The organism is Streptomyces viridochromogenes, assembly GCF_001270495.1.
Classification (GTDB): Bacteria; Actinomycetota; Actinomycetes; order Streptomycetales; family Streptomycetaceae; genus Streptomyces; species Streptomyces viridochromogenes_A.
Map to the genome: position 1 here is coordinate 1 of NZ_LGUR01000198.1, position 55,242 is coordinate 55,242.

At 69.8% G+C, this 55,242-nt stretch carries 57 protein-coding genes and 3 pseudogenes (1 of these 60 only partly in view); 40 read left to right on the top strand and 20 right to left on the bottom strand.

Annotated elements, in window-relative coordinates:
- Both ADK36_RS48915 and ADK36_RS51475 read left to right on the top strand, forming a co-directional pair.
- Positions 1-492: hypothetical protein (locus ADK36_RS48915; protein WP_234329826.1), on the top strand; the 492-nt coding region annotated here is incomplete at its 5' end.
- 866 nt (positions 493-1,358) lie between these two features.
- Positions 1,359-1,541, top strand: a pseudogene (locus ADK36_RS51475) (acyl-CoA desaturase); the annotation flags it as partial.
- Positions 1,542-1,703: 162 nt separating this feature from the next.
- On the opposite strand, the gene ADK36_RS21480 reads toward ADK36_RS51475, so the two are convergent.
- The 5 genes from ADK36_RS21480 to ADK36_RS21495 form a co-directional block, all read right to left on the bottom strand.
- Complete coding sequence (locus tag ADK36_RS21480; protein ID WP_199830221.1) at positions 1,704-2,138, bottom strand: hypothetical protein; 435 nt, start codon at positions 2,136-2,138, stop codon at positions 1,704-1,706.
- Positions 2,138-2,755, bottom strand: coding sequence for a hypothetical protein (locus ADK36_RS21485; protein WP_053198663.1), 618 nt, complete (start codon positions 2,753-2,755; stop codon positions 2,138-2,140). The genes ADK36_RS21480 and ADK36_RS21485 overlap by 1 nt, the downstream gene beginning before the upstream one ends.
- Before the next feature lie 130 nt (positions 2,756-2,885).
- Positions 2,886-3,059: a CsbD family protein gene (locus tag ADK36_RS46440; RefSeq protein WP_078916707.1), complete on the bottom strand. Its 174-nt coding sequence runs from the start codon at positions 3,057-3,059 to the stop codon at positions 2,886-2,888.
- A 92-nt stretch (positions 3,060-3,151) separates the two neighbouring features.
- Complete coding sequence (locus tag ADK36_RS21490) at positions 3,152-3,316, bottom strand: hypothetical protein (RefSeq protein WP_048586561.1); 165 nt, start codon at positions 3,314-3,316, stop codon at positions 3,152-3,154.
- A 137-nt stretch (positions 3,317-3,453) separates the two neighbouring features.
- Entirely contained in the window at positions 3,454-3,642 is a 189-nt protein-coding gene (locus tag ADK36_RS21495; protein WP_234329827.1) for a hypothetical protein, read from the bottom strand.
- Positions 3,643-4,051: 409 nt separating this feature from the next.
- On the opposite strand from ADK36_RS21495, the gene ADK36_RS21500 reads away from it, so the two are divergent.
- Both ADK36_RS21500 and ADK36_RS51480 read left to right on the top strand, forming a co-directional pair.
- A complete protein-coding gene (locus ADK36_RS21500) occupies positions 4,052-4,303 on the top strand; it encodes a hypothetical protein (protein WP_234329828.1) in 252 nt (83 codons plus the stop codon).
- 249 nt (positions 4,304-4,552) lie between these two features.
- A complete protein-coding gene (locus ADK36_RS51480) occupies positions 4,553-4,732 on the top strand; it encodes a hypothetical protein (RefSeq protein ID WP_425315491.1) in 180 nt (59 codons plus the stop codon).
- Positions 4,733-4,737: 5 nt separating this feature from the next.
- Here ADK36_RS51480 and ADK36_RS51485 read toward each other — a convergent pair.
- Positions 4,738-5,259: pseudogene (locus ADK36_RS51485) on the bottom strand (hypothetical protein); the annotation flags it as partial.
- On the opposite strand from ADK36_RS51485, the gene ADK36_RS21505 reads away from it, so the two are divergent.
- A complete protein-coding gene (locus ADK36_RS21505; protein ID WP_053198669.1) occupies positions 5,237-5,752 on the top strand; it encodes an Asp23/Gls24 family envelope stress response protein in 516 nt (171 codons plus the stop codon). The pseudogene ADK36_RS51485 and the gene ADK36_RS21505 sit on opposite strands and share 23 nt — an antisense overlap.
- 64 nt (positions 5,753-5,816) lie before the next feature.
- Here the strand turns inward: ADK36_RS21505 and ADK36_RS21510 are convergent, their stop codons facing one another.
- The 3 genes from ADK36_RS21510 to ADK36_RS21515 form a co-directional block, all read right to left on the bottom strand.
- Positions 5,817-5,999: a hypothetical protein gene (locus ADK36_RS21510; RefSeq protein ID WP_048586557.1), complete on the bottom strand. Its 183-nt coding sequence runs from the start codon at positions 5,997-5,999 to the stop codon at positions 5,817-5,819.
- A gap of 525 nt (positions 6,000-6,524) precedes the next feature.
- Complete coding sequence (locus ADK36_RS48920) at positions 6,525-6,671, bottom strand: hypothetical protein (RefSeq protein WP_159029316.1); 147 nt, start codon at positions 6,669-6,671, stop codon at positions 6,525-6,527.
- Positions 6,672-6,692: 21 nt separating this feature from the next.
- Positions 6,693-8,015 carry a UDP-glucose dehydrogenase family protein gene (locus ADK36_RS21515; RefSeq protein ID WP_199830222.1) on the bottom strand — a complete coding sequence of 441 codons (1,323 nt, stop codon included), beginning with the start codon at positions 8,013-8,015 and terminating at the stop codon, positions 6,693-6,695.
- Between the two features lie 688 nt (positions 8,016-8,703).
- Here ADK36_RS21515 and ADK36_RS46455 point away from each other — a divergent pair.
- From ADK36_RS46455 to ADK36_RS21630, 22 genes and pseudogenes are all read left to right on the top strand, one after another.
- Positions 8,704-9,756, top strand: coding sequence for a glycosyltransferase (locus ADK36_RS46455; protein ID WP_078916706.1), 1,053 nt, complete (start codon positions 8,704-8,706; stop codon positions 9,754-9,756).
- A 5-nt stretch (positions 9,757-9,761) separates the two neighbouring features.
- Positions 9,762-11,351 (top strand): glycosyl hydrolase family 28-related protein, encoded by a 1,590-nt coding sequence (locus ADK36_RS21530; protein ID WP_053084770.1) that lies wholly within the window; start codon positions 9,762-9,764, stop codon positions 11,349-11,351.
- Complete coding sequence (locus ADK36_RS21535; RefSeq protein ID WP_048586553.1) at positions 11,326-12,348, top strand: glycosyltransferase family 4 protein; 1,023 nt, start codon at positions 11,326-11,328, stop codon at positions 12,346-12,348. Before ADK36_RS21530 ends, ADK36_RS21535 begins: the two co-directional genes overlap by 26 nt.
- 77 nt (positions 12,349-12,425) lie before the next feature.
- The gene (locus ADK36_RS21540) at positions 12,426-14,222 is read left to right on the top strand and encodes an ABC transporter ATP-binding protein (protein WP_053198671.1); all 1,797 of its coding nucleotides are present in this window, start codon (positions 12,426-12,428) and stop codon (positions 14,220-14,222) included.
- Positions 14,219-16,027: an ABC transporter ATP-binding protein gene (locus ADK36_RS21545; protein WP_048586551.1), complete on the top strand. Its 1,809-nt coding sequence runs from the start codon at positions 14,219-14,221 to the stop codon at positions 16,025-16,027. Before ADK36_RS21540 ends, ADK36_RS21545 begins: the two co-directional genes overlap by 4 nt.
- A 70-nt stretch (positions 16,028-16,097) precedes the next feature.
- The gene (locus ADK36_RS21550) at positions 16,098-16,730 is read left to right on the top strand and encodes a hypothetical protein (RefSeq protein WP_053198673.1); all 633 of its coding nucleotides are present in this window, start codon (positions 16,098-16,100) and stop codon (positions 16,728-16,730) included.
- A gap of 1 nt (position 16,731) precedes the next feature.
- Entirely contained in the window at positions 16,732-17,664 is a 933-nt protein-coding gene (locus ADK36_RS21555) for an NAD(P)-dependent oxidoreductase (RefSeq protein WP_053198675.1), read from the top strand.
- On the top strand, positions 17,661-18,863 hold the full coding sequence (locus ADK36_RS21560; protein ID WP_048586548.1) for a hypothetical protein: 1,203 nt from the start codon (positions 17,661-17,663) through the stop codon (positions 18,861-18,863). The genes ADK36_RS21555 and ADK36_RS21560 overlap by 4 nt, the downstream gene beginning before the upstream one ends.
- 4 nt (positions 18,864-18,867) lie before the next feature.
- Positions 18,868-19,233 (top strand): cupin domain-containing protein, encoded by a 366-nt coding sequence (locus ADK36_RS21565; RefSeq protein ID WP_048586547.1) that lies wholly within the window; start codon positions 18,868-18,870, stop codon positions 19,231-19,233.
- Between the two features lies 1 nt (position 19,234).
- Positions 19,235-20,485, top strand: a complete 1,251-nt coding sequence (locus tag ADK36_RS21570) for an amidohydrolase family protein (protein WP_053198676.1) — start codon at positions 19,235-19,237, stop codon at positions 20,483-20,485.
- Positions 20,485-21,270, top strand: a complete 786-nt coding sequence (locus ADK36_RS21575; protein ID WP_053198679.1) for a class I SAM-dependent methyltransferase — start codon at positions 20,485-20,487, stop codon at positions 21,268-21,270. Before ADK36_RS21570 ends, ADK36_RS21575 begins: the two co-directional genes overlap by 1 nt.
- Positions 21,267-22,511, top strand: coding sequence for a cytochrome P450 (locus ADK36_RS21580; RefSeq protein WP_053198681.1), 1,245 nt, complete (start codon positions 21,267-21,269; stop codon positions 22,509-22,511). Before ADK36_RS21575 ends, ADK36_RS21580 begins: the two co-directional genes overlap by 4 nt.
- On the top strand, positions 22,505-22,750 hold the full coding sequence (locus ADK36_RS21585; RefSeq protein ID WP_048586544.1) for a ferredoxin: 246 nt from the start codon (positions 22,505-22,507) through the stop codon (positions 22,748-22,750). Before ADK36_RS21580 ends, ADK36_RS21585 begins: the two co-directional genes overlap by 7 nt.
- 11 nt (positions 22,751-22,761) lie before the next feature.
- Positions 22,762-23,931: an aminotransferase class I/II-fold pyridoxal phosphate-dependent enzyme gene (locus ADK36_RS21590; RefSeq protein ID WP_048586543.1), complete on the top strand. Its 1,170-nt coding sequence runs from the start codon at positions 22,762-22,764 to the stop codon at positions 23,929-23,931.
- Positions 23,932-24,006: 75 nt separating this feature from the next.
- Positions 24,007-25,242, top strand: a complete 1,236-nt coding sequence (locus tag ADK36_RS21595) for a trans-sulfuration enzyme family protein (protein WP_234329829.1) — start codon at positions 24,007-24,009, stop codon at positions 25,240-25,242.
- Between the two features lie 9 nt (positions 25,243-25,251).
- Positions 25,252-26,262, top strand: a complete 1,011-nt coding sequence (locus ADK36_RS21600; RefSeq protein WP_048586541.1) for an OsmC family protein — start codon at positions 25,252-25,254, stop codon at positions 26,260-26,262.
- 32 nt (positions 26,263-26,294) lie between these two features.
- Positions 26,295-27,494 carry an FAD/NAD(P)-binding protein gene (locus ADK36_RS21605; RefSeq protein ID WP_048586540.1) on the top strand — a complete coding sequence of 400 codons (1,200 nt, stop codon included), beginning with the start codon at positions 26,295-26,297 and terminating at the stop codon, positions 27,492-27,494.
- A 140-nt stretch (positions 27,495-27,634) separates the two neighbouring features.
- A complete protein-coding gene (gene galE / locus ADK36_RS21610; protein ID WP_048586539.1) occupies positions 27,635-28,654 on the top strand; it encodes a UDP-glucose 4-epimerase GalE in 1,020 nt (339 codons plus the stop codon).
- Between the two features lie 262 nt (positions 28,655-28,916).
- Positions 28,917-30,377 carry a hypothetical protein gene (locus tag ADK36_RS21615; protein WP_053198682.1) on the top strand — a complete coding sequence of 487 codons (1,461 nt, stop codon included), beginning with the start codon at positions 28,917-28,919 and terminating at the stop codon, positions 30,375-30,377.
- Between the two features lie 273 nt (positions 30,378-30,650).
- Positions 30,651-31,151 carry a hypothetical protein gene (locus tag ADK36_RS21620; protein ID WP_048586537.1) on the top strand — a complete coding sequence of 167 codons (501 nt, stop codon included), beginning with the start codon at positions 30,651-30,653 and terminating at the stop codon, positions 31,149-31,151.
- Positions 31,152-31,267: 116 nt separating this feature from the next.
- Complete coding sequence (locus ADK36_RS21625) at positions 31,268-32,164, top strand: glycosyltransferase family 2 protein (protein WP_048586536.1); 897 nt, start codon at positions 31,268-31,270, stop codon at positions 32,162-32,164.
- A 456-nt stretch (positions 32,165-32,620) separates the two neighbouring features.
- Positions 32,621-35,855: pseudogene (locus ADK36_RS21630) on the top strand (BTAD domain-containing putative transcriptional regulator); the annotation flags it as partial.
- Positions 35,856-35,861: 6 nt separating this feature from the next.
- Here the strand turns inward: ADK36_RS21630 and ADK36_RS21635 are convergent.
- The 3 genes from ADK36_RS21635 to ADK36_RS21645 all read right to left on the bottom strand — a co-directional run bounded on the left by ADK36_RS21635 (position 35,862) and on the right by ADK36_RS21645 (position 38,925).
- On the bottom strand, positions 35,862-37,565 hold the full coding sequence (locus ADK36_RS21635) for a bifunctional 3'-5' exonuclease/DNA polymerase (RefSeq protein WP_053198684.1): 1,704 nt from the start codon (positions 37,563-37,565) through the stop codon (positions 35,862-35,864).
- 71 nt (positions 37,566-37,636) lie between these two features.
- Complete coding sequence (locus ADK36_RS21640; RefSeq protein WP_048587369.1) at positions 37,637-38,386, bottom strand: Clp protease N-terminal domain-containing protein; 750 nt, start codon at positions 38,384-38,386, stop codon at positions 37,637-37,639.
- 56 nt (positions 38,387-38,442) lie between these two features.
- A complete protein-coding gene (locus tag ADK36_RS21645) occupies positions 38,443-38,925 on the bottom strand; it encodes a GNAT family N-acetyltransferase (RefSeq protein WP_234329830.1) in 483 nt (160 codons plus the stop codon).
- Between the two features lie 55 nt (positions 38,926-38,980).
- On the opposite strand from ADK36_RS21645, the gene ADK36_RS21650 reads away from it, so the two are divergent.
- Positions 38,981-40,096, top strand: coding sequence for a DUF2786 domain-containing protein (locus ADK36_RS21650; RefSeq protein ID WP_048587368.1), 1,116 nt, complete (start codon positions 38,981-38,983; stop codon positions 40,094-40,096).
- 33 nt (positions 40,097-40,129) lie between these two features.
- Here ADK36_RS21650 and ADK36_RS21655 read toward each other — a convergent pair whose 3' ends face one another.
- From ADK36_RS21655 to rpmB, 4 genes are all read right to left on the bottom strand, one after another.
- Positions 40,130-40,642, bottom strand: coding sequence for a DUF4232 domain-containing protein (locus tag ADK36_RS21655; protein WP_048587367.1), 513 nt, complete (start codon positions 40,640-40,642; stop codon positions 40,130-40,132).
- A 75-nt stretch (positions 40,643-40,717) separates the two neighbouring features.
- Positions 40,718-41,194, bottom strand: coding sequence for a hypothetical protein (locus ADK36_RS21660; protein WP_048587371.1), 477 nt, complete (start codon positions 41,192-41,194; stop codon positions 40,718-40,720).
- Between the two features lie 277 nt (positions 41,195-41,471).
- Positions 41,472-41,777 carry a 30S ribosomal protein S14 gene (gene rpsN / locus ADK36_RS21665; RefSeq protein WP_048587366.1) on the bottom strand — a complete coding sequence of 102 codons (306 nt, stop codon included), beginning with the start codon at positions 41,775-41,777 and terminating at the stop codon, positions 41,472-41,474.
- Complete coding sequence (gene rpmB, locus ADK36_RS21670) at positions 41,777-42,013, bottom strand: 50S ribosomal protein L28 (protein WP_048587365.1); 237 nt, start codon at positions 42,011-42,013, stop codon at positions 41,777-41,779. Before rpmB ends, rpsN begins: the two co-directional genes overlap by 1 nt.
- A gap of 62 nt (positions 42,014-42,075) precedes the next feature.
- Here rpmB and rpmG point away from each other — a divergent pair, with 62 nt between their 5' ends.
- The 5 genes from rpmG (at position 42,076) to ADK36_RS21695 (ending at position 44,714) form a co-directional block, all read left to right on the top strand.
- The gene (gene rpmG, locus ADK36_RS21675; RefSeq protein ID WP_048587364.1) at positions 42,076-42,240 is read left to right on the top strand and encodes a 50S ribosomal protein L33; all 165 of its coding nucleotides are present in this window, start codon (positions 42,076-42,078) and stop codon (positions 42,238-42,240) included.
- A gap of 8 nt (positions 42,241-42,248) precedes the next feature.
- Positions 42,249-42,506: a type B 50S ribosomal protein L31 gene (locus ADK36_RS21680; protein WP_030052812.1), complete on the top strand. Its 258-nt coding sequence runs from the start codon at positions 42,249-42,251 to the stop codon at positions 42,504-42,506.
- A 5-nt stretch (positions 42,507-42,511) separates the two neighbouring features.
- Positions 42,512-43,690 carry a CobW family GTP-binding protein gene (locus tag ADK36_RS21685; protein ID WP_048587363.1) on the top strand — a complete coding sequence of 393 codons (1,179 nt, stop codon included), beginning with the start codon at positions 42,512-42,514 and terminating at the stop codon, positions 43,688-43,690.
- 5 nt (positions 43,691-43,695) lie between these two features.
- On the top strand, positions 43,696-43,929 hold the full coding sequence (gene rpsR / locus ADK36_RS21690) for a 30S ribosomal protein S18 (protein WP_048587362.1): 234 nt from the start codon (positions 43,696-43,698) through the stop codon (positions 43,927-43,929).
- A gap of 497 nt (positions 43,930-44,426) precedes the next feature.
- Positions 44,427-44,714 carry a DUF397 domain-containing protein gene (locus ADK36_RS21695; RefSeq protein WP_048586152.1) on the top strand — a complete coding sequence of 96 codons (288 nt, stop codon included), beginning with the start codon at positions 44,427-44,429 and terminating at the stop codon, positions 44,712-44,714.
- A gap of 108 nt (positions 44,715-44,822) precedes the next feature.
- Here the strand turns inward: ADK36_RS21695 and ADK36_RS21700 are convergent, their stop codons facing one another.
- Positions 44,823-45,329 carry an ATP-binding protein gene (locus ADK36_RS21700; protein WP_048586113.1) on the bottom strand — a complete coding sequence of 169 codons (507 nt, stop codon included), beginning with the start codon at positions 45,327-45,329 and terminating at the stop codon, positions 44,823-44,825.
- Between the two features lie 354 nt (positions 45,330-45,683).
- Here ADK36_RS21700 and ADK36_RS21705 point away from each other — a divergent pair, with 354 nt between their 5' ends.
- The 5 genes from ADK36_RS21705 (at position 45,684) to ADK36_RS21725 (ending at position 50,613) form a co-directional block, all read left to right on the top strand.
- Positions 45,684-46,508 (top strand): helix-turn-helix domain-containing protein, encoded by an 825-nt coding sequence (locus tag ADK36_RS21705; RefSeq protein ID WP_053198687.1) that lies wholly within the window; start codon positions 45,684-45,686, stop codon positions 46,506-46,508.
- 131 nt (positions 46,509-46,639) lie between these two features.
- A complete protein-coding gene (locus ADK36_RS21710; protein WP_053198689.1) occupies positions 46,640-48,100 on the top strand; it encodes an aldehyde dehydrogenase family protein in 1,461 nt (486 codons plus the stop codon).
- Positions 48,101-48,148: 48 nt separating this feature from the next.
- Positions 48,149-48,790: a PadR family transcriptional regulator gene (locus ADK36_RS21715; protein WP_048586116.1), complete on the top strand. Its 642-nt coding sequence runs from the start codon at positions 48,149-48,151 to the stop codon at positions 48,788-48,790.
- Between the two features lie 99 nt (positions 48,791-48,889).
- Positions 48,890-49,855, top strand: coding sequence for an ATP-binding cassette domain-containing protein (locus ADK36_RS21720; RefSeq protein ID WP_048586117.1), 966 nt, complete (start codon positions 48,890-48,892; stop codon positions 49,853-49,855).
- Positions 49,852-50,613, top strand: a complete 762-nt coding sequence (locus ADK36_RS21725; protein ID WP_048586118.1) for an ABC transporter permease — start codon at positions 49,852-49,854, stop codon at positions 50,611-50,613. Before ADK36_RS21720 ends, ADK36_RS21725 begins: the two co-directional genes overlap by 4 nt.
- Positions 50,614-50,643: 30 nt before the next feature.
- On the opposite strand, the gene ADK36_RS21730 is transcribed toward ADK36_RS21725, so the two are convergent.
- Positions 50,644-52,056, bottom strand: coding sequence for a glutamate decarboxylase (locus tag ADK36_RS21730; RefSeq protein WP_048586119.1), 1,413 nt, complete (start codon positions 52,054-52,056; stop codon positions 50,644-50,646).
- 37 nt (positions 52,057-52,093) lie between these two features.
- Positions 52,094-53,374 carry an ion channel protein gene (locus tag ADK36_RS21735; protein WP_048586120.1) on the bottom strand — a complete coding sequence of 427 codons (1,281 nt, stop codon included), beginning with the start codon at positions 53,372-53,374 and terminating at the stop codon, positions 52,094-52,096.
- 110 nt (positions 53,375-53,484) lie between these two features.
- Here ADK36_RS21735 and ADK36_RS21740 point away from each other — a divergent pair, with 110 nt between their 5' ends.
- A complete protein-coding gene (locus ADK36_RS21740) occupies positions 53,485-54,246 on the top strand; it encodes a MerR family transcriptional regulator (protein ID WP_048586121.1) in 762 nt (253 codons plus the stop codon).
- A gap of 27 nt (positions 54,247-54,273) precedes the next feature.
- Here ADK36_RS21740 and ADK36_RS21745 read toward each other — a convergent pair whose 3' ends face one another.
- Positions 54,274-54,639 (bottom strand): YbjQ family protein, encoded by a 366-nt coding sequence (locus tag ADK36_RS21745; RefSeq protein ID WP_030052798.1) that lies wholly within the window; start codon positions 54,637-54,639, stop codon positions 54,274-54,276.
- Between the two features lie 135 nt (positions 54,640-54,774).
- On the opposite strand from ADK36_RS21745, the gene ADK36_RS21750 reads away from it, so the two are divergent.
- Positions 54,775-55,242, top strand: partial view of a DedA family protein gene (locus ADK36_RS21750; RefSeq protein WP_048586122.1) — the 5' portion only. It continues 438 nt past the right edge of the window; only the first 468 of its 906 coding nucleotides appear in the window; its start codon is at positions 54,775-54,777; the stop codon falls past the right edge of the window.

Genomic DNA, 55,242 nt, shown 5'->3' on the forward strand with positions numbered 1-55,242 from the left:
ATTTTGACCCGCTGTGAGGGTCAGGGGCCTAGTTTTGACGCATGGAAAGCGCAGGCCGACGCAGTGTGTGAGAAAGAGGGCCCCAATGCGGGTACTCATCTTCAAAATGCGTCCATCGCCGTGGACGAACTGAACGCCGCTGATACCTGGACGCAGGAACAACTTAACACGACGGCAACTGAGTTGACGGACGCCGGAGTGGCACTGCGGCGCATTGTCGGCAATTGGCGGGCATTGGAACGCCCAGATGGGCGGGGGGAAGACATTGACAAGCTGCTTCGAGCAGGTACGGCCGCCAGTGACGCGTACTATGATACGGCGGACGGCATTTCCGCAGGGGCCCCTACGGAAGAGCATGGCACCAAAATGCTTGAAACGGGGCATAATCTCGCGGTGAAAATCAGCGACCTGGGTTTGACGGAATGCCAGACCTGGTTCGGGAAACCAGAAGATATTCCCGTCTCGCCCGCCCCGGCTCCGCCGGGGTCCTGACATGAATGCCGATCTTCATCAGCCTGGCCGCTGCCCCTCCTGCTCGGTCAACCCACGGACCCCGACCGGATGCCCCGCCCTGTCTTCCCGCGATGGTGGGAAGCGTCGCCACTTCCGACCAGCACAACGAGCGGGCCGGTGAACGTTCATGGTCACAGCACAGGAACCATAGAGGCGGGCGCCGACAACGAACTTGCTGTGCCATGTAGCTGGAGATTCCTGACGCAAAGTTGCCGGTCTCAGATGCGGTCTCAAACGCAGCTATTTCTGGAGCAGTCCGAGGAGGTCCTTGGCTGTGTGAATACAGCCCTGACCTGCGGACGTTCGGGCTTCAGGAACGCGTGTGGACAGTCTCGGATCAAGATCGGACAGCTCGTAATGCGTAGGTCTCGGGTTCGAATCCCGAAGGCGGCTCTTCTTCAAGACCAGGTCAGCTGCCCTCTGAACTGGTCTTTTGTTATGCGCTCCTGATGGTCGGTCAGCTGTTGAAGTGGCTGCGGGTGGAGGGGGAGCGCGAGGCGTGCGCATCCAGGGTCCTGGGGCTGCGGTCTTTGACCTGGGGTTTCTTGGATCCTGATGTTGCGAGACCCGGGCGGTGCCGCGGTGGTCGGCCTATCGGTTGTGATGCGTAGATCAGAGGTTCGCACTGACACCGCTTGCAGGTCGCGTACGCGACCCGCGTACCGGCGAACTTCACGCCCAGCGCAAGGAGTCTCCTGTGACCGCGACCGCTCCAGTGCGCCCCGAGGCCACCCTCGGCGACGAATTCGGCAAGTAACTCGACCGCATACGCTCCGAGATCATCGCCGCGCGCGGCGCCGACGACGCGCGCTACATCCGTAGCGTGATCGCCGACCAGCGCGGCCTGGAAACACACCCACAACCACCTGCACCACACCTGGACCAATGTCGTGGGCCGCGACCTCGGGTACGTCGTCTTCCGGATGAGCGCCGACCAGGCCTGGCATCTGCGCCATCTCGCCCAGCCGTTCTGCAACTTCCTGCTCGCGCCCCCCTTCGAGTGGGGCATCGCGTTGTACGACCTGGAACCGGATGCCGTTGTGCCGAACCCCGTTGCCGACCGTGACTGCCGTGCCGACGCGCCGTGGGGGGATCCCCCTGGTTCCAGAACGCGGCCGCCGCGGGCCGGCCGGCGCGGTGTTCGCACCGGTCGGAGCGCGGCGGCCGTGCTTCCCGCGGAGGCGACGGGATCAGTGACCGGCAGGCGCTGACATGTACAGCAACCGATCGGTGATCTCCCGGTACTGCCTGAGCGCGAGCCGTAGTTCCTCGGTCTGCACATCGGTGTCCGGGTCCTGCCAGCCTGTGCGCAGGGCGCGCCGTCGTTCCGCTAGGGCGTCGGTGAACCGGGTGGCGACCTCGTCGAAGACCGCGTCGGCCTCTTCCACCGCCTGGAGCGGGTTGTCGACGAAGGTGGTCAGTGCCTGTTGGAGGCGCAGGGTCAGCTTGTCCCGGTCACCCCGCGGGATCAGGTCCGGGCCGGGCTTGCGATCGGGGCCGTCGGTGCTGGTGCCGGGCTCACGTGGTGCGTGAGCGGATGCGGTGCGGGGTGCCTGCGGGGCGAGCTGTGTCGGATCCGGGCTACCGGGCTGGGGTTGTGGTGCGTGTTCGGCGTCGTGGGACATCAGGTGCTGTTTCCCTTCGCGTGGCGTCGGGTCATTGGCCATGGCGCGTGGCCTTGGCCGTCAGGGGCGGAGGGCCGGGGCGGTTCGGTCGGCTGTTCGGTGACGAGTGCCTCGAAGAGGCTTCGGGCTTCGACCATGGCCTCCCGCATTTCCTCGGTGCCGCTCTGGCCGCGGGCCGCCGCGTGCATGCTGCGGTAGCCCTGGACGTAGTGGGCGTGGTGGACGGAGAGGGCGGCGATCTGGTCCTCGAACCGCTCGCCGTCGAGGAAGCCGCGGTCCCTTGCCAGGCGCGCCAGCAGTGCGTCCGCCTCGGTGACGGCCTGCTGCGGTGATTCCACGAACTGCTCCTGGACGGCGGCCCATCGCGTCACATAGCGCTCGCGGGCCGCGGGCGTCAGCGGCTGCTCCGTGAGGGAGCCGTGCTCCTTCACCCGCGCGCCGAGTTCCTGTTCGGCGGCCCTGGTGTCGCCGTCGTGGTCGGCGACTGTGCGGGCGTACTCGGGGCCGAAGCGGCGCTTCAGCCCCTGCCCGCCTCTGCCCCGAGCTCGTCCACGTCCGGTGTAGAGGAGGATGGCCAGGACGATGACGATCACGGCGGTGATCACGACGGTGAGCATGGCTGCCTTCTTTGGCTCTCGGTTCGCACGTCGGTCTGCTTCATTGCCGTCAATTCCTGTCGGCTGATGGAGCGTTGGCGCCTGCCGGGTGGTCTCCACGCGACGTGGGCACCACCCGGGGCGTCGGTGGTCACGGCCTGAAGGCGTCCTTCGCCTTGTCGCCGGACTGCTTCAGGTTTCCGGCGACCCGGTCGGTCCTGCCTTCGCGCTGCAGTCGCCTGTTGCGGGTGGTCCGGCCGATGCGCTCGGTGACCCGGCCCTTGAATTCCTGTGCCTTGTGCTTGATCGTCCGTCCGACGCTCATGGCCGGCCTCCTGCTTGTCTGGTGAGTGGGGTCCCGCGTGTGATCGCCGTACAGGCCTTTGTTCCTACGGGGAGGGTCGGCTTCGGAAGGGACTACCTGCGGCTGTACCGGCGGCCGCCACCGCCGCGCCCGCGCATCGCGAAGCCGACGATCCAGACGACCAGCAGGACGGCGGCGACCCACCACAGGATCTGCATCGTGAAGCCGAACCCGAACACCATCAGGATCAGCAGAAAGAAAAGGATCCACAGAATCATTGCCGGGCCTCCAGATCGCGGGAATTTCCTGAGTTCCGCGGGGTCCGGGCGAAGCGGGAAGGTGGAATGCCTCCGAACGATCCGGAGTGGCATAGCCCTACGCCGTGCCGCCAGTCAACGCCCGGCCACCTCCCTTGTCAACGTGGTGTCGACACTGAGGAGTTCTGGGAGCTGTGCTGGGGCCGCCGGGGGAACGGAGGCTCGGCGGGGGCTTCGTCCGGCTCGGTCGGCGGCGTCGGCAGGATGTGGTCCTCCCACCAGGCCAGGGCCATCACGGTGGCGAGCAGGACGAAGGGGGTCGAAGCGGGAACGATCAGCGCGTACATATGTATCGCCTGTCGGTGGATACGTGCGACACGGCGGACAGCGGATGGACGGTGCCCGCATGGGGCGCATCGAGGCCGCGCCGGGATCGCGTGGCGACGGCGGGTGCGGGAGCGGCCCGTTGGGGGCGGGGCAGGTTCCGGCACTGATGCACGGGGTGCGCCCTCGAAGGAGCGCGAGAGGTGATCGACGCTGCCGGGGACTCGGGCCGTACCGCACACGCTAGCCCTCGCCGCACTCCCTGGACAGACGGCAAGTGGCCATCCGGTCCCGGCGAAGGGCGCTGACGTGGGCCGCTGTCCGCAACCTCTGGGGAGGGCTACGCTGTTCATACTGGCCCCGGCCCCCGGCAGTGATGCTTTGTTCCGCTCCGGGAGGCCCGCGGTGTTCGTTCTGCTTCTTATCCTGATCGTGGTCTTGTTCGGCCTCGGCTTCGTCAACCCCATCTGGTGGGTGGCCGCGGCCGTGTTGGTCTTCGGCGCCACCCGGCACGGCCGCGATCGCGGAGGAGGGTGGATCCGTGACGACGGGTCCGATCTCGGGGACTACCGGGACTACGAGAACCACCGGGATCGTCAGGACCGCTGGAACCGTCGCTACAGCCGTCGGCACCGGGCGCGCTGGAGGCGTGAGGACCGTCGGGACCATGAACGCCGCGGGTGACCGATGAAGTTGCCCGGCATTCAGAGATTCCGGGGCGGCTTCAGCCGCACCGGACGCACGGAAGTTCTCGGAGAGGCAGATGCCATGCATCGCACAACCTTGCTCGCAGAGAATTGGTGGGATGTGGCGGCTGAGACCTGGGCGGAGAATGCGACCGGTCAGGATGTCGTCGCACTGCGCGCCGAGAATGATCAGCTGCGGCGGGCCCTGGCCGGCCGTATGGTCATCGATCAGGCGTGCGGCATGGTGATGGTCCTTGCCCCCTGCCGCCGTGGGCCGGCCAGGAACCTGCTGGTGGACATCTCGCGGCAGTGCAACACCAGTCTTCCGGACGTGGCTGTTCGTTCGGGTTCCGTGTCCGGGGAGAAGCGGAGCCGATGGGCGACCACGTCGGCGGCCACGTCGGCGAGCCGGCGTCCCTGCACGTAGGCGTAGGCGCGGAGCCGGACGAAGGCTTCGTCGACTCCGACGCCGAGTTGGACGGTGAGGACGCCTCGGTTCAGAAGACCATCCGGCAGCGCACGCGGTGACGCCGGGATTCCCGGCCCCCTGGCGCGCTCCCGGCAGGGGCGTGCGTTCGGCGGAGGTGGAGCAACGGCCGGTCCGACAGCCTGTCCGACAGGACGGAGGACCCACCCGGTTCCCTCCGGGGCTGCGCCGGGTGACGGACGAAAGCCCGCTCCCCGCAGCCATGTGTGTCGAGCGACGACAAGCCGCCGGGATCTGGGGCGTCCGTGCAGCGGCATAGTCCTCACCCCGGTCCGACGGACGGTCGGAAGCCGCCCATTCCCCGTACCCGGGCGGTGCCAGGACATGATGCCACCCGGGCATATCCGGTGCCCTGCACGGTACTTGGGCAGACGGCACGAAACGCGGCGACCGACAGCTGCCCGGGTACGGCAGTCCATGCACCGCCCCAGGAGGTGGCTTCGCATGACGGAGCCGAACAGGTCCATCCCGCAGAAACCCGATCCCGATGCGCCCCGCACCAGCGCGGGCGGGACGCTGAAGGCCGCACGGCCCAGGCCTCAGGAACCACGGGAGACCCGCGGCCGGACGGCCATCGCGGACGGTGTGGTGGAGAAGATCGCCGGGACCGCCGCACGCGAGGTCCCCGGAATCAACGCACTGGGCGGCGGATTCACCCGCACTGTGGGAGCCATGCGCGACCGGGTCCCGGATGGACACCCGAGCGCGGGGCACGGCGTCAAGGCCGAGGTCGGCGAGAAGCAGGCCGCCATCGACCTCCAGGTCGTTGTCGCATACGGGGTGAGCATCACCGACGTCGCGGCGGAGGTCCGCGAGAACGTGATCGCGGCGGTGGAACGGATGACGGGCCTGGAAGTCGTGGAGGTGAACATCGCCGTCAACGACGTGCACCTGCCGGACGAGGACAGGCCGGAGACCAGTGAGGACCCGGTTGATCCCGGCACAACGCAGCCCAGCTGATGGGCAATCCGCGGCGGCCCCCCGTTCGGATCGACCTACCGGACGATGCGACGCATCACCCTGCTCAGCGCCGACGTCCACCTCCCCGGGAGGACCAGCCGGCCCCCACCCCGGCCAAGTGCACGGCAAGGAAAGCAAGCCCCACGAGCATGAGACTCGTCGGGCTGAAGATCGTCTCTGTCGACGTCTCCGTGACGCGGATGACGAAGGCGATGACGAAGAGCGCACCCGCCACGAATGCCAGCATCTGAGTTCTCCCGCCAATGGACGGCGAACCACACGTGACCCGGGTGGCTGCGCCGCTACCGGCTGGGTTCCCCGGACGGCGGCGATCAGTCGTACGAATCCTGCGCCGACGCCGAACACTTCTGTGGCGCAGCGGCTCATGCGGTGGATGGCGTGGGGCAAAGAGGACCGGTGATCGCCAAGCATGCTCGCCTGGGCAGCGTCCACCGGTTGTCACCGCCGACTTGCCCAAGCTGCTGCACATCGATGTTCCGGAGAGCGCAGGCGCCGAAGAGCCCTCAGCTGTGAGGGGTGTGAGCGAGCAGTCGCGAGTCCTCAGCGCGGTCCCGCCTGTGCGGTCTCGACAAGCTGTGTCTGCATGGCGCTCGCAGGGGCTGCCCGGGCAGGTGTGTTGCTTCGCCGAGGGCCGGGGAGCGCAAGGGATGCGCGGCGGCGTAGGGGCGGGCGAGACTGCGCAGGTCGGTCCGACGGAGCGACTTGACGAGGGCGGCGGCCTTTTGCACGGTGGCGTGGCCGGCGATGGTGGTCACCGCTTCGCCGGTGCCCGGGTCCTTGGCCATGACGTGCAGTACGCCGGCGGGTGGTGCGCGAGGAGCACGTCCTTCTGGGCGCCGGACAGCACGCCGGCCTGGAGTGCGGCACCGGTGACGACGCCCTGCGCAGGCTGACGCATATCCTTGCTCCTATTTTCTCCTCACGAGCGAATGCGGCGCCCCAGAGCGCCGTACACCCAGCCAGCACGTTCCCAGTCAGTCCGCTTAAGGGTATTTCTTCCGTCCACGACTTGCCGCTGTGCGACAACGCTTCCCAAGGCCCAAGGATCGATTTCCTGGAACTCTTGCCACTCGGTGAGCACCGTGACCACGTCTGCTCCGAGACAAGCAGATTTCACATCGGGCTCATAATGAAGTTCAGGGTGGCAGCGCTGCGCGTTCTTCATCGCCTTCGGGTCGTAGACGGACACGTATGCACCTTCTACGCTGAGTCGGCGAGCCACGTGCAACGCAGGTGAGTCCCTGATATCGTCCGAGTTGGGCTTGAAGGAGATTCCGAGAGCGGCTATACGCTTCCCTTCGAGGGTTCCTCCGCACTGTTGGCGAATCATGTGCGCGGCCTTCTCCCTGCGCCGTAGATTCACCGCGTCGACTTCGGAGAGGAAGGCGAGAGAGTCACCGACGCCCAACTCCCGGGTACGTGCCTGCAAAGCGCGTAGGTCCTTGGGCAGGCAACCGCCGCCGAACCCGATTCCAGGCTTGAGGAACTCTCCGCCTATTCTCCGGTCCAGGGCCAGCACTTCGGCCAGCTCCACCACATCGGCGGTGGTCGCCTCACAGACCTCGGCCAGGGCGTTGATAAAAGAGATCTTGGTCGCGAGGAAGGAGTTGGCCGCTGCCTTCGCCAGTTCCGCGGTGGCGAAATCGGTGACCAGTATCGGAACTCCGGCATCGGCCAGGGGTGCGTAAAGGTCCCGCAGTAGCTTCTCTGCCTGGGGTGACTGAACTCCCAGGACGATCCGGTCCGGCTGTAGTGTGTCGGCGATCCCGTGCCCCTCCCGAAGGAACTCAGGGTTCCATGCGGTCAGCACCGCCCCCTTGCCCGGCGCTCGATCGACCAGCCGGTGGGCAATGCGCGCCGCAGTGCCCACCGGGACTGTGGACTTTCCGACGACCAGGCATTCACGGTCCAGCCAGGGAGCCAGTGCGTCTACGACGGAATCGACGTAACCGAGATCCGCGGCTCCGTCGGCACCTTGCGGGGTCCCCACGCAGATGAAGTGGATGTCGGCCTGGGCGGCAGCCTCGGAGTACGACGTGGTGAAGTGCAGCCGGCCGGTCCGTAAGTGACGATCCACCAGTTCCTGCAGCCCTGGCTCATAGAACGGAACCTCTCCCGCTGTGAGCGCTGCCACCTTCGCGTCGTCAGTGTCCACTGCGACTACTTGATGCCCCAGCTCTGCCATGCAGGCGGCATGAGTAACTCCGAGATACCCGCAGCCGAGTACGGAGATCGAGCGCACTGATGTCCCTCTCCTCACGGTGAACAGCTGATCGAGCGGTGCACGAGAAAAGTTCCGATGCGCGGAAACATTGAACAGCCCCCGGGCAGGCCAGAATGCGGCATCCGAGGGTCTGTACGCGGCGCCATCGAAGGTTCGACTGCTCGGCGAGTGGGTGTCAACCCGTCGAACAGAAAGCGCTATCTACCCTGCGAAAGATCCAGGCCAGACGATGATGTCGATCGGCGGACGAGTCGGCCACCAACTCTCCGGTGTGCAGTGGTTGCATGGGCAACCATCGTTCGGCTCTCCCATCAGCGGAAACGGACGTTGCTGTTGCTGCTCGGAGAGCTGCCCCGTGTTCGACCCCTCGGACGATGTCTGGAAACGTCAGGCGCTGTTCGAGATCTCGGCCGCCCGAAATGGCGGAAAACCGTGTGCCCTTTGTTTACCTTTTACTTTTCAGGGTTGATCGCCCCATGGAGTTGTGTGATTGTTCATGGGCTCGATTGCAGGCCCCAGTTCGACGCGGACGGCGTCAGAGGCGTCCTTTTCGATCGAGAGTTCTCCTGATCGCACCTGCTGTCTGAAACCCGCACTGCCTGAACCTCTATTTGTGTCGCACCTGCTCGCCTATTGAAGCAAGGCGGTGCCCGACTGGAGGCGCGATGTTCCGCAGGTGGTCGACCGCATCACAGAGAGGTGAGTCATGGGCAATCGAGTGCTGTCTTTCGCCCTCAACAAGAAGGGGATGGGGCATGCTTCACGACTCGTCGCCGTCCACTCGGTGCTGCGCGAACTGGGATGGAGTTCCAGCTTCTTCGTCGGACACGAACACCGAATCATCGCCGACTACGATTTTGAACAGATCGTGATACCAGAGCGGACGTACGGTGATCCACCGGGCCTGGAGGCCAGGAAGTCCGACATCCGCCGTGCGGTCATTCGTGAAGTGATGACCGATGGCGATGTCGTACTGCACGACGTGGTCGTCCATCCTGAGCTGTACGAACTGGGGATGACTCACCGATGTCGCCAAGGCTACATTTACCGGGAACGAAAAGATCAAGCTGATCCGACCGCGGTGCTCCGCGCGGTCGAGGCGTCGGCGGTCGACGTGGCCTATGTTCTGGGCCGCGCGGGCCTCAGCGATGTGCGGCATGGAATCCGTGTGATGGGTGTGCCGGATGTCGTGCGCCAACGCTTGGGCGGCGAAAGCATATGGGAACCCGGCGATCCGGGTCTCCGGGTCCTCGTCACGTCAGGTGGCGGCGGGCACGACGACGCGGAGTCCTTTCTGAACGCAGCGATCACCGGCATCGCGCGGATGTGCGCCGACCGGGCGCTGCGGGCGACCGTGCGGGTCGTGACAGGCCCTTATTTTCGCGGCGGCGTAGCGCTGGAGCCCAACCCGTACGTGAGCCTGCGCGTGACTTCCTATGTGGACCCGCACCACTCGCTCTATGCGGATACCGACGTCATCGTCTCCCAGGGCGGCTACAACACCGTCCAGGAGCTGAAACTCGCCGGGGTCCCGGCCGTCGCGGTGGCGGGCGAACGCATGCTGGACGACCAACATGCCCGACTCGCGGAACTCGCGGCACGAGATCATGTGACGGTTTCCGGTTCCACGCCGGAGGAGATAGGCAAGCAGCTTGCCGCGCTTCTGGACACCCCGGCCGGAACGGCGATCCCGACCACACCGAGGCCCTCGGGTGCGGAGGCGATCGCGCGGGACATCGTCCGTCTCGCGGAGCGGTGAGCCCGGTGGACACCTGGCAGGAATTCCTCGCAGACCCCCTGCGGCATCCCGCCATTCCCTACGTCGCCCTTGCCGGATACCGACTGGGGCGGGACATCCCGCGACCCGCACCCCGCTTCGACGTCACCGACTACGGTGCGCGCGGCGACGGACAGCATGACGACACCGCCGCGATCAACGCGGCCGTCCTCGCGGCGGGGCGGGCCGGCGGCGGCTGCGTCGCCATACCGCCTGGCCGCTATGTCCTGAGCGACGTCATCCGGCTCTGCCACGACGACGTCGTCCTGAGGGGCGCGGGCAGCGCCCTGACCACCCTGACCTGGCGGCGTCCGCTCCAGGACCTGCTCGGTGTCAGCAAGAGCAGATTCGGCGGCGACAGTTCGGCCTGGAGTTGGTCGGGCGGGCTGATCTGGGTGTGCGGCGCGGCACGGCTTCGCAGGCTGCTGGCCGGCATCTCGGCCGGCGAGTGGCCCCGCGAAGGCTGGCTCGATCGGGGCGAGGCCGCGCAGCAGCACCTCGCGGCGGTCAGTGCGCCGGCACGTCGCGGTGACTCCGTCCTCACCGTCGACTCCACCCGGTGCCTGCGGCCGGACCAACGGGTGATCCTGCTCTGGAGCGCGGGAGAGCGGCACAGCCTCCTCCGACACATAGCCGGAGACATCGAGGGCGCGCACTCCTACCGGTGGGAAGAAAAGCGGAAGCTCCTCTCCTACTTGCCGTACGCCTGGCCCGTTCAGATTGAGCGGGTCGAGGACGGGCAGATCCTGCTGCGCCAGCCGCTGCCTCTGGACATCCGCGAGGAGTGGCGGGTCAGGCTGGTCGCCCCCGACGACCCCATTACCGGCGTGGGTGTGGAGGGAATGACGATCTCGCTCCCCCAAGGCCGGATGGAGAGGCACCTCCAGGACCGTGGATACAACGGGATCGCCTTTCAGTGCGCTTGGGACTGCTGGTGCAGCGACGTCGTCTTCGACGGTGGAGAGAACGGCCTGATCCTGGTCTCCAGCAAGAGCGTGACCGCCCGTGAGGTCACGGTGTCGGGAGTGAACAGACACCACTCGTTCGCGTGCCGAGAACAGTCCCACGACAACCTGATCACCCGGTTCCGGATCCTCCTCGGGGACGAGACCGGCGGCGGCCCCTTCCATCACGGCATCAACGTCGAGGCGCTTTCCAGCGGAAACGTCTGGAGCAAGGGCAGGATGGCGGCCGGGACCTTCGACAGCCACCGCGGCCTGCCGTTCGGCAACGTCCGGACCGACATCGAGGTCTGCAACGACGGTTGGATGAGCGGCTCTGGAGACGCGGGTCCCAGATACGGTGCGCGCTTCACGCACTGGAACATCACCGTCACCAATGGCCGCGCCAAGGGCATGAAGATCGACAACATGGCCCCTCGCAGCCTGACCGCCGGTGTCTCAGGAGCCGACGCGGACACCAGCCCGGAAGATCCGGACTACAGCGGAGACATCACCGCTCTTCTTGAACCCTCCTGCCCGGATGGCCCCGCAGGCCGGGATCTGCACGCCGCACAGCGCCAGTTGACCATCGATCGGAATGCGGAGAATCATGAAAATCCTTTACGTTTCCGCTGACTACGCCCCGAACGCCAGTGGGGCCGACATCAGCGCCCACTCGCTGCTGAGAGGGCTCGGCGCCCGCGGATTCGACGTCACCGCGCTGATCGACGAGCGACTGCGGGAGCGTACGGACTCCCATTACCGCGACGAGACGGGCGTTTCGTTCCGATACACCTCGGACGCCGACCTGGAACAGACCCTCGACGGACTGCGCACCACACTGCGTCCGGACGTCGTGATGATGCAAGGGCTGTGGCTGGACCGGATGTTGGAGTGGTCAGCCGCACGGGACGTCCCGCTGATCTGGTTCGTCCGCAGCATGGAGCACAACGACTGCGTCCACGCCATCGACGCCGCCCGGCCCACCTGGCTGGTGGCCAACTCGCCGACTGTCGCGGACTACATATCCCGAGTCTGGAGCCGGGACTCCGTCACACTGCTCCCCTTGATCGAACCGGCGGAGTTCCAGGCACCTGAACGCGCCCCGGACGGCACCGTGACGCTGATCAACCCCGTGGCCCAGAAGGGCGGAGTGCTCTTCAGCCAGCTGGCCGCACGCTGCCCCGACCGCACCTTTCGCGCCATCCGCGGCTGGCGGCAGGACGGGCCGGTCAAGCCCGCCTATGTACAGATGCCGGACAACGTCGTCCTGGACGGCCCGTTCACCGACATGCGCGATGTCTACGCCGGCACCCGGCTGCTTCTCGTCCCGTCGGTCTGGGAGGAGGCATTCGGCCGGGTGGTGGTGGAAGCCATGATCAACGGAATTCCCGTGCTGGTCAGCGACCGGGGCGCGCTGCCCTGGCTGGTGGGCGACGCCGGAACCGTCGTCCCCTCCGATTCCGCGGAGGCGTGGCAGAAGGCGCTGGAAGCCTACGACGATCCGGCCGTCTACGAAGCGGTCTCGCGCAAGGGCGTCGAAAGGGCCCGCATGTTCCATCCCGACCGGCTCATCGACGAGTTCGCCAGCCGGCTCCGCACGGCGGCGGAACAAGGCTGGCCCGCTCACTGAGCGTCCCCCGACATCGGCAGATCATCACGAACACCGTTGGGCGCACCGAGGCGTTCATCGGCGACAGGAGGTGACCCATGTCCGCAGTCACCGCCCACGGACTCCGGGACGGGTTGAAGGTGGTGGGGAGAGGTGTCCGGCACGAGCCGTTCCTCTTCGGTGTCGCCGCGCTGGGCGGCCTGGTCTACGGCGTGGGCACCGCCGCCGCCGGATGGGTGCTCGGGCAGGTGACCCAGCAGGTACTCGTCCCCGGCTTCCAGACGGGGAAGGTCGACGGGCCGCGACTCGGGTGGTGGCTCCTGCTGCTGGCCGGAGTGGCGCTGGTGACAGCGGGTGGGGTGTTGGCCCGGCGGGCGGTGGCCGGCAAGGTGATGTACCGGCTGCAGCGCCGCTACCGGCAGGAACTGACCGGCAAATACCTCGACCTGCCGGTGTCCTGGCACAGTAGCCACCCCGGCGGCAGCCTCCTCGCCACCGCGACCTCCGACGTCGAGGCGACGTGGCAGATCTTCTCGCCGCTGCCGATGGGCATCGGTGTGGTCGCGATGGTCGTCACCGGCGGCATCCTCATGCTGGTCGCCGACCCCGTGCTCGGAGCCCTGGGACTGTCGGTGCTGCCGGCACTCGCTCTGCTCAACTGGGTTTACCAGCGACGCATCGCGGCACGCATCGCCCGCATGCAGACGTTACGGGGCGAACTTTCCTCGATAGCCCACGAGAGCTTCGAGGGGTCTCACGTCGTGCGCAGCCTGGGTGTCGAGGACCATGAAACCGGGCGTTTCCGTACCACCGCGGAGGCGCTGCGGGACGCGGATGTCGCCGTCGAACGCACCCGCAGCCTCTTCGACGCGGCATTGGAGGCCCTGCCGTCTCTCGGAGTACTCGCGGTGCTGGCCGTCGGCACGGCACGGACCGCCACACACACGGCCGACGTCGGCGACGTCGTCCAGGTCTCCTACCTGATCTCGATGCTCTCCTCGCCGATCCGCTCCATCGGCTGGGTCCTGGCGGAACTGGCACGAGCTGCCGTCGGATGGGGACGTGTACGGGCCGTGCTCGCCGAAACCGGCGCCCTGTCCTACGGCGGGCAGGACATACGCCCGGGTGGCCCGGGCGAGTTGACGCTGGCCGGCGTCGGCTACGGCCACCCGCAGCCGGACGGCACCACCAACGACGTGCTGAGCGAGGTGAGCCTGCGGATCCCGGGCGGACGCACGGCGGTGATCGTCGGCCCCACGGGCGCCGGCAAGTCGGCGCTGGCATCCCTCCTGGTACGGCTGACCGACCCCACCCGGGGGCACATCACGCTCGACCGGACCGACCTGCGTGACCTGGCACGCGACGCCCTGCGGCGGCACGCGGTGCTCATCTCGCAGGAGACCTTCGTCCTGGACGACACCGTCCGCGCCAACGTCACGATGGGCAGCGGCGACTGGCACGACGAGGCGGTGTGGCAGGCCCTCGACACCGTGCGGCTCAAGGACACCGTGAGTGCTCTGCCAGGCGGCCTGGATGCCCGGGTGGGCGAGCGCGGCACAACCCTGTCCGGGGGCCAGCGCCAGCGTCTGGCACTGGCCCGTGCCGTGATCCGCTCACCGCGGCTGCTGGTGCTGGACGAAGCCACATCCGCGATCGACCCCCATGTGGAGGCCGAGATCCTCGGCGCGCTCTCGGAGAGGTTCCGGGACACGACCGTGGTGCTCGTCGCGAGCCGGATGGCCACCATCGCTGCCGCCGACGAGGTCGTCTACCTGGAGGCGGGCCGGGTTCGGCAGCACGGCACCCACGCCGAGGTGTTCGCAACGGACGCCGGCTACCGGCGGCTGGTGACCGCCTACAACCACGACACACGGCAGCGGGAAGAGACGTCATGAGCGAACCCGTGAGCCGGGAGAGCCTCGCGCAGAGCCTCCGCCACGCCCTGCACGTCTCTCCCGAACTCGTACGCGGCGTGGGGCTGACCCTGGCCATCGGGGTGGTGGCGACGGCCGGACGGGTCGCGGTGCCCTTCACGCTGCGCGAGACCGTCGACAACGGACTGCGCGCGGCCGGTGGTCCGGACCCGGAACATGTGGAAGCGATGGTCGCGGTCGGGGCGCTGGGCATCCTGCTGACGGGTGCCGCCGGCTACCTGATGAACACCCGCATGCTCAAGGCCGCCGAGAACGCTCTGGCGAAAATGCGGACCGCCGCCTTCCGCCGCATTCACCGGCTTCCGCTGACGAGCGAGGACGCCGAACGCCGCGGCTCCCTCGTGGCTCGCGTCACGACCGACATCGACACCATGTCGACCTTCCTCCAGGGCGGCGGACTGGTACTCGTGCTGTCACTGGGGCAGTTGACCGTGGCCACCGTGCTGATGCTGGCGTACTCCTGGCAGCTGACCCTCCTGGTGTGGCTCTGCTTCCTGCCGCTGTTCCTCTGGCTCCCCTCGCTGCAGCGGCGGGTGGCGCGCGCCTACGCGGCGGTCCGCGCCCGGATGGCGGACATGATGTCAGCACTGTCGGAGGCGATAGCGGGGGCCACCGCCATCGAGGTCTTCGGCGCCCAGGCACATGTCCGGCATCGGGTGGACGAGGCGATCTCCCAGCACGAACGCGAAGCCGTCAGAGCCCTCGGCACGGGCGCCGCCGGATTCAGCTGCGGCGTACTGCTGTCCGGTCTGGTGGTGGCGCTGATCGTCGGCGTCGGCGGTTGGGGCGCCTTTCCCGGCCTGACCCTGGGCGAACTGCTCGCCTTCGTCTTCCTCGTCCAGCTGTTCACCGTGCCACTGCAGTACGGCACGGAGATGCTCAACGACCTGCAGAACGCCGCCTCTGGGTGGCGACGCGTCGCCGCGATCCTGACAGCCTCACCCGAACTCCCGGAACCGCCCGTAATGCCAGGACCGCGACGAGAGCTGCCGCCGGGGCCGGTCGCCGTGCGGCTGGACCGCGTCGTCCATGCCTACGCGGGCGGGGAGCCGGTGCTCCACGACGTCAGCCTGGAACTCCGGGCGGGCTCGAAGACCGCGATCGTCGGGGAAACCGGATCGGGCAAGTCCACGATCGGCAAACTGCTGACCCGGCTCATGGATCCCACGGCGGGACACGTCCTGCTGGACGGGACGGACGCCCGCGACACGCCCCTCGCAACCTTGCGGCAGCGAGTGACACTGGTGCCGCAGGACGGGTTCCTCTTCTCCGGCACCCTGCTGGAGAACCTCACCTGGGGCCGCCCGCACCTGACCTCCGACCAAGTCGGAGAGGCCTTGCGTGAGCTGGGGCTCGACGACTGGCCGGCGACACTGCCGGCGGGGCTGGCGACGCAGGTGGGCCCGCGTGGGCAGAACCTGTCGGCCGGCGAGCGGCAACTCGTCGGTCTGGTGCGCGCCCACCTCGTCGATTCGGACCTGCTGGTGCTGGACGAGGCCACCTCCGCCGTCGATCCCGCGCTGGAGACCAGGCTCCGCAAGACCATGGACGCCGCCTCGCGCTCACGCACCCTGGTGACCATCGCCCACCGCCTGGCCGCGGCGGAGACAGCCGACCTGGTCGTGGTGGTGCACGAGGGGCGCGTCGTCGACTGCGGCACCCACACCGAACTGGCCGAGCGATGTGCCGACTACCAGCGGCTTCTGGCCGGCTGGACTCGGCGAGGCACCGCGGGGGCCTCAGACACCGAGGGGGAGTTGCCATGACTGTGATCAACCGGCGGCACGCGCCGCTGCCGTCGTCCGCCGTCAGCCACGAGAGGAGAGAGGAGGCGCAGTGAGTTCGGACGACGCTTCCGCCGTGATCCGCCTCGCCCGCCCGGTCTCGAAAGTGATCACGCTCGGACCTGCCGGAACCGACGCACACCACATAGCGAGCGGCCTGGGCACCACCCAGCTGGTGGAGTCCTTCCCGCGGGCCATGGAGGTCGCCTGGCAACAGGACGCCCATGCGCTGATCACCCCCGGCTTCGTGGCCCGTACCGCGGGCGAGATCTCCGACACCTGGGTCAACCTGCATTTCCGCTACAGCGGACGCATGGAGATCGTCCGCGCCTGGCCGGCCGCGACCAAACCTATGTGCGTGGCCGTCAACCGCCGCCGGGTGCCGGACCTTTCCCGCGCCGAGAGCATCGCGATCCATCCCTCCACCGCGGTCTTCGCCGACCGGCACGCGGCCGGCCTGCGGCGCACGTTCGTCGACGCCAAGCCGCTGGCTGTGGCGCTGGCCGCGGAAGGAACCGTGGACGCCTGTATCGGCTCGCTGGACGTCGTACAGGCCGCTGGCGATCTGGAGGCCGTCGAGGTCTTCCATCCCCAGATGCTCTGGTGCCTGTACCAACGCACCGCGAGAGCAACGACAACGCTGGCCGCCGACAATCTGGTCGCCGCCACCGGTTCGGGAGCCTGACATGGCAGACACCCGACAGGTCGCCGAGCCGCGCCGTGTCGGCGTACTGGGCGGCGGGATCATGGCCCGCGCCGTCATCGCCCGACTCCACAACGCCGGCCACCGGCTCCGCTTGTACAACCGCAGCCCGGAGCGCTTGGCCCGGTTCGCGGACGGCGGTGTGAAACTGTGCGCCACCCCCGCCGAGGCGGCGCGGGACGCCGACGCAGTGCTCTCCTTCGTCTCGGACGACACCGCGAGCGCCGCCGTCTGGTACGGCCCGGCCGGGGCGTTGGCGTCGCTGCGCCCGGACGCCCTGGCGGTCGAATGCTCCACGCTGTCCGTCCCGCATACCGAGGGCTGGGCGCGCGTCTGCCGCGAGCAGGACGGCCACCCGGTGGACCTGGCCCTCACCGGCAGCGTGCCCCGCGCCGTCCAGGGCACCCTCATCGGCTTCGCCGGAGCGACGACCGAGGACCTCGCGCGGCTCCGCCCGCTGACCGACTGCTTCACCGAGCACGTCGTGCACTTCGGAGAAAGCGGCGCGGGCATGCGCTACAAGCTGGTGCACAACCTCGCCGCAGCCACCACACTGGTCGGGCTCGCGGAGGCATTGAGCCTCGCCGAGACACTCGGACTCGACATGTCCCGGACGGTCTCGACCCTGAGCGCCTACGGCTGGGCGGCGCCGGTGGCGCAGTCCAAGGCATGGGACATGGTGCGGGCCAGCCATACCGACGTGATGTGCAGCCTGGCCAACCTCGCCAAAGACGTCGGCTACGCCTTGGCCGCCGCCGGTGACGGCGACGTCGAGCTGCCCCTCGCCCACGCCCTGCGCACGGCGTTCTCCGACGCTGCCGCGCTCGGTGGCGGCCCCCTGGACATGGCGGCGGTCAAGCTCGCGTACGCCTCGCCGCGCCCCGAGACCCACGACTCGCGGGAAGGCGACCGGTGACACATTCCGCAGCGACATACCTCGCACAGAACGCGTTCACACGCACCCTGTACATACCGGAACCCGTCAAACAGCAGCTCTCGCACCGGCTTTCGGAGTACCTGACCGAAGCAGCGCAAGCCTTCCGCAAGCTGGCAGGAGAACGTGCCGACCTCTATCTGGCCGGCTCACTGGCACGCTCGGAAGCGGCCGTGGAGCCTGCCGGTTCGGAGTACAGGCTCGCTTCGGACCTGGACTTCGTCGCCGTCACGCCGACGCCTGATGAGCAGCCCGAGCTCGTTGCGCGGCTACTGGCGCACCTACGTGCCTTCGACGACGACTTTCTGCCGACCTGTTTCGTGCTCGGCCGGTCGCAGGCCGCCGGAGTCCGATCGCACTTCGGCCACGACCTCTGGCTGGGCTCTCGACACCCGCTGGTGCGAGGTTCGACGGACGGCGGCCCGGCACGACCCGCCATCGGCCGGCAGGAGATGCTGGAAGTCGTCGTCCACCAACTCGCCAACTACCTGCTGGTGGCACCCGACCCGGCCGACGAGGCGACCGGACGCGGCCGCGTCACCCCGGAACACCACCTCCGCAAGCTGCAACTGGAGCTGCTGCGGGCACATGCTCCGGCCCTGGGCGACGACGTGCTCCGCTACGCGGACCTCCCCGCGGTCTCCCGGACCTCGCCCCTCGACGCCCTGGTGTCACCCGAGTTCGTGCGCGAGCTGGTGCGCGCGAGGGAGCTGTCGCTGCGCAACCCGGAGCCCGTGACGCAGGGGACCCAGCGGGTGCTGCGCCTGCTGGCCGCGCTCTTCATCCGGCCGGGACCCGGCGTCACCGACGCCGATGGCCTGGCGGCGGCCCTGCACGCCGAAGGAAGAACCCGCCGCGGCGTTCTGTGGCTCTTCCAGCTCTGCCTCATCGCCTACTTCACGCTGACCGTCAGCACTGGGGATGCCGCGCGGCGGGCCGCAGCGACGGTGCTCGCGTTGTGGCGCCGACTCGACATCGCGGAACTCCGGGAAGCCCGCGAGACACCCGACGCGGTGGCGGCGCTCGACCCCGGTGAGGTGACCGACCCGACGACGCCCCAGGCCCGACTGCTCCACCAGGCCATGACGCTGCTGCGGCTGGACTACTACCACCACCTCGGGCCACTGAACTTCGGACGCATCGACTACCCGGGCTACTCCACGCCCGGGGGACGGGAGTGAGGGCATGACAGAGCAGACGACCCCCACGCACGCGCTTCACGCCTACCCCGACTGGGTCACGGCACTTCCCGAGGTGGACACCTCGTTCCCCGGCGCCCACGGCCACCTGCTGTCCGGCGCGCACGGCCAGCTGGTGCTCTGGAGGTTCGACGAGGGCGGCTCGGTGCCGGTGCACAGCCACGGCCCCCAACTCGGCATGGTGTTAAGCGGATGTGTGCGGATGATCCGCGGCGGCCGCACGGTGGCCTACCGAGCCGGTGAGTCCTTCTCGCTGGCCGACGGTGAGGACCACGGGGCCGACATCAGCCCGGGCACGCTCGTCATGGAGCTGTTCGCCGAGAACGACAGGCACCATGCGAGGGCCAGCTGAAATGGCAGGCGACACGGCGGGCCGTGGCCCGCGCGAGGCCGTCCTGCTGTCAGCGGACAGAGTGATCACCGGACACCGTCGGGAGGTACTGGACGACGCCGCCGTACTCGTGGCGGGGCAGAAGCTCGCCTGGGTCGGACACACCCAAGCCCTCCCCGAGGAGTATCGGGGGGTGCGGCACGTGCCGCTGCGCGGCTGCACCCTGCTGCCCGGCCTGATCGAGGGCCACGCCCATCTCTGCCTCGACGGCGGCAAGGCGCCGTTCGAACGGTTCGCAACCGCGCGGCCCGAGGAGGTCGTCGACTACGCCGCCGAGGCTCTGCGGCGCATGGCGCGCTCCGGCATCACCACGGTGCGGGACCTGGGCGCGCCGATCTTCCTGGCCGAGGCGCTCCGGAGCGGCGCCGTCCTCGGCGGGCTGCCCGGCCCGCGGGTGGTCCATGCCGGTGTGCCGCTGACCTCCCCCGACGGCCACTGCGCGGTCATGGGCGGCGCGGCGAAGGACACTTCCGAAGCCCTGGCGCTCATCGACGACAACCGGCGCCACGGAGCCGGCTGGACGAAGCTCATGGTCACGGGCGGCTTTCTGGCGTCGGGGGCCTCTTCGCCCTACCACAGCCAGTTTCCGCAAGACCTGCTGGGCGCCGCCGTCCGTGCCTCACACGCCCTGGCCATGAAGGTGGCCGCCCACGCCCACGGCGTCGAGGGCATCCGGGCAGCTGTCGAGGCAGGGGTGGACAGCGTGGAGCACTGCACCTGGATGGAGGAAGGCGGATTTCGGGTGGACGCCGCACTGGTCGCCGAGATGAGCGCACGCGACACAGCGGTGAGCGTGACCGTGAACTCCCGCGCCCGCGCCGCGTCAGGGAGGCTGCCCTGGCACGAACGCAGGTCGCAGCTCGCGCTGCTCCACACCTCGGGTGTGCCGCTGATCGCGGGCACCGACTGCGGCATAGGCGGCACGCCGCACGACGACCTCCCCGCCTCGTTGGACGCCTACACCGATTTCGGCATGTCACCGATCGAGGTGATCGAGTGCGCTACCGGCACCAACGCCCGACTGCTGGGACTGGCGCCGCAGACCGGCACTCTCACGCCGGGCAGCTGGGCGGACGTCCTCGCGGTCCACGGCGACCCGTCGGAGTTGCTCACCCGGCTGACCGACGTGGTCTGCGTGCTCGTGCGCGGCTGCCCTGTCGCGAAGCCGTCCTCACCCCCGTCGCTGTACGCGGCGCTTTCCCAGGAGAACTGATGTCAGTAGAGAACGAATACGCGACGCTGGACCCGCTCGAGACCCGGATCATGACGCACCGCAGGTTCAGCGAGCGCGCCGACGACGTCGAGGAGGCCGTCTACGGCCACATCCGGGAACAACTCGGCACCAACCTCCTCGATGTGGGCTGTGGCACCGGGTCCTTCCTGCGCCGCCTGCGCGCCTGGGGGTACTCCGGTGAACTCGCCGGGCTCGACAGCTCGCCGGCAGCCGTTGAACGGGTGCGTTCCGACGGAGCTGCCACCGGTGTGCTCGGCCAGGCCACCGCTCTGCCGTTCGAGGACGGGCGGTTCACCACGGTCACCGCGCGCCACATGCTGTACCACGTCTCCGAGCCCGAGGCCGCGCTCCGGGAGTTCGCCAGGGTGGCTGGGCCACACGGCCAGGTGGCCGTCAGCGTCAACCACGCCAGGACCGTCCCCGGAGTCACCGAACTGGTGGAACGCCATCTCGCCGCCCATGCCCTGCCCTCGGTCTCGCTGGCGGGTAGCACCGATTCGGAGCGCCTGCCGGCGATGATGGCCGAGGTCTTTCCCCGCGTGCGCTCGTACTCGCACGACAACGCCCTCGTCTTCCCCGACGCCGACGCGCTCATCCGGTTCGCCGTCGCCGTCCTCGGCGTGTACGGCCTGAGCGCGGACAGTGCGGCGGGGCGCTCGGTGGCCGACGGGATCCGAGCAGAGGCGACCGTCTGGTTCGACGCGAACCGCGGTCCGTGGCGCGACCCGAAGGGCTACACCATCTGCATCGGGAGGTTCTCATGACCGCGCAGAATCAGTCCCCGACGCGCGGCTGCCCGTTGATGGGGGACCCCCGTGACGAGGCCATGGCCTATCCCTTTCCGGGTGTGCACACTCTTGAGCTGGAGCCGGAATACGGTCCGCTGCTGCAGGGAGACCGGCTGTACCCGGTCACCATGCCGCACGGCGGCCGGGCCTGGCTGGCCACCCGTTACGTCCATGTCCGCCAGGTACTGGCCGACCCTCGGTTCTCCCGCGCCCTCGCCAATCACGTCGAGGCGCCGCGGCTGTCCTCGGAAGTGCTGCCGCAGACCTCCATGATGGCGATGGACCCGCCCGAGCACACCCGCGTTCGCAGGGCGCTGGCCCAGGAGTTCACCAGCGACCGGGTCGAGTTGCTGCGCGACCGCGCGGAACGGCTGGTGGACCGTCTGCTCGACACGATGACGGAGGCCGGCCGACCGGCCGACCTCCTTGCACATCTGGCGATTCCCTTCCCGCTCCTCATGGTCTGCGAGCTGCTCGGCGTCCCCGAGACCGACCGGGGCACCTTCACCGAGCTGTCCGCCTTCCTCCGCTCCAGGGGCATGCCGGTGGAGCGGCGCGAGAGCGCTCGACGGGAGTTCGAGACGTATGTCGAGGGCCTGCTCGCCGGCACCCGCATCGATCCGGCTGGGCTCCTCGCCCGGCTCAAGACCGCGCACGAGCACGTCGACGAGGGGCTCAGCGTCCAGGAGATCATCGACGTGGCCATCGCACTGCTGGTCGGCGGAGTCGGCAGTCCCAGCACTCTGCTCGCCAGCGGTGTCTGCATGCTGCTGCGCCGGCCCGATCTGGTGGAGGCGCTCCGCACCGACCCCAGGCTCGTCGAGGCCACGGTCGAGGAGTTGCTGCGGTTGGTCCCCGTCGGCGTGGGCGGCGGCTTCATGCGGGTGGCGAGAGAGGACGTCCGGGTCGGCGCCACCCTGGTGCGGCGCGGGGAAGCCGTACTCCCGGCCATGACCGCGGCGAACCGGGACCCCGAGATCTTCCCTGACGCCCACCGGCTGAGGCCGGAGCGGAAGTCGTCCCACCGGCACCTGGGACTCGGGCACGGCGCGCACCACTGCATCGGCGCACACCTGGCAAGGGTCGAACTGCAGACCGCGATCGGGCGCCTCTTCCACAGGCTGCCGGGGCTCCGGCTCGCGGTGCCTGAACCGGAGCTGCGCTGGCACGACGGGCTCGTCGTGCGGGAGTTGAAGGAGCTGCCGGTCACATGGTGAACGTCGAGAAGGCCACGCGGTGGGAGGTAGCGGTGGATCCAGGCCGCTGTATCGGGTCGGGTACCTGTCTGGCCCTGGCACCCCACCTCTTCCGGACTGGCGCGGGCGCCGTCACCGAGGTGTCCGCGGCGGAGGCGCCGGCCGAGAGCGCGGTGCTGGACAGCGCCGTCTGCTGCCCCTCACAGGCCATCACCATCACGGACGCGGCCACCGGAGCACCACTGCATCCCGGACAGTGAGGAGCCCGACCATGAACCCCTACTCCTACAAGTGGCAGATGTACCCCGGGCTCATTCCGCTGTGCCACGGCGACATGGACTTCGACAGCGACCCGAAGGTGATCGAAGCCGTCCTGTCCAGGCTGTCCTGGCCGCTGACCTACCCTCCGCCCTATCGGGTCAGCGGTGTCGCCACCACGCTGTCCCACTACTACCAGGACGCTCACGGACTGACCGTCCCCGAGGACGCCTTCTGGCTCGCCGCCGGCTGCCTCTCGCAGAGCTACCAGGTGTTCGCCTCCCTCCTCGCCCCGGGCGACGAAGTCCTTTACTGGAAGCCGGCGTTCAAGCACGTGCCGGGCGCCGTCGCAGCCGCTGGAGGCATCCCGGTGCCATTACCCGTCGTCGACCGGGAGCTCGTACGCGAGGACCTGGAGCGGTTGAGGGGGCCGGCCACGCGGGCCGTGTATCTCGTCAACCCCCACAATCCGACGGGCAAGGTGTTCACCGAGGCCGAGCTGCGCACGGTCAGCGAGTTCGCGGCCGCACACGACCTCGTCGTGGTCAGCAACGAGTTGCACGCGCGGCTGGTCTGGGAAGGCGGCCACACCCCGTTCGCCACAGTGGACGACGCCGCGCCGCAGCTGAGCATCACGCTCTCCGGTGCATCCAAGTCCCACAACCTGGCGGGCATCGGCGGAGCCTTCGCCTTCTCGCTCAACCGCACGTTGCTGGCGAGCGTCTGCGGACCGGCGATGCACCTGTGCCCGGAGGCGACCAGTGTCCAGCAGGCGGCGCTCGCGGCAGCCTACGGGGGCGACAGCCCGTGGCTGCGGGAGACGCGTGGCAGGCTCCGGTCGGCGCGCGACTATGTCTGCCGGGAACTGCGCGCGAAGCTGCCGGGAGTCGTCCTGTCGCCGCCCCAGGGCACCTACTTCCTCTGGGTCGATTTCCAGTCGTGCCTGCGACCCGGTGAGAACGCGGCCGAGGTGCTGCGGCGGGACTGCGGCGTCACCTCGGGGGCCGGCCCCGACTTCGGCGGGACCGCGAGCCAGGCCCGACTCTCCTTCGCCGCACAGGAGGACCTGCTGCGACAGGCGGTCCGGCAGATCACCGACGGACTCACAGGCCGGCTGAGCGGTGGAGGCCCGGCTGTCGACCAGCCGACCCCGGCCGCCGCGCAACCCACTCGAACGCACTGAATGAGGGTTCTCGTGAACACACCGGACCGTGCTGCCATCGGCTTTCAAAGCGGCCTAGAAGAAGAAGCCAACTGGGTGAACGACCTGCGCCGCCGCCGTAGGGAAGGGCCCCGCTCCACGCACAACAACGTCGTCGATGCCTCGGCCGGGGCCTCCACCCGTGCCGTGCACTCGGGGGTCTACAAGGACCCCGTCACCGGAGCCGTCGGCACACCGATATTCCAGACCAGCACCTTCCTGCTCGACGAGCTGAGCTATGCCGCGTTCGAGCGCGGCGCGACCCGGGACGTGCCGATCTACAGCAGGTACGGAAACCCCTCCCAGTGGGCGGTGCAGGAGAAGGTCGCGGCACTGGAAGGTGCTCAGAGCGCCGTGGTGACCTCCTCGGGGATGAGCGCGATCGCCGGCACGGTCTATGCGCTCACCAACAACGGCAGTCACATCATCACGGCGTACGACGTCTACGGCGGCACCTACAACCTCATGCGTGAGGACATGCCGTCGGCCGGCCGCGAGGTCTCCTTCGTCGACGCCACCGATCTGTCGGCGATCGCCGCGGCAATCCGCCCGGAGACGCAACTGATGTTCTTCGAGAGCCTCACCAACCCCCTCCTCAAGGCACCGCCGCTGCGGGAGATCGCGGCGCTCGCACGACAGCACAACGTCCTGCTCGTCGTCGACAACACGCTGCTCTCTCCCGTGAACCTCCGGCCTCTCGACCTGGGCGCCGACGTGGTGCTGCACAGCGCCACGAAGTACCTCAACGGGCACAGCGACCTGACGGCCGGAGTCGTGGCCGGCAGCCGGAAGTATGCCGACCGGATATGGGCACAGATCCTGCGCTTCGGCGGAACGCTGGAATCGTTCTCCTGCTTTCTCCTGGAACGCGGCATGAAAACCCTCGTCCCCAGGATGTGCGCGCACAACAAGAACGCCACCGCGCTCGCCCGGTTTCTCGCCGACCACCAGAAAGTGCGGGCCGTCTACCATCCCTCGCTCGCCGATTACCCCTACCGACAACTGAAGGACGACGTTCTCGACGGTTACGGAGGAATGGTCGCCTTCGAGGTGGAAGGCGGAGACGAGGACGCCCTGAAGTTCCTGGACAGGGTCCGCGTCCCCTGCGCCGCCACCAGCCTGGGCGGCGTCGAATCACTGGTCAGCATGCCCGCCAACACCTCGCACTGTTCCCTCACCACTTCACAGCGGGCGGCCATCGGCATCAACGGCGGGCTGATCCGCTACTCGGCGGGGATCGAGAACACCGAAGACCTCATCGCGGACACCGCGCGGGCACTCGATTCCCTCTAGGAGGACGGCATGCGGAACAGCTTCAACATAGCGAGCTTCAGCGAACTCGTGCAGGAGACCAAAGAGGACCCGGAGAAGGCGCAGTTCTACTACGGGGCCCGCGCTCGTTACCTTCCGCACCGGGGAGTGAGAGTTTTCGCCACGCCGGCCCTGCTGGGCGGTGTCAAGTCTGCCCGCCGGTTCGGGTTCGACGTCGCCGAACCCGCGGCGCACCGGCTTTCCGACGAACCCACGCCCATGGAGATGGCGCTCACGGGTATCGCCTCCTGCTCGGTGAAGAGCACCATCGCCGGGGGAAGTTCGCGCAACGTGAACTTCGACGCGCTGGCGATGACCATCTCGGCCCAGCTGGTCCCGGGCGGCGACGAGCAGCTCGGCGCCGCGAAGGTGGCGGAGCTGAGCTGCGAGCTCACCGCGCAGACCGACACGGCCGGGACGGTGCTGGCCGAGATCGCCGCGCAGGTGGCGGAGCGCAGTCCCAACCACCGCACGGCGACGGACAAGACCGAGACGCGGTTCCTGCTCGGCGGTCGGCCGGTACCGCTGCCGAGCGACGACACCCCGGCTCCGGACACCGGTGGGTCGCGCTCGGTCGCCCGGCACGTGACGTGGCTGAGCGGTGCCCAGCTGGAGTCCCGGGACGCCTCCGGCAAGGGCGGGGTACTCCGTGTCGACCAGCCCAAACAGCTCGCCGGCGTGGACTGGGGACCGAACCCGCAGGAATACCTGGTGATGGCAGCCGCCGCCGACATCGCGCAGCTGGCCGGGCGTGCCCAGCAGCTGCGGACGGGAGAGTCCGGCGAGTGGGTCGTCGAAGCCACCGGGCACCTCGACATCCGGGGGCTCATGAACGTGGATCCCACCGCCCCCATCGGACTGCAGACGGTCATCTTCACACTGCGTGCCCCCGACGGCATGCGGTCGGCGGATGCGGTGGCGGACGTCTGCCGGGCCGCGGCGGCCTCAGCCGTTGTCGATCTCATCGCCCGTCCCCATCCGGCAGCCGTGCACGTGGGCTGAAGACCCCACCGGGGCAGGGAAAGGACTCACCGTTGAAGAAAGCTCTGTGCCAGGTCGTGGGTTTCGGGCCCGCCGCGCTGGGGGTGGCCGTGGCCGCCGACCGCGGCGGCGTGCTGGACCGGCTCCTCGGTGAGGGGCTGGTCTTCCTCGACCGGCACACCGAAGGGCCGCCCGGCGGGCGGCGCCTGCCCTATCTGATCGAGTCCAACTCGGCCGCCTCGGACTTCCTCGGTGCCGTCGACCCGGCCGGTGCCTTCGCCGAGGCCCTGGCCGGTCCGGCCGCCCGGTTGTTGAGCGACCGGGCCGACCGACATGTCCCCCTCACGGTCGCGGGGGCCTTCCTGGACGATCTCGCCCAGGTGGTGGCGGCGACCGCGCCGGACGCCTTGATCCGGGCCGACGTGGCGAGCCTCCGGCGCGGTGCCGACGGAACCTGGACGAGCGTCACAGCCGACGGCACACCTCTCGTCACCTCACGCTTCGCGGTGCTGGCCACCGGAGGCCACGAGGACACGGCGCTGACCGCTCGGCGCCACGGCATCCCGCCGTCGCGCGTTCTGCCGTCGGGGGAACTGCTCGCGGGGAAACTGACGTACGTGGTCGGGCGGCTGCGAGCAGGTGGCCAGGTCGCCATCCTCGGCGGCTCACACAGTGCGTTCGCCGCCGCGGCACTGCTGCTGGACCGCCTGGGAGACCAGGCGCCGAGACACGGCGTCCACGTCGTCCACCGCACCCTCGCGCTGGGCCACCCCCGTCCCTGGGCCATGGACCGCCCAGCAGCGGCACCCGTCATGGCCTGGGAGGTCTGTGAGGAGACCGGGGTGGTCAACCGCTTCCACGGGCTGCGCGGTGTCGCCCGGGAGCTGTGTCTGAAAGCCCTGTCCGGCAGCGAAGACAGGCTCATGCTGCACGACGCCACGCACGCGCCGCCGGGCATACTCTCCCGGGCCGATCTGGTCGTACACGCCACCGGCTACCGCACCAGACAGGTTCCCCTTTATGACGTGGACGGCCGTCCGGTGGCCCTCAGCCGCTCGGACGGAGCGGTCGATGTCGACGACGAGTGCCGCGTCACGGGCGCGGACGGGGCCGTCGTACCGGGGCTGTTCGGGCTGGGCCTTGGTTATGCCCGACAGGATCCCTACGGGCGGCGCCGCGTGGGGGTCAACGTCTTTCACGGGACGGACGCCGATCATGTCGTGCGCGCGGTGGGCTCGGTCTGCCCGGCGTGAGCCCACCACGATCGTCGGCGAGTCGGAGTCGGAGCCGGAGTCCCGGTACCGCACCCGGTTGATGGTTACGCGTCAAATCCCTTGATTTCAGGGCTACTTGAACGAAGTTCAGTGAAAAGGGCGGTGCTAGAGTGCGGACCATGCGGATCTTGGTCACTGGCGGTAGTGGATACATCGGTTCTCACACCACGGTGCAGCTCGTGGCTGCTGGTCACGAGGTCGTGATCGCGGACGATTTCAGCCGCAGCAAGCGCGCTGTTCTGGGCAGGCTGGAGGAACTCTGCGGCGCGCCGGTCGCATGCCGTGTCGTCGATCTGACGGACAGGGAGGCGACCAGGGAGCTCTTCGAGCAGGAGTCCTTCGAGGCGGTCATGCACTTCGCAGGGCTGAAGGCCGTCGGAGAATCCGTCGCGCTGCCCCTGGAGTACTACACGAACAACCTCGGGCTCACGCTGTCGGTGCTGGACGCGATGCGCGCCACGGGTGTGAAGAAGTTCGTGTTCTCCTCCTCGGCCACCGTCTACGGAGAGCACGCCTCCGTGCCCATGCGGGAGGACATGCCCACCTCCGCGACCAACCCGTACGGCTGGACCAAGGTGATGCAGGAGCAGATGCTGCGTGACCTCGCCACCGCGGCTCCCGACATGCGCGTTGCCCTGCTGCGCTACTTCAATCCGGTCGGCGCACATCCCTCCGGCCTCATCGGTGAGGACCCGCACGGCGTTCCCAACAACCTGATGCCGCTGCTCGCTCAGATCGCGGTGGGCCAGCGCAACCGCCTCAACCTGTTCGGCAGGGACTACCCCACTCCCGACGGCACAGCACGCCGCGACTACCTTCACGTCGAAGACCTCGCTGCCGGCCACGTCGCGGCCCTCGACGCTCTGAGCAGCAGAGAAGAAGCCGTCTCCACCTGGAATCTCGGCACCGGCACACCTACCTCGGTGCTGGAGCTGGTGGCGGCGTTCGCCGAGGCCAGTGGCCGCGTGATTCCGACTGTGGACTCCGCGCGCCGTGCGGGCGACATCGCCGAATCCTACGCCGACCCGACCAAGGCTCAGACGGAGCTCGGCTGGAAGGCCACTCGAACCATCCAGGACATGTGCGCCGACACCTGGCGCTGGCAGTCGAGCAATCCCACGGGGTATCCCGATGCCTGAGGCCGGCCGGGGCAGGCGGCAGTCTGACCAGTGCTGCAGAGCGCGATGCGTGCGCGATACGTAGGTCTCGGGTTCGCATCCCTGAGGCGGCTCCCGATCTCCTCATAGGTCGGCTCCCCATCTGCTCCCGCCCCTCCAGGTCCGCCCCCTGGCCCGCCCCACCAACTGCTCTTCACCTCACGGCCGTTGACCCTCCCCACCCGCGCCAGCAGAATGACCCCGCACTTGTGAGAGCGCTCTCAAGGCCCGGCAAGGGAGACCCATGAACGGCATGACCGGCGTGAACCGCATGACCGACAGGCAAGGACCGGCGCTCAGCCGCCGCGCGCTCATAGGAGCCGGGCTCGGCGCCGCGGTGCTCACCGCGGCCGGGGTCGGGTCGGCCCACGCCGACGCCGCTGGGGTTGGACCGGCCCAGGCCGACGCGGCCGGGGCGGGCTCCGTCGGCGCCCGTGCCCGTGCGACCTCGGCCCAGCGCCGCGGCCACGCCTTCCTCGCCGCCACCATGGACGCCTACCCGGACCACGGAGGCATCCGCCTCGCCCAGAGCTACGCCGACCAGGCCGGGTTGTTCAGCACGGCCTTCACCTACGACAACGCCCTCGCCGTCCTCGCCCACCTCGCCGCCCGCACCGCCGACGGGCGGGCCCGGGCCGTGGTGCTCGGGGACGCGCTGCTGTACGCCCAGGAGCACGACCCGGCCCACGACGACGGTCGGCTGCGGCAGGCATACAACGTCGGGCCGTACACCTTCTACGACGGCTCGCTCCAGCCGGACGGGTTCGTGCGGGCGGACGGCAGTGTGAATGTCGGGACGCAGTTCGGGTTCACGGGGACGGCCGTGGGGGACATGGCCTGGGCCGGGATCGCGCTCAGCGTCCTCGCCGGGCGGACCGGGGAGCGGCGGTTCCTTGCCGGTGCGGTGCGGATCGGGGAGTGGATCGAGCGGAACGGCCGTACCGACGAACCTCTCGGCGGGTACAAGTTCGGGGTCGACGGGGCCAACCAGAAGCTGCCCTTCACGTCGACCGAGCACAACACCGACCTCGTCTGCCTCTTCGGGCGGCTCGCCCGGCTCACGGGGGACGGGGTCTGGCTGGAGCGGCGTGCTCGGGCCCGCGCGTTCCTCCACCACATGTGGGAGGCGGACGGCGGCTTCTTCTACACCGGGACCAATGACGGGGTGACCGTCAACAAGTCGCCGATTCCCGAGGACACCCAGACCTGGACCTACCTCGCCCTGGACTCCCGTTCCCACGCCCGGTCGCTGGACTGGGCCGCGCGCGAGCTGGCCGTCCTCGACCATGCCGAGCGGCGCAACAGCACGGTGCCGGCAGGGCAGTCGTACGAAGGTGTCACCTTCAGCTCGGCCGGTCTCCTCGCGAACGAGGACGCCCCGATCGCCGATTCGCAGCCCAAGCCCGACCGCAACGGCGTGTGGTTCGAGGGGACTGCTCATCTCGCGCTCGCCCTGCGGGAGCGGCACGGACGCGGGGACGAGGCGCGGGCACGGCGGCTGATCGACTCCATTGAGCGGGCCCAGGATCTGCTCGGGGCCGGTCAGACCGTCGGTGGGCGGGCCCTTCCCGAGCGGTCCGGGGTCGTGTCGGCCAGCAGCCCGCTCGACACCGGGTTCGGGTTCGGGTACTACCCGTACCGGCACCTGGGGGCGACCGCCTGGTATCTGATGGCGGCCGTGCGCTCCAACCCGCTGCGGGCCTGAATCGGCCCGTACTTCGACGGCACCGATCGTCGCCCGCTTGCGGTGGCGGTGCCGCCGTCTGCGCAGGACAGCGTGGTGGCGCCAACTCTGCGCCCGCGCCCGCGCCTTCTGGGCGAAGGCCCCCTCCACCATCCGCCGGTCTCGGTCGGAGGCGGCCGTTCCGGTGGTGGGGGTGACGACGAAAACCTGGGTCGCGCCGTCGCCGTCCAAGGGGGAGAAGCGGAGGATGGGGGAAGACGGTGAGGGTGGCTGGAGTGTGAGGAGGGGTCCGCGGTGGCTGACTCCGGTACGGGCGCCTCGGGCGCGGGCGCTTCCGGTACGGGTGCCTCCGGTACCGGCGCTTCCGGCAAGGGCCCTTCAGGTACTCCGCTCGCCCGGAAGATCGGCATCGGGCCGGGCCACCGGATCCGGCTCCGTCACGCGCCCGCCGGCTGGGACATCCCCGGGCTGCCGGACGGCTGCGACGTGGCCGAGGGGGGCCCGCGGGGCGCGGACGTCGCCGTCGCGTTCTACCGGTCGTACGTCGATCTCGTCGCCGAAGGTCCCGGGCTGGTCGGCGACCTCGCCGATGACGCCATGCTCTGGGTCGCCTGGCCCCGGCGGGCGGCCGGCCACGTCAGCGACATCACGGAGAACGGGCTGCGGGACCTCTTCCTCCCGCTCGGCGTGGTCGATGTGAAGGTCGCGACGCTCGGGGTGGACTGGTCGGGACTGAAGTTCGTACGGCGCAGGGAGAACCGCCGGACACAGCCTCGTACACAGCCCCGTAGGTAGCCCGAGGTAGCCCCTGCCGTCCCTGTGCACAACGGCGAACGCGAGAAGTCCTTGCCGTGAACCACTAGCATCGCGCCGGTAATCGCAGCCGGCACGTGGTGAGGGCAGGGCAGGGTATGACGGAACCGAGGATCGCTGTCGCCGTGGTGACCATGGGGAACCGTCCCGCCGAGGTCGACGCGCTGCTCGAGTCCGTGGCCAAGCAGGATCTCGCCCCCGTCCGGATCGTCGTCGTCGGCAACGGCTGCCCGCTGCCCGAGTTCGCCGAGCGGCTGGGGCTGCCCGGCGAGGTCACGCCCATCGAGCTCGACGAGAACCTGGGCTGTCCGGGTGGCCGGAACGTGGCCCTCGCGAGGCTGCGCGCCTTCGGGGACGTCGACGTCGTGGTCGAGCTGGACGACGACGGGCTCCTCGTCGACGCCGACGTACTGCGCCGCGTACGCGACCTGTACGCCGCCGACGACCGGCTCGGCATCGTCGGCTTCCGCATCGCCGACGAGCAGGGCGAGACCCAGCAGCGGCACGTGCCTCGTATCGGCAGGTCGGACCCCCTCCGGGGCGGATACGTCACCGGCTTCCTCGGCGGCGGACACGCGCTGCGCATGGCGATGCTCGCCGAGACCGGGGACTGGCCCGCCGAGTTCTTCTTCGCCCACGAGGAGACCGACCTGGCCTGGCGGGCCGCCGACGCGGGCTGGCGCATCCTCTACGCGCCCGAACTGCTCCTGCAGCACCCGAAGACCTCGCCCGCCCGGCACGCCATCTACTTCCGGGTGAACGCCCGCAACCGGGTCTGGCTGGCCCGCCGCCGACTGCCCCTCGCGCTGATCCCCGTGCACCTCGGGGTGTGGGTGCTCCTCACCCTCGTACGCAACCGGTCGTCGCCGGCGGGTCTGCGCGCCTGGTTCGGCGGCTTCCTGGAGGGCCTGCGGGAGCCGGCCGGTGAGCGGCGGCCCATGCGGTGGCGCACGGTGTGGGGCCTGTGCCGGCTGGGCCGGCCGCCCGTGATCTGAGAAACAGAAAGAGGGACGCGGGCCCCGGTCGTTCACCTCCGCCGACCGGGACCCGCATGCGTCCCCGGATCCGGCCGCGGCGGCGACACTCCCCCGAGTTGCGCGGTGTACGCGCGCGCCGTCGGGCCAGATCCGATGAAGTGATCACATCAGGTCGCGCCAACGGATCGCTAACATGTGACCAACGGGGTTCCGTTTCGACGTCGCTCAACTGGCGCGAAGTCGACGGACACTGTCGGAAGACGGCCTGGACCGGAACGCTTTCCGGCCGAGGACCGTCGATGAGAGGGTGGCGGGAAACCGTCGTACAAGGGGCGGCTTCGCCAGGCACGGCCGTTTCCGTCGTGCGGTGGTTCCGTCGTGGAGCGCGGGCACGGGTGCGGGTCCGCCGCGCGGGAAGGCAGTGGCGGAGTGAAGCGGTACGGGCTGCGGTTCGGACTGCTGGGACCACCGGTTGTGTTCGAGGGTTCCTCCTACGACGACTCAGGCCCCGAGCATGACGCGGCGGGCGTGGCCGACCGTGCCGTTCGGATCATCAGCAGCCCCAAGGTGCGAGCCCTGCTCGCCGCGCTGCTGCTCGAAGGCGGCCGGGTCGTCTCCGTGGAGTCGCTGACGGACGCGCTGTGGGGCGGCGCGCCGCCCGCGTCGGCGCGGGCCTCGCTGCACAACCACGTGGCCCGGTTGCGCCGGCTGCTCGACGACCCCGAACGGCTGCGCGCGGTGCCGCCCGGCTATGTGCTGCGCGTGGACGAGGGCGAACTGGACGTCGACGTCTTCGTGAGCCGTGTCGCCGTGGCCCGCGCCGCGCACGCCGAACGGGACTGGGAGCGCACGGTGCGCGAGTGCACGGCCGCGCTCGCGCTGTGGCGGGGCACCCCCCTGGACGGCCTGCCCGCCGAGGTGGGCGGCTACGCACTCGTCCAGCGCCTGGCGGAGGCGCGGCTGCTGCTCCTGGAGTTGCGTTACGACGCCGGGCTGGCCGTCGCCGGTCCACGCCTCGACGCTCTCGTCCCGGAACTGGCGGCACTGGCCGCCGAACATCCGCTGCGCGAGGCCTTCCACCGCCACCTGATGCTCGCCCTGCACCGCACCGGCCGCCGCGCCGAGGCCCTCGCCGTCCACCGCGACCTGCGCATGCGCCTGATCGAGGAACTCGGTGTGGAGCCGGGGGCGGGGGTGCGGGAGGCACATGTGGAGGTGCTGCGGGGATCGGACGGCGGCGGTGCTGCCGGGAGTGGGCTGCGAAGGACCTCGGACGGTTCCGCCGGCCGGGGCGAGGACGCGGCGCGAGGTGCCCTCGGCGCTGCCGCCTCCCACGCCGACGATGTGCGCCACGACTCCGCGAACCCTGCCGCCCCGCACGTTGCCGAGATCCCCCTGCGGTCCGGGCACACCCATGCCGTCCCCGAGGCCGACATCCGGGAGACGGCCGCCCCCGCCGGCGAAACCCTCCCGGACACCGGCCCCCCCACGACCACCTCACCCCGCCCAACTCCCCCCTTCTCCCGCCTACTTCACCGGCCGCACCACCGCCCTCGGCGACCTGCGCCGCATCCTCGCCCCTGTCCGGCGGTCCGCCGTCCCTGTCGCCGTGATCAGCGGTATGGCCGGCGTCGGCAAGAGCGCGCTCGCGCTCCACGCCGCCCACGGGCTGGCGGACCACTTCCCCGACGGCCAGCTCTACGTCAACCTGCATGGCGCCACCCCCGGCATGCCCCCGCTCACCACCGGCCAGGCGCTCACCGCGCTCCTCCGCGACCTGGGCGCCGATCCCCGCTCCATCCCCGAACACCCCGATGCGGCCGCCGCGTTGCTGCGCTCGCTGCTCGCGCCGACCCGCACGCTCATGGTCCTGGACGACGCCGCGGACGCCGCCCAGGTACGACCGCTCCTCCCGGCCGGCCCCGGCTGTGCGGTGATCGTCACCAGCCGTTCCCCGCTGACGGCCCTGGACGGCGTACGCCGCTTCCCGCTCACGCCCCTGACCGCGGAGGACAGCGCGGCGCTGCTGCGTGCGGCTTCGGGGCGCGACGGAGCTTTCGGCCGAGTGCCCCAGGCCCCGGGCGAACACGCCGCAGGCTCCCCGGCCGGTGACGGCATCGACGCTGCCCACCCCCTCGTCGCACTCACCGGCGGCCTCCCCCTCGCCCTGCGCGTGGTCGCCGCCCGGCTGGCCGCCCGCCGTGCCCTCACCCCGGACGTCCTCGCCGAGCAACTCGCGGCCACCGAGGGACGGTTGCGCCACCTCGAGTACGACGACCTGAGCGTCCGTCGCTCTCTCGCCGTCGCCCACGACGCCCTCGCCGCCTCCGACCGCGAGGCCAACCGGGACGCGGCCCTCGCCCTGCGCCGCATCGGCGCCCTCGACCTGCCCACGTACGGCGCACCCCTGCTGGCCCGTCTGACCGGTACCGACGAGCGCCGCACCGAGGCCGCCCTCGACCGCCTCGTCGACGTGGCCCTCCTGGAGGAGGTCGCCTACGGCCGCTACGCCCCGCACGACCTGGTGCGCGACTTCGCCCGTGAGCTCGCGGGGGCGGACGGCGAGACGGACGCCGCGGGAACCGCCCTCCGCTGGTACGCCGCCGTCGCCGAACGCACCCTCACCGCCATCGTCAAAGCCGGCCTCGACCAGGACGACCGCCGCAGGCCGACGGCCACCCAGCCGCCGGAGCACACGGCCCATGTGCGCACGACCGCTCCCTTCCCCGGCCCCGAGGAAGCCTTCGCCTGGTGTGACCTGGAGTTGGAGAACATCGTCGTCCTGGTCGAGCGGTATGCGGATGCCGTGGGCCACGGCACCGCCGCCCATGTCTCCACCCTCATCCGTCTTCTCTTCCCCTGCCTCCATCGCTCCGGACGCGTCGCCGAGACGGAGGTGCTCGGCAGGGCCGCTCTCCGTGTGGCGCGGCGGCTCGGTGACGAGGCCGCCGAGGCGTACGCGCTGGGCGACGTCGCCGGCCTGCACTTCCTGACCGGTCGCAAGAACGAGGCCCTCACCCTCAACGACCGGTCCCTGGCGATCTGGCGGCGACTGGATATGGCCTCCCGGATCTGGACCTGTCTCAACAACCGGGCCCTGCTCCTCGAAAGTCTCGGCCGGTACGACGAGTGCGGGCAGACACTGCACCAGAGCCTTGAGTACTCACGGCTGATGGACAATCCCTACAACCAGGCTCTGACGTACCAGCACCTCGGCAACCTCTACGAGCACACCGATCCCAGGGCCGCCATCGAGCAGCACCACCTCTCGCTCACCATCGGTGTCGAGATCGGCAACGCCATCGTGCAGCACGGCGCCCACTGCAACATCGGTTACGCCCACCTGACTCTCGGCGAACCGGCCGCCGCCGTACCCCACTTCGAGGACAGCCTGCGCATCCTCGGCGGCCACGGCAACTGGCAGGGCGAGTCCCAGACCCGCCTCGGCCTGGTACGCGCTCTGCGCAGCCTCGGCGACACCGACCGCGCCACCCACGAGTGCGCCGAACTCCTGGCCCGAGCCGATGCCCGGGCCGACCGCTACACGAGCGGCCAGGCCCGCCACCAGCGCGGTCTGCTGCTGCACGAAGACGGCCGTATCCAGGAGGCCTACGCCGAGTGGCGCACGGCGCTCGACGCGCTGGACGGAACGGACGCGGAGGAGGTCGTCCAGGAGCTCAGGGAACTGCTGGCCGCAGCCGACGCGGGGTGACGGTCACTTCGCGTCGGCATAGCACTCCACCACCGCCGTGGTGAACGGAAACCGCACCGGCGTCTCCCCGAACGTCAGCCGCCCCGCCAGCTCCGCCGCCTCCCGGATCGCCGCCACGACCGTTTCGGCCTCCTCCTCGGGACAGTGCACGATCACCTCGTCGTGCTGGAAGAAGACCAGCTCCGCCGCCATGCCCGCGCAGGTCCGCCGCAGTGCCGCGAGCAGCAACAGTGTCCAGTCGGCCGCGCTGCCCTGGACGACGAAGTTGCGGGCGAAGCGGCCCCGGGCGCGAGCGTTGGTCGAGGCGTAGCCCCGCCCCCACTCCTGCGGCCCGGAGCCTTCGGCCGGATCGTCCTCCGGAACCGGCACCGGAATGCCCGCCTCCTCCGCGGCATCCTCCGTCGCCCCTGCCGCCGGCGGACACGTCCGCCCCAGCCAGGTCCGCACGAGCCGCCCCTCCTCACCGGCCCGCGCCGCATCGTCGACGTACGCCACCGCCTTGGGGAACCGGCGTCTGAGCGCGGCGAGGTTCTTGAGCCCGTCCCCGGACGTCTGCCCGTACACGGCGCCCAGCACGGCGATCTTGGCCTGGTCGCGGTCGCCGGAGAAGGCGCGGTCGGAGACGGACTGGTAGAGGTCGGTCTCCCGGCCGGCCACCTCCATCAGACCGGGGTCCCGGGAGATCGCCGCCAGCACCCGGGGCTCCATCTGGTCGGCGTCGGCCACGACGAGCCGCCAGCCGGGGTCGGCGACCACGGCGCGCCGGATGACCTTCGGGATCTGGAGCCCGCCCCCGCCGTTGGTCACCCACCGACCGGTGACCGTCCCGCCCGCGAGGAACTCCGGTCTGAACCGCCCGTCCCGCACCCAGTCCTGGAGCCAGGACCAGCCGTGGGCCACCCAGATCCGGTACAGCTTCTTGTACTCGACCAGTGGCTTCACCGCCGGATGGTCGAGGGACTCGATCTCCCAGCGACGGGTCGATCTGACCTTGATGCCGGCCTGCGCGAAGGCCTTGATCACATCGGCGGGCAGATCGGGCCGCACCCGGCGCCCGAACGCGGCCGACACCTCGTCCGCCAGCTCGGCCAGCCGCCGCGGCTCCCCGCCCCCGGCATACCGCTCGCCGAGCAGGTCGTGCAGGACCCGGCGGTGCGCCTCGGCGCTCCACGGCAGTCCGGCCCGGTTCATCTCGGCCGCGACGAGCATCCCCGCGGACTCGGCCGCGGTCAGCAGCCGCATCCGCTCCGGGTGCGCGGTGGCGTCGTGCCGACGCTGCTGGTCGGCGTACACCTCGACGAGGTCGGCCAGCGGCACATGGACCGCCTGCGGCTCGAAGAGCGGGGACTGCGAGCCGGGTTCGGCCGAGCGCTGGGGCGGATCGGGCGGGACGGGCCGGCCCCGCAGCCGGGCCAGCGCGGCGGCGGCCGACCTCGGTTCCCCGTGCCGCCCCTCGTGGCCGAGCAGGAGCGTCTCGGCGTCCTCGATGTCGTAGCACCGCTCCACTCGCACCCCCGTGGCGAGCAGTCGCGGGTAGACCTCGGCGGTGGACCGCCACACCCACCGCGCGACCTCGGGCCGCCCGCGCACGGCCTCGGCCAGATCCGCCTCCCGGCGCACCGGCCCCGCGGGCAGCCCGTCCGGACCGAGGGGGGCGATCTCCACGCCACCGTCCTCGGCCGGAGCGAGTGCCCACCGGTCGGTCATGCTGCGAGTCTGGCAGGGGGGTCTGACAACGGCCCCGACGTGCGGCCTTCGCCCTCCCACCGACAGCTACCTCAGGCCTTCTCCTCCCCCTCCTTCGTCTCATGGGACTTCAGCAGCGCGCCGAGCAGCTCCGTCACGTAGCCCTCGACAGCCGCCTTCTCGATGCCGAGCCCGCTGAGGACGCCCTGGCCGTTCTCGTGCTCCAGCAGGGCCAGCAGGATGTGCTCGGTGCCGATGTAGTTGTGGCCGAGGCGCAGGGCCTCGCGGAAGGTGAGTTCGAGGGCCTTCTTGGCGTTGCTGTCGAAGGGGATGAGTGCGGGTACGTCCTCGGCGCGCGGCGGCAGGGCGGCGGTCGCGGCCTCGCGCACGGCGTCCAGGGTGACGCCCTGCGCGGTGATGGCCTTCGCCCCGATGCTGTCCGCATCGGCGAGCAGGCCGAGGAGCAGGTGCTCGGTGCTGATCTGGTCGTTGCCCGCGGTCTTGGCCTCGTTCTGGGAGACGACCACCACGTTCCTGGCCCGTTGCGTGTAGCGGCTGAAGCCCTGGCTGGGGTCGAGGTCCGACTCGGACTTCGGCACGAACCGCTTCTGCGCGGCCTGCCGGGTGACCCCCATGCTCTTGCCGATGTCCGTCCAGGACGCGCCCGAACGCCGGGCCTGGTCCACGAAGTGACCGATCAGGTGATCGGCCACGTCGCCGAGGTGATCCGCGGCGATCACCGCGTCCTGGAGCTGGTCGAGCGCGTCGGTGTGGACCTTCTTGATGGCTTCGATGAGGTCGTCGAGACGTACGGATGACGTGGTGGTCGGGTTCGTCGACATGTGACAACCGTAGGTTGACAGTGCGGGGGGTGTCAACCGGCAGTTGACATCGACTGTCAGAGTCCCTTGGCGAAGCAGCGACTGTCGGAATAACCCCGGTAGGGACCGAAGTTGGCCGTCGGCGCATACCCGCAGGCGACATACAGCCGCATGGCCTCGTGCAGCGGCGTCCCCGTCTCCAGCACCATGCGGACCCGTCCGGCGGCCCGCGCGCTGTCCTCCAGCGCCCGCAGAACGCCGCGGGCCAGCCCCCGCCCCCGCGCCTCGGGCACCACGAACATCCGCTTGAGTTCGGCGTCCCCGTCCGCGTACCCCTCGTCGCCGGCCTCCTGGGCCCGCCAGCCGCCGCAGGCCACGGGCTTGTCCGCGACGTACGCGATCAGGAACAGCCCGTCCGGCGGGTCGAAATGGGTCGGATGCAGCGGGGTCATGTCGTCGTAGCCGTAGCGCCGCATGTACTCGGCCTGCGCGAGATCCGAGAGCTTCACGGCGTCGGGATGATCGAAACGTACGGGGCGCATCTCGTCCGGGAACTCCATGAGAGCGGAAGCTAGGGGTGCCCCCGGTGTTCCACAAGGCATTTACGATCCCCTGGTGAGCACGCCCAGCACTGTCGACCGCGCCTTCGAGTCCGCCCTCTACGACACCGGCCACGCCACGCTCGACACCGGCGCCTCCCTCCTCGCCGCCGCCCCCGAGGCGGACGCGGAACTCGCCCGGCGCGGCCGGGAGTTCGTCGCGGCGGCCTGGCGGCGCGGCTGGCAGCCCGCCGACGTCGTGCGGCTGGTGCGGCGCGAGCTGGACGACGTACACGTACGACTGCTCGCGGCGCTGATCCGCGCGCAGCGGCCGGACGACCGCCCCCGCGGCCCCCGCTGGACCGCACAGCTCGACGATCTGCCCGCCCAGGCCCCGCCCCGCACCGACCGCTTCTCGCACGCGACCGCCGTCCTGGAGCTGTACCGCCTCCTGCTGCGGCTGCCCGCGCTGGAGCCCCTGGACGAGCCGGCCAGGTCCGCCTCCGGGCGGCCCAGGCCCGAGTCCCGCATGCTCACCCGCATCCGCGCGTTGCTGGCGAAGGCGGAGGCGACCGGATTCCCGGAGGAGGCGGAGGCGCTCAGCGGCAAGGCGCAGGAGCTGATGGCCCGGCACAGCATCGACGAGGCACTGCTCGCGACCCGCGCGCACGCCGCCAAGGACGCGCCCGGCGCCTGCCGTATCGGCGTCGAACCACCCTACGAACAGGCGAAGGCGGTCCTGCTGGACGCGGTGGCGACGGCCAACCACTGCCGTGCCGTGTGGAACGAACCCTTCGGCTTCTCCACGGTCGTCGGCTTCGAGGCCGACCTGGAGGTGGTCGAGCTGCTCCACACCTCGCTCCTCGTGCAGGCCCAGACCGCGATGACCAAGGCGGAGGCGGCCCAGCGGGCGGGCGGCCGCAAGCGTACGAAGACCTTCCGGCAGTCCTTCCTGGCGGCCTACGCCCACCGCGTCGGCACCCGCCTGGCCGAGGCGGCGCAGACCCAGGTCACCCAGGACCTGCTCCCGGTCCTCGCCTCCCGCGAGGTGGCCGTCACCGACCGCCTGGACCGCATGTTCCCGGAGACCACCACGACCCGCCTGCGCGGCGTCAGCGACGAGGCGGGCTGGGTGGAGGGATCGGAGGCGGCCGACAGGGCGCAGGTGGCCCCCCGCCGCCCTCTCGACTGAACCGCTGAAACCGCTGAACGCTGAGGAACCGGGTCAGTCGCCGGACTGCTGGAACCCGCTCACCGAGGCGTCCGGCGTCTGCCCGTCGCTCTTCAGCGCGACATCGCCGTACGACCACTTGAAGTCGCGTGTCTTGGTGGCGCCGGGCAGATGGATCTTCACCTGCTTCACGGGGAGGCTCTTGGTGCCGCCCCCCTCTCCCCGGACATAGGTGAGGATGAAGGAAGTGGAGGCATCCTTCGCGAAGGTCGTCTTCCGCACCCCGGCCTCGTCGGCCCTGACGGTGGTCACGGTGTCGCCCGAGTCGAACTCGATGGCGGGCAGCCCCTCCAGCGTGCACTCGGCACCGCCGCGGTTGGTGACCGTGACGGGCACGTTGCCGGTGTCCCCGGCGGCGGGGGCGGCGTTGGCGGGCCCGAACTTCACGGAGACCTCGTCGGCGCAGGAGGAACCGGTCTTGCTGTCCTGGCCCTTGTCCCCGTCGTCGCAGGCGGTCAGGAGGAGGGCCGCAGCGAGGGCGGCGACGGTGAGGGAGGTGGCGCGCATGGGTCCTCTGGGGGTGACGTCGGTGATCGCTCCGCGATCACCGCACGGATGGGGCGGACAGTCACCGATCAAACATCACGAACCCAGACCGGCCGTCGGCAGCCCCGTGGGAAGCTTCCCGCCCTCCGCCTTGGTGTAGTTCTCCGCGCCGAGGCCGCCCTCCCAGGTGACCTTCAGCCGCGCCTTGTCGACGGAGTCGACCATCCCGACGGCCCGGTCCTTGCTGCCGTCGGGGCACTTGAGGCGGATCATCCGCATCCCGTCCCGCTCACCGGCGGTCCCGCTGCACACGGTCCCGCCGGTCGCGAAGAGCCCGGCCTTCGTGCCGGTGACGACCAGCACGACCGCCTTGCCGTCGGTCGTGGCCAGCCAGCTGCCCTCCAGGCCACCGGAGGCCGACCCCGCCCCTCCCGTACCGCCGCCCGTGTCGGCACTGGCGGTCGCGGAGGAGCCGTCCGTGGAGTCGGAGCCCTTGTCGGAGCCGCCGTCACCGCTGCACGCGGTCAGGGCGAGCGCGCCGGCCAGGGAGGCGGCCACGGCCGCGGCCCGCATCCGCCGGCCCGACATCGTGCGCGTACGGGAGAAAGTCGCCGAGGTCACTGGAAGCTCCCAAGCTGTAGCGGTCGGCATACGGCCGAGTCAGCCACGTGGCCGAAACGACCGCAGCAAGTTACCAGGGAGTCCGATCCACAGCCCCAGAACCCACCGGACCGCCCCAGAACCCGCCGGACCGCCCCAGCCAGACCAGCCAGCCCGCCAGACCAGCCCGGCCACCCACGTACCAGGGCGACCACCCACCTAACAGGGCGGCCACCCCCTGCCAGGACCCCTACCAGGACGACTTGCGCACCCCAGGCAGATACCCGGCGTGTGCCTGCTCCCGCAGCGACACCCGGGACAGCCCGAAGGTCCGGAAGTAGCCGCGCGGCCGCCCGTCCACCTGGTCGCGGTTGCGCACGCGCGTGGCGCTCGCGTCCCGCGGTTGCCGACTCAGCTCCCGCTGCGCGGCCAGCCGTTCGGCATCGGTGGACGAGGGCCGGCGGATGATCTCCTTCAGCTCGGCCCGCCGCGCGGCGTACCGCGCGACGATCTCCTGCCGCCGCTCGTTCTTCGCGATCTTGCTCTTCTTGGCCATCAGACCTTCACCCCTCGGGCGCGGATACGGGCGACGGCGGCCTCGACACCGATCGCGTCAACGGTCTTGATCCCCTTGGTGCTCAGCCGCAGCCGCACATACCGGCCCTCACTGGGCAGCCAGTAGCGCTTGCTCTGGATGTTCGGGTCGAAGCGGCGGGAGGTCCGCCGATGTGAGTGGGAAATGGAGTTGCCGAACCCGGGCTGGGCGCCGGTCAGCATGCAGTGGGCGGACACAGGTGACGAACCTCTCCTCGCTTGCTCCTGTTAATGGAATTCATTTTCAGTAAGATAGCAGCATGGCACGCAACGAACTCCGCCCGGTCATCAAGCTCCGGTCCACAGCCGGCACCGGTTTCACCTACGTGACCCGCAAGAACCGCCGCAACGACCCGGACCGTATGACCCTGCGCAAGTACGACCCGATCGCCGGCCGCCACGTCGACTTCCGAGAGGAGCGCTGAACCACCCCATGCGCAACGGAATCCACCCGCCCTACGGCCCCGTCGTCTTCCGCGACCGGGCAGCGAACCACGCGTTCCTCACCCGCTCGACCCTCGCCGCCGTACCCACGGACAAGACGATCGAGTGGGAGGACGGCAACACCTACCCGGTCGTCGACGTCGAGATCTCGAACGTGAGCCACCCCTTCTACACCGGCACGGCCCGCGTCCTGGACACCGCCGGCCGCGTCGAGCGCTTCGAGCGCCGCTACGGGAAGCAGGCCTGAGCGAGGTGCCCGAACTCTCTGTCGTGATCGTCGCCGGCCTCCACGCCGACGCCCGCAAGGCGACAGTCGCCCAGCTGCTCGCCGACGTCCCCGACAGCGTCGTACTCCACCACGACCTGGCGACGGCCACCGCCGGCACCGTCGTCCGGACGATCCGCGACGCCACCGGAATCGTGACCGCCGCCGAGACGCCCCTCGTCAACGACTGCGCCTGCTGCGCCCTGCGCGAGGACCTGGTGCCGGAGCTGCTCCGGATCCGGGACACCGGCGGCACCCGTATGGCGATCGTCGAACTGTGGGAATCGGTCGAGCCGAAGGCCATGGCCGAGGTGGTCACGGCCGGCGGGCTCACGGTGACCGGCGTGATCACCGCGGTCGACCCCGCGCTGGTCCTGCCCTACCTGGGCAATGGCGACGACCTGTCCGAGCGGGGCCTGGCGGCCGCGGCGACCGACCAGCGCACGGTCGCCGACACCTTCGCCCGCCAACTCGAATACGCCCCCGTCCTCGCCGTGACCGACTCCCCGGAGGCCGACGAGGAGGACCGCGAACTGCTCGCCCAACTCCACCCGACGGCCCGCCAGGTCACCATCTCCGCTCCGCCCACGGACGCCCTGACGGTGCCGCCCCCGCGCCGACGCCCCACTTCCGCCCTCGCCCAGGCGGCCCTGGCCGGCTTCGACGTCGAGTCGGCCGACGCCGCCCAGCACCCGGCCTGCGCCCTGCTCCCCGCGGAGGCCGACGCGCACGGCGTCTCCACCCTTGTCTGGCACCGCCGCCGGCCCTTCCACCCGGAGCGGCTGTACGCGGCACTGGAGGACCTGACCTGCGCGGCGGCCCGCAGCCGGGGCCGCTTCTGGCTGGCCGACAAACCGGACGTCCTCCTCCACTGGGACGCCGCGGGCGGCGCCCTGTGCCTGGAGAGCGCGGGCCCTTGGCTCGCCTCACTCCCCGACGCGGCCTGGGACATGGTCCCGCCGGTGCGCCGGGCCGCCGCGGCGCTGGACTGGCACCCCGAGCACGGCGACTGCTGCCAGCACCTGGTCTTCACGTCCCCCGCCCTCGACCGCGACGGCCTGGAGCAACTCCTCGAATCCTGCCTCCTGACCGACGCCGAGTACGCCGCCGGCCGCGCCGCCTGGAAACAACTCCCGCCCGCCTTCGACACGCTCCTGGAGGTCTGACCCCCATGCCCCGCAAGCCGGACCGCAAGCCCACCAAGCCCCGCCCCAACCCCCTGGACCACGCAGGCATCACCTACATCGACTACAAGGACACCGACCTCCTGCGGAAGTTCATCTCCGACCGAGGCAAGATCCGCAGCCGCCGAGTCACCCGAGTGACGGTCCAGCAGCAACGCCGACTCGCAAAGGCCATCAAGAACGCCAGGGAAATGGCCCTCCTCCCGTACGCCACCCGCTGACTCCGCCAGCGACCGGCACGGCAAGCGACCGCAGGCCCTTGGACGGCGTCCCCCCCCACGGGCCCGCAGCCGCGTACGGCGGCGAGGGGACGCGTCGGGGGGTGTCCGCCCGCAGAGTCCGGTGTCAAGAAACGGCACCTCCAGCGCAAGGCCCACCACCGGACCGAGGACGGACACCCCCCCGGCGCGGCCCCGACCCACCCCCACCCGCAGGCGCTACGCGCACCCCCACCCACCCCGCACAGGCGCCGCAGGCATGGCCGGTAGTCCCGACTGCCCGCAGTTTGGAACACATGGGCCCCGGAACGCGTCTGTTCCAGTGCACGAGGGTCCGATCCCGCATGTGATGCGATCCCCGGGGCAGGCGCTGGAACGCACACAGGCCCCCATACGTCACAGGAGTAACCGCAGGAACACCCCGCGTGCACGTGCATCTGCTCATGCAGCTGCACGTGAACAGAGCTATGATCCGGAAGCGATTGCTACCGCATCACCTCATGCCTTATTTGGCCCTGAGCCACCGCACCACCGGGGAGCGACCTGTGGACCACGACGTGTACAACGGCATGGCGGCCACGGATCTGAACGGGGTGGCCTGGCAGAAGAGCAGGCACAGCAACTCGCAGGGCTCCTGCGTGGAGTTCGCGCGACTGCCCGGCGGTGACGTGGCGGTACGCAACTCCCGCTTCCCGGACGGTCCGGCGCTCGTCTACACCCGCGCCGAGATCGAGGCGATGCTCCTCGGCATCAAGGACGGCGAGTTCGACCACCTGGTCGTCGGCTGACCGCGTCACGGCCGGGGGAGTCCCAAAGCAGGGCAATCAACACACGCGCGTCGCCCACCACCCGGGCAACGCGCGTAGAACCCCTACGTCAGTGAACCCCGCACTTCCTCATTCCGCCGAAGCCGACGCTGCGGCGGGCCCCTGCGGCTGGAGCCGGAACAGCGCCCAGACCACCTTCCCGCTCAACGACCCCGCGAGCGGCTGCCACCCCCAGCTGTCACTGAAGGAGTCGACAAGGAACAGCCCCCGCCCGGACTCCGCCGAGAAGTCGTCGGAATCGCGTGCGACCGGACTGTCATGGCTGGGGTCACGCACCGCGCACACCAGCCGCTCCGTCCACCGCATCAGATGCAGTCGCACAGGCGGCGGCGCCTGCTCGCACTCCCGCTGCGCCCCCGCCGGCAGAGCGTGCCGCAGCGCATTGGTCACCAACTCCGACACGACGAGACACACATCGTCGAAGCGCTCGCCCAGCTCCCACTGGTCCATCGTGCGGCGCGTGAACTTCCGCGCCTCACGCACTGCTTCGTAGCGGGCGGGCAGCGCGCAGGAGGCGGCGTTGGAGACGGTTGCGGGATCCAGCGGAGGAAGGCCCTGCCGTAACGGCTCGAGCATGGTCGATCCATTCGTCCCCATGCGAGGCACTCCCGAGAGTTCGCGGTCGTTGCGATGCAGCGGTTGCGCGGGACCATGGTTTCGGATGCGCAGGGCAGATGCAAGGGCAGATGCACGTGCACGTGACCGAATTGAACGTTCCCGTACCGCTTGTTGGCCATTTTTTCCGCCAACTTCAGTCCCTCTCCTTGTCTTCTCCTCACCCCTTCCTGAGAGGAATCCTTGTCTTCTTTCCATCTCTGTAATCGGACGAGTACAGCTCGAAGTGATTTAGTGGCAGACTGCGGGCCCTGAAGACGGTTGGGGAGGCTGGCGAACGTGAGCGCGGGAGAGCCCGGATCGGTGGTGCGGCGCATGCTGCTCGGCTCGCAACTGAGGCGACTGCGGGAAGCGCGCGGGATCACGCGCGAGGCGGCGGGTTACTCGATCCGGGCCTCCGAGTCGAAGATCAGCCGGATGGAGCTGGGCCGGGTGAGCTTCAAGACGCGAGACGTCGAAGACCTGCTGACGCTCTACGGAATCACCGACGAGCAGGAGCGTGCCTCACTTCTCTCCCTCGCCCGCGAGGCCAACGTCGCGGGCTGGTGGCACAGTTACTCCGACGTCCTGCCGAGCTGGTTCCCCACCTACGTCGGCCTGGAGGGCGCGGCCAGCCTCATCCGCGCCTACGAAGTGCAGTTCGTGCACGGCCTGTTGCAGACGGAGGCGTACGCCCGCGCGGTCGTCAAGCGCGGCATGAAGGGCGCGAGCGCGGCCGACGTCGAAAAGCGCGTGGCGCTGCGCCTGGAGCGGCAGAAGTACCTCCTCGACGACGGCGCCCCCGAGTTCCACATCGTCCTGGACGAGGCCGCCCTGCGCCGTCCGTACGGCGACCGCGAGGTGATGCGCGGCCAGCTCCAGCACCTCATCGAGATCTCCCAGCGGCCCAACGTGCGGCTTCAGATCATGCCGTTCAGCTTCGGCGGCCACTCCGGCGAGTCCGGCGCCTTCACGATCCTCAGCTTCCCCGAGTCCGACCTCTCCGACGTCGTCTATCTGGAGCAGCTCACCAGCGCGCTCTATCTCGACAAGCACGAGGACGTCACCCAGTACGAGAAGGCGCTGAAGGAGCTCCAGCAGGACAGTCCGGGGCCGGACGAGAGTCGGGATCTTCTCCGGGGACTCCTTCAACTCTCTTGAAACGCAAGTACGATGACGTGTGATCAGACCGTGAAGACGATCAAGGCCGATCAAGCCCGATCAAAGGGATCAAGGCGATCAAGGCGTCCGTGATCAGTCGAGCGGGTGTCCGCTAGGGATTGAGGGATCACATGTCGTCCTACTTCACCGACCTGGCTCAGCAGTACATCGGCGGTGAGTGGCGCCCGGGCTCAGGCTCCTGGGACATCATCGACTTCAACCCGTACGACGGCGAGAAGCTGGCGTCGATCACCATAGCCACGGTCGACGAGGTGGACGACGCCTACCAGGCGGCCGCCCGAGCCCAGAAGCAGTGGGCCGCGACCAATCCGTACGCCCGACGCGGCGTCTTCGAGAGGGCGCTGCGCCTGATAGAGGACCGCGAGCAGGAGATCGCCGAGGCGATCATCGCCGAGCTCGGCGGCACCCGGCTGAAGGCGGCCTTCGAACTCCACCTCGCCAAGGAGTTCCTGCGCGAGGCGATCCACCTGGCGCTGCGCCCCGAGGGCAGGATCATCCCGTCGCCGACGGACGGCAAGGAGAACCGCGTCTACCGGGTTCCGGTCGGCGTCGTGGGCGTGATCAGCCCCTTCAACTTCCCCTTCCTCCTCTCCGTCAAGTCGGTCGCCCCGGCCCTGGCGCTCGGCAACGCCGTCGTCCTCAAGCCGCACCAGAACACCCCGATCTGCGGCGGCACCCTGGTCGCGAAGATCTTCGAGGACGCGGGCCTGCCCGCCGGTCTCCTCAACGTCGTCGTCACGGACATCGCCGAGATCGGCGACGCCTTCCTCGAGCACCCGATCCCGAAGGTCATCTCCTTCACCGGCTCCGACAAGGTCGGCCGCCACGTCGCCACCGTCTGCGCCTCGCTCTTCAAGCGCTCGGTCCTCGAACTCGGCGGCAACAGCGCGATCGTGGTCCTCGACGACGCCGACATCGACTACGCGGTCGACGCGGCGGTCTTCAGCCGGTACGTCCATCAGGGCCAGGTCTGCATGGCCGCGAACCGGGTCCTCGTGGACCGCTCGGTCGCGGACGAGTTCACCGAGAAGTTCGTCGCCAAGGTGAGGACCCTGAAGGCCGGCGACCCGCGCGACCCGGAGACCGTCATCGGCCCGGTGATCAACTCGTCCCAGGCGGACGCGCTCTCGGCGGTCGTCGAGCAGGCGATCGCCGAGGGCGCGACCGCCCTGGTGCACGGCACGACGACGGACAACCTGGTCGAGCCCTCCGTCCTCACGAACGTCCCCGCCGACTCGGCCCTGCTCCAGCAGGAGGTCTTCGGCCCGGTCGCCTTCCTCGTCCCGTTCGACGGCGAGGAGGAGGCCGTACGCCTCGTCAACGACACCCCGTACGGTCTGAGCGGCGCCGTCCACACGGGGAACATCGAGCGGGGTGTGTCCTTCGCCAAGCAGATCGACACCGGCATGTTCCACGTGAACGACGGCACCGTCCACGACGAGCCGATCGTCCCCTTCGGCGGCGAGAAGCACTCCGGCCTCGGCCGCCTGAACGGCGAGACGATGCTGGACGCGTTCACGACGATCAAGTGGATCTCGGTGCAGCACGGCAGGAGCGGGTTCCCGTTCTGAGGCTTGCCGGCTGCTCCTGCCGGAAACCGAGGTCATAACCTGGACCGCATGTCAGCGATCCGTCTCCTCGTGCTCGGCGCGGTCCGTATGCACGGCCGCGCCCACGGCTACCAGGTGCGCAACGACCTGGAGTTCTGGGGCGCGCACGAGTGGTCCAACGCCAAGCCCGGCTCGATCTATCACGCCCTGAAGCAGATGGCGAAGCAGGGACTCCTGCACGCCCACGAGATCGCGCCGTCCACGGCCGGCGGCCCGCCGCGCACGGAGTACGAGCTCACCGAGAAGGGCACCGAGGAGTACCTCGGGCTGGTGCGCCAGTACCTCACGGCCTACGACCAGAGGCCGGACGTACTCACCGCCGCGCTCGGCTTCATGGTCGACCTGGACCGTGAGGAGGTCCTCGGCCTGCTTGAGGAGCGGGTGCGCAGCATCGAGGACTGGCGCAAGGCCGTCACCGAGTACTACACGCCCGAGGAGGGCCCCGGCCAGCTCGGCCACATCGGCGAGATCATGAACTTCTGGGTGCACTCCGCCGACTCCGGCGCCGAGTGGACCCGCGGCCTCATCGCACGCATCCGCGGCGGCGCCTACACCTTCTCCGGGGAGGGGGATCCGTTCGTCGGGATCCTCGCCGAGGACCAGGAGAACCCGTACGCGACGGGGGAGCGGCATCCCGGGGACAGCCGCTGATCGAGAACGTCGCTAATCAAGTTTGACTAATTGAGGGTCCGGGTACTAGCTTCGATCTGTAGATCTGTAGTCAAGTTTGACTAGCTAGGGGGGGTATCGGTGGCCGACACGGCGATCACCGTCGAAGAGGCACGCAAGAAGTACGGCGGCAAAGCCGGCGGATACGCACTGGACGGGCTCGATCTCACGGTCGCGCGCGGCACCGTGCACGGAGTACTCGGCCCGAACGGCGCGGGCAAGACGACCCTGGTCAGGATCCTGGCCACTCTTCTGCGGCCGGACAGCGGCCGCGTCGAGGTGGCCGGGCACGACGTGGTGCGCCAGGCGTACGAGGTGCGCCTGCGCATCGGACTGCTCGGGCAGCACGCGGCCGTGGACGAGGAGCTGGGCGGCCATCAGAACCTGGAGATGTTCGGCCGCCTCCACCACCTCGGCGCCCGCCACGCGCGCGTGCGCGCCGACGAGCTGCTGGAGCGGTTCGGGCTCGGCGACACCGGCCGCAAGCCGGTGAAGCAGTACAGCGGCGGCATGCGCCGGCGACTGGATCTGGCGGCGTCCCTCATCACCGACCCGGAGGTGCTCTTCCTGGACGAACCCACCACCGGCCTCGACCCGCGCGGCCGCACCGAGGTCTGGTCCGCGGTCCGCTCCCTGGTCGGCGGCGGCACCACGGTCCTGCTCACCACCCAGTACCTGGAAGAGGCCGACCAGCTCGCCGACCGCATCTCGGTCGTCGACGCCGGCCGCGTCATCGCCGACGGCACGGCGGACCAGCTCAAGGCGCTGACCGGCGGCGACCGCATCGACGTGGTGCTGCGTGACGCGGGTCAACTGGGCGCGGCCGTCGCCCTGCTGCCCGTACCGAAGGACGACGTCTGCGTCGACCCCGACCGGCGCCTGCTCAGCGCACCGGTCACCGACCGGATGGCGGCGCTCTCCGGGGTCGTACGGGCCCTGGAGGAGGCCGGAATCGAGGCGGAGGACATCGCGCTGCGCCGGCCGACGCTGGACGAGGTGTTCCTGCACCTCACCGGAGACGACCACCGAGTGAAGGAGCCCGCATGAGCGCGCACACCTACGCCCTGACCGACTCCTGGACCATGACCCGCCGCGAACTCGCGCACTGGGCGCGGCAACCCGTGCAGGTCGTGGTCAACCTGCTCTTCCCCGTGATGCTGCTGCTGATGTTCGGCTACCTCATCGGCGGCGGCCGGGGCGTCCAGGGCTCCTACATCGACTACGTCCTGCCCGGCATGCTCGCGCTCACCATGGCCTTCGGCCTGGAGGGCACGATGATCGCGGTCACCCAGGACCTCAACAAGGGCGTGGTCGACCGCTTCCGGTCGATGCCGATGGCCAACGGGGCGGTCCTGGTGGGCCGTTCGGCGGCCGACATGCTGCAGTCGGCGCTGGCCGTGTTCGTCCTCATGGGCGTCGGGTACGCGCTGGGCTGGCGCGCGGACGGCGGACCGGGGGCCTTCCTGGGCGCCGTGGGACTGCTCCTGCTCTTCCGCTTCGCCATGCTGTGGATCGGCATCCACCTGGCGCTGGTGGCGGGGAAGCCGGAGATGGTGCAGGCGGTGCAGATCCTGGTCTGGCCGATCGGCTTCCTGTCCAACGCCCTCGCCCTCCCCGGGACCATGCCCGGCTGGCTGGGCACGGTCGTCGAGTGGAACCCGATGTCGCACACGGCGACCGCCGTGCGGGACCTGTTCGGCGGTACGGGCACGGAGCACGTGCCGGCGGCGATCGTATGGCCGCTGGCGCTCCTGGCCGTGTTCTTCCCGTTGGCGGTACGGCGGTTCGCGCGCCTGAGCCGTTAGCAGCCGTCGGGGGCCGCCCGGCGACAAGCCCTAGTGGTGGAAGCCGGTGGCCGCGCCCTTGTCCCGCGTCAGGGGCTGCGGCTGCCGGCGCAGCTCCGGCAGCAGCTGGCTCAGGTCCTCCACGAACAGCTCGCCGAGATCGGCGGAGAAGCCGTTGCGGCAGACCACCCGCAGGACGGACAGGTCCTCGCGGTTCGCCGGGAAGGTGTACGCCGGGACCAGCCAGCCGTTCTCACGCAGCCGCCGGGAGACGTCGAAGACGTCGTAGGCCGTCACCTCCGGCAAGGTCGTGAAGGCGAACACCGGGAGCTCGTCGCCCCGGGTCAGCAGCCGGAAGTCGCCGAGGGCCGCCACGCGGTCGGCGATGCCCAGGGCGACCTCCCGGGTGGTCTGCTGCACGGCCCGGTAGCCCTCGCGGCCGAGGCGCAGGAAGGTGTAGTACTGCGCGACCACCTGGGCGCCCGGCCGGGAGAAGTTGAGCGCGAAGGTCGGCATGTCGCCGCCCAGGTAGTTGACGCGGAAGACGAGCTCCTCGGGCAGGGACGCCCTGTCCCGCCACAGCGCCCAGCCGACCCCGGGGTAGACGAGCCCGTACTTGTGCCCCGAGGTGTTGATGGAGACCACTCTCGGCAGCCGGAAGTCCCAGACCAGGTCCTCGTCCAGGAAGGGCGCCACCATCGCGCCGGACGCGCCGTCGACATGGACCGGGACGTCGAGGCCGGTGCGCTCCTGAAGTTCGTCGAGGGCCGCGCACAGCTCCGCGATCGGCTCGTAGGAGCCGTCGAAGGTGGAGCCGAGGACGCCGACGACCCCGATGGTGTTCTCGTCGCACAGCGCGGCCGCCGCCTGCGGATCGAGATGGAAGCGGTCGCCCTCCATGGGGACCTGCCGGGCCTCCACCTCCCAGAAGTTGCAGAACTTGTCCCAGCAGACCTGGACGTTGACGCCCATGACCAGATTGGGGCGGACGTCGTGCGCGGGATAGCGGTCGGCGTTTCGCTGCGCCCACCGCCGCTTGAGCGCCATCCCGGCGAGCATGCACGCCTCGCTCGACCCGGTCGTCGAACACCCCACGGCCGCCGACGGGTCGGGCGCGTTCCACAGGTCGGCGAGCATCGCCACACAGCGCCGCTCCAACTCGGCGGTGCGGGGGTACTCGTCCTTGTCGATCATGTTCTTGTCCCGGCACTCGCCCATCAGGACCCCGGCCTGCGGCTCCATCCAGGTGGTGACGAAGGTGGCCAGATTCAGCCGGGAGTTGCCGTCCAGCATCAGCTCGTCGTGGACGAGCTGGTACGCCGTCGAGGGCGACATGGGAGCGTCCGGCAGCCGGTGCTTGGGCGGGGCCTCCGTCATGCCGCCGACCGGATTCGCCTCCCCGTAGAAGGGGTTGACGGACAGCGTGCGCTCGTCGGGCCCCTCGGGACCCTTGTGTAGCGGCATGGGCTCTCTCCTGGGTCTCCTGAGGGATCGGTGCGGGTCAGCGGACCGGGGTTCCGTCGGCGCGCAACTGCATCTGGGGGCGCCCCGTGACCAGCAGCCAGGCCGGCAGCGAGGCCATGCACAGCAGGGCGATGATCGTCGGCGAGGCCACCAGCACGGCGGCCGTGAACAGGCTCACCCAGCCCTGCCGGGTGATGGCGAGGAGCACGCCCAGCACGCCCGCGGCGACACCGACGGCGGGATGGACGGCGGGCACGAGGGCGTGGGCGCACAGTCCGAGGGCGGCGCCGACGAACACGGCCGGGAAGATCCGCCCGCCGCGGAAGCCGCAGGACGCGGCGACGAGCAGCGCGGCCAGCTTCACCACCGTCATCGTCGCGAACTCCCCGGCCGACCAGCCGTCGGGATCGGCCGCGATCTCCCCGACCTCGTCCAGCCCCTTGAAGAGCGTGAGATGGCCCCCCAGCGCGGCGAGCAGGCCCAGCACCAGCCCGCCGACCGGAAGGGCCACCATGGGATGCCCCAGCCGGGTGAACGCGCCGTGGACGTACGGGAAGGCACGCACGGCACACATGCCGAGCAGCGCGGCGACGGATGCGACCACCAGCGCCGCCAGCAGATCGCCCCAGCCGGGCTGCCCGAAAGCGGGTAGATGCAGATCGAAGCTCGGATGGGCCACCAGAGTGGTCGTCAGCGAGCCCGCGGCGGCGGCGACGAGCGGCGCGAAGACGTTGTCCCACAGCGCCCCCTTCAGCTGCCGTCCGGCCAGGGCCTCGGAGAGAAGAAGCGCCGCCGCCACCGGAGTACCGAACAGGGCGCCGATCGTGGCTGCCTCCGCCAGCGCAGCCCAGAGGCCGCCCGGCGCCCGGGGAAGCAGCCGCCGGCCCAGCCAGAAGGTCAGAGCCACGTTCACGGCGATGATCGGGTTCTCGGGGCCGAGACTCGGCCCGCCCGCGAGCATCAGCGCGGTCGCCAGCAGCAGCCCCGGCAGCACGGCGAGCGGCAGCACGGGAGCGTCCAGTCCGGTCGTGGCCGGGTCGGGCCCGGCGTGCCCCGGCACCTTCCACACCACCAGGCCGACGGCCACGCCGGTGGCGGTGAGCATGACGATCATCCACAGCACGGAGTACCGGCCCACCCCCAGCGCGTCGGGCAGGTTCCGCCACAGCACGTCCTGGAGCTCCTCGGCCGCCGACTCCACCCCGAGAAGGAGCAGACTCGCCGCCACGCCCACCACGAGAGCGGGGAGGATCAACGGCAGCAGTGCCCGGGCCGGGGTCGCCGGGGCGGGTAACGGCTGCACGGTGTCCTGGGCCACGGGCCCACGATAAACGGGCAAAACGGGCGCTACATCCGGAGAGGAAACCGGCTTGCACCTCACGCCACGTGAGGGCTCACCGTGGAGTGCGTACGACGAAGGGAGCGGAAGTGAGCTACTCCGTGGGACAGGTCGCCGGTTTCGCCGCGGTGACGGTGCGCACCCTGCACCACTACGACGACATCGGCCTGCTCGTACCCAGCGAGCGCAGCCACGCGGGCCACCGGCGCTACAGCGACGCCGACCTCGACCGGCTGCAACAGGTCCTGTTCTACCGAGAGCTCGGCTTCCCGCTGGAGGAGGTCTCCGCCCTGCTCGACGATCCGGCCGTGGACCCGCGCGCACACCTGCGCCGGCAGCACGAGCTGCTGACCGCCCGGATCGAGAAGCTGCAGAAGATGGCGGCGGCCGTGGAACACGCCATGGAGGCACGCAAGATGGGGATCAATCTGACGCCGGAGGAGCGGTTCGAGGTGTTCGGGGACAAGGACCCCGAGCAGTACGCCGAGGAGGCGGAGCAGCGCTGGGGCGGCACCGAGGCGTACGCCGAGTCACAGCGCCGCGTCGCCACCTACACCAAGGAGGACTGGAAGCGTATTCAGGCCGAGGTCGACGACTGGGGCCGGCGGTACGCGGCCCTCGTGGCGGCCGGCGATCCGCCGTCCGGCGAGGCGGCCATGGACCTCGCCGAGGAACACCGGCAGCACATCAGCAGGTACTACTTCGAGGTCCCCTACGAGATGCACCGGTGCTTCGGCGAGATGTACGTCTCCGACGAGCGCTTCAAGGCGTTCTACGACTCCATGCACCCGGGGCTCGCCGAGCACCTGAAGGACGCGATCCTCGCGAACGCCGACCGCCGCACCGCATGAGGGTCCTGGCCCGGGAGCCCGTACGGCTCACTCCCGGGCCAGGACCACCGCCGTCCCGTAGGCACACACCTCGGTGCCCACGTCGGCAGCCTCCGTCACGTCGAAGCGGAAGGCCAGCACGCCGTTCGCGCCACGCGCGCGTGCCTGCTCGACGAGCCGCTCCATGGCCTGGTTACGGGTCTCCACGAGCGTCTTGGTGAGCCCCTTGAGCTCACCGCCGACCAGTGACTTCAGGCCGGCGCCGATCTGGCTGCCCACGTGCCGGGAGCGCACGGTCAGCCCGAAGACCTCGCCGATGACCTCTGTGACGCGGTGGCCGGGGACGTCGTTCGTGGTCACCACCAGAACGTCTGGTCGGGGTCCCTGTCCGCCGCCGAACTCTTCGATGCCCATGAATCACAGCTTTGACCCAGCGGAGGCACAGTGCATCCTGAGGGGGTCCATGGAACCTGGGCGGCCAGTGCAGCGTTGATAATTTGACCAGCCAGCTTCAGCCCGCCGCCCCCTCCCCGCAGGAGCCACAATCCCGTGACCACGCTTGCGCTCGGCCCCGAGTGGCTCAGCCCGGACTATCTGATCGAGACCTTCAGCCTCCCCGGCATCCTGCTGATCGTCTTCGCCGAGTCCGGCCTCTTCGCGTTCCTGCCCGGGGACTCCCTGCTGTTCACGGCGGGTCTGTTCGTGGCCGAGGGGAACTACATCACCCAGCCGCTGTGGCTGGTCTGCACCCTCATCGTCCTGGCCGCCGTCATCGGCGACCAGGTCGGCTACATGATCGGCAAGTTCTTCGGCCCGAAGCTCTTCAACCGCCCCAACTCCAAGCTCTTCAAACAGGAGAACCTGGAGAAGGCACACGAGTTCATGGAGAAGTACGGCCCCAAGGCGATCGTCCTCGCCCGCTTCGTGCCGATCGTGCGCACCTTCGCCCCCATCGTGGCGGGCGCCGGCCGCATGAAGTACGCCACCTTCCTCACGTACAACGTCATCGGCGGTATC

What these genes read in the sequence shown, in the direction of transcription:
- ADK36_RS21600 (WP_048586541.1), top strand. Translation starts at nt 25,252, where the DNA reads ATGCGGAACAGCTTCAACATAGCGAGCTTCAGCGAACTCGTGCAGGAG.
- ADK36_RS21615 (WP_053198682.1), top strand. Translation starts at nt 28,917, where the DNA reads ATGAACGGCATGACCGGCGTGAACCGCATGACCGACAGGCAAGGACCG.
- ADK36_RS21570 (WP_053198676.1), top strand. Translation starts at nt 19,235, where the DNA reads ATGGCAGGCGACACGGCGGGCCGTGGCCCGCGCGAGGCCGTCCTGCTG.
- rpsN (WP_048587366.1), bottom strand. Translation starts at nt 41,777, where the DNA reads ATGGCCAAGAAGAGCAAGATCGCGAAGAACGAGCGGCGGCAGGAGATC.
- ADK36_RS21485 (WP_053198663.1), bottom strand. Translation starts at nt 2,755, where the DNA reads ATGCTCACCGTCGTGATCACCGCCGTGATCGTCATCGTCCTGGCCATC.
- ADK36_RS21745 (WP_030052798.1), bottom strand. Translation starts at nt 54,639, where the DNA reads ATGGGCATCGAAGAGTTCGGCGGCGGACAGGGACCCCGACCAGACGTT.
- ADK36_RS21710 (WP_053198689.1), top strand. Translation starts at nt 46,640, where the DNA reads ATGTCGTCCTACTTCACCGACCTGGCTCAGCAGTACATCGGCGGTGAG.
- ADK36_RS21635 (WP_053198684.1), bottom strand. Translation starts at nt 37,565, where the DNA reads ATGACCGACCGGTGGGCACTCGCTCCGGCCGAGGACGGTGGCGTGGAG.
- ADK36_RS21510 (WP_048586557.1), bottom strand. Translation starts at nt 5,999, where the DNA reads ATGCTGGCATTCGTGGCGGGTGCGCTCTTCGTCATCGCCTTCGTCATC.
- ADK36_RS21660 (WP_048587371.1), bottom strand. Translation starts at nt 41,194, where the DNA reads ATGCGGGCCGCGGCCGTGGCCGCCTCCCTGGCCGGCGCGCTCGCCCTG.
- ADK36_RS21505 (WP_053198669.1), top strand. Translation starts at nt 5,237, where the DNA reads ATGACGGAGCCGAACAGGTCCATCCCGCAGAAACCCGATCCCGATGCG.
- ADK36_RS21480 (WP_199830221.1), bottom strand. Translation starts at nt 2,138, where the DNA reads ATGTCCCACGACGCCGAACACGCACCACAACCCCAGCCCGGTAGCCCG.
- rpmG (WP_048587364.1), top strand. Translation starts at nt 42,076, where the DNA reads ATGGCACGCAACGAACTCCGCCCGGTCATCAAGCTCCGGTCCACAGCC.
- ADK36_RS21680 (WP_030052812.1), top strand. Translation starts at nt 42,249, where the DNA reads ATGCGCAACGGAATCCACCCGCCCTACGGCCCCGTCGTCTTCCGCGAC.
- ADK36_RS21625 (WP_048586536.1), top strand. Translation starts at nt 31,268, where the DNA reads ATGACGGAACCGAGGATCGCTGTCGCCGTGGTGACCATGGGGAACCGT.
- ADK36_RS21580 (WP_053198681.1), top strand. Translation starts at nt 21,267, where the DNA reads ATGACCGCGCAGAATCAGTCCCCGACGCGCGGCTGCCCGTTGATGGGG.
- ADK36_RS21495 (WP_234329827.1), bottom strand. Translation starts at nt 3,642, where the DNA reads ATGTACGCGCTGATCGTTCCCGCTTCGACCCCCTTCGTCCTGCTCGCC.
- ADK36_RS21490 (WP_048586561.1), bottom strand. Translation starts at nt 3,316, where the DNA reads ATGATTCTGTGGATCCTTTTCTTTCTGCTGATCCTGATGGTGTTCGGG.
- ADK36_RS48920 (WP_159029316.1), bottom strand. Translation starts at nt 6,671, where the DNA reads ATGCGTCAGCCTGCGCAGGGCGTCGTCACCGGTGCCGCACTCCAGGCC.
- ADK36_RS21705 (WP_053198687.1), top strand. Translation starts at nt 45,684, where the DNA reads ATGCTGCTCGGCTCGCAACTGAGGCGACTGCGGGAAGCGCGCGGGATC.
- ADK36_RS21700 (WP_048586113.1), bottom strand. Translation starts at nt 45,329, where the DNA reads ATGCTCGAGCCGTTACGGCAGGGCCTTCCTCCGCTGGATCCCGCAACC.
- ADK36_RS21590 (WP_048586543.1), top strand. Translation starts at nt 22,762, where the DNA reads ATGAACCCCTACTCCTACAAGTGGCAGATGTACCCCGGGCTCATTCCG.
- ADK36_RS46440 (WP_078916707.1), bottom strand. Translation starts at nt 3,059, where the DNA reads ATGAGCGTCGGACGGACGATCAAGCACAAGGCACAGGAATTCAAGGGC.
- ADK36_RS21725 (WP_048586118.1), top strand. Translation starts at nt 49,852, where the DNA reads ATGAGCGCGCACACCTACGCCCTGACCGACTCCTGGACCATGACCCGC.
- ADK36_RS21715 (WP_048586116.1), top strand. Translation starts at nt 48,149, where the DNA reads ATGTCAGCGATCCGTCTCCTCGTGCTCGGCGCGGTCCGTATGCACGGC.
- ADK36_RS21575 (WP_053198679.1), top strand. Translation starts at nt 20,485, where the DNA reads ATGTCAGTAGAGAACGAATACGCGACGCTGGACCCGCTCGAGACCCGG.
- ADK36_RS21540 (WP_053198671.1), top strand. Translation starts at nt 12,426, where the DNA reads ATGTCCGCAGTCACCGCCCACGGACTCCGGGACGGGTTGAAGGTGGTG.
- ADK36_RS21730 (WP_048586119.1), bottom strand. Translation starts at nt 52,056, where the DNA reads ATGCCGCTACACAAGGGTCCCGAGGGGCCCGACGAGCGCACGCTGTCC.
- ADK36_RS21655 (WP_048587367.1), bottom strand. Translation starts at nt 40,642, where the DNA reads ATGCGCGCCACCTCCCTCACCGTCGCCGCCCTCGCTGCGGCCCTCCTC.
- rpsR (WP_048587362.1), top strand. Translation starts at nt 43,696, where the DNA reads ATGCCCCGCAAGCCGGACCGCAAGCCCACCAAGCCCCGCCCCAACCCC.
- ADK36_RS21645 (WP_234329830.1), bottom strand. Translation starts at nt 38,925, where the DNA reads ATGGAGTTCCCGGACGAGATGCGCCCCGTACGTTTCGATCATCCCGAC.
- ADK36_RS21555 (WP_053198675.1), top strand. Translation starts at nt 16,732, where the DNA reads ATGGCAGACACCCGACAGGTCGCCGAGCCGCGCCGTGTCGGCGTACTG.
- ADK36_RS21545 (WP_048586551.1), top strand. Translation starts at nt 14,219, where the DNA reads ATGAGCGAACCCGTGAGCCGGGAGAGCCTCGCGCAGAGCCTCCGCCAC.
- ADK36_RS51480 (WP_425315491.1), top strand. Translation starts at nt 4,553, where the DNA reads ATGGTCCTTGCCCCCTGCCGCCGTGGGCCGGCCAGGAACCTGCTGGTG.
- ADK36_RS46455 (WP_078916706.1), top strand. Translation starts at nt 8,704, where the DNA reads ATGGGCAATCGAGTGCTGTCTTTCGCCCTCAACAAGAAGGGGATGGGG.
- galE (WP_048586539.1), top strand. Translation starts at nt 27,635, where the DNA reads ATGCGGATCTTGGTCACTGGCGGTAGTGGATACATCGGTTCTCACACC.
- ADK36_RS21535 (WP_048586553.1), top strand. Translation starts at nt 11,326, where the DNA reads ATGAAAATCCTTTACGTTTCCGCTGACTACGCCCCGAACGCCAGTGGG.
- ADK36_RS21565 (WP_048586547.1), top strand. Translation starts at nt 18,868, where the DNA reads ATGACAGAGCAGACGACCCCCACGCACGCGCTTCACGCCTACCCCGAC.
- ADK36_RS21695 (WP_048586152.1), top strand. Translation starts at nt 44,427, where the DNA reads ATGCCTTATTTGGCCCTGAGCCACCGCACCACCGGGGAGCGACCTGTG.
- ADK36_RS21640 (WP_048587369.1), bottom strand. Translation starts at nt 38,386, where the DNA reads ATGTCGACGAACCCGACCACCACGTCATCCGTACGTCTCGACGACCTC.
- ADK36_RS21585 (WP_048586544.1), top strand. Translation starts at nt 22,505, where the DNA reads ATGGTGAACGTCGAGAAGGCCACGCGGTGGGAGGTAGCGGTGGATCCA.